The sequence below is a fragment of the Thioclava sp. NS-SX20 genome, assembly GCF_057380695.1.
The window spans coordinates 275,505-331,296 of sequence record NZ_JBXXRY010000002.1 but is presented as its reverse complement, the minus strand read 5'-3'; the positions used below and the strand labels follow the sequence as shown (position 1 = coordinate 331,296).

Here is a 55,792-nt window from a genome sequence, read left to right as displayed (position 1 = left end):
AACGGGAGAAGCAGGGCATGAGTCCTAAAGGCGTCAAACTGAACATCGGCAACCGCCTCAAGGTGCTGAGAAAATCGCTTGGGCTGACACAGGCGCAGATGGCGGCGCAGCTCGATGTCTCCACCAGCTACATCACCCTGATCGAGACGGATCAGCGCCCGGCCTCTGCTAAACTTCTGATGAAGCTCGCACAGGTCTACGACATGAACATCTCAGAGCTGGCCCCGGAGATCGACACGCAACTGACGGCGGATTTCGAAGCGGTGCTGAAAGACCCGGCGCTCGAACTGCCGCGCCTACCGAAAAGCGAGATCGATGCCGTGCTGCAAGCTTCGCCCCGGATCGCCGCAGCTCTGGTGCGTCTGCAAGGCAAGCACACCGACGCCATGATGCGCAGCCAGACCGACGAGAACCCGCTCACGGATCGCAACAAGGTCGAAGTGCTGGGCCAGATCGCACGCCCGGTGGAGCGGGTGCGCGACTGGTTCTACGCCAACAGCAATTACATCGCCCCGATTGACGAGGCCGCCGAAGCCCAGGCTACCGACATGAGCTTGCATCGCGAGGAACCGCACATAGCACTCACCGAACGGCTGACACGCCATGGTATCCGCGTGCGCATCCTCCCGGCCACCGTCATGAGCGGGGCGCTCAGGCGCTACGACCCGCATCGCAAAGAATTGATGCTCTCAGAACTTCTCACCCAACGCAGCCGCCGGTTTCAGATGGGGGTTCTGATCGCGCGGCTTGAGCACGAAGAACTGATGGATACGGTGATGGCTAACGCGGGCTTCGGCGGAGACTGCGAAAGCCTCGCCCGTGTAAGCCTCGCAAATTACTTCGCCGCCGCCCTGCTCATGCCTTACAAACGCTTTCTCGCCGCATGTGAACAGGAGCGGTACGATATCGAGCTGATTGGCCACCGCTTTGGCGCGAGTTACGAACAGGTGGCGCATCGCATGTCCACCCTGCAACGGCCAGACGCGCGCGGTGTGCCGTTTTTCTTCGTGCGGATCGACCGGGCGGGGAATATCTCCAAACGCTTCAGCGCGGGCCGTTTCCCGTTTTCGCGCTTCGGTGGCACATGTCCGCTCTGGAACATCCATGGCGCTTTCGAGACCCCCGAACAGGTCCAGACACAGGTCATTCGGATGCCGGAGGGCGCAAGCTACCTGTCGATTGCCCGCACCGTGACCCGCGTGGGCGGCACCTATAATGCACCTGCACAGAAACATGCGATCGGTCTGGGATGCGACCTCTCCTACGCCGCGCGCCTGGTCTACGCCGACGGGCTCGATCTCGGGACCACCGAACCGACGGACATCGGGTTGAACTGTTACCTCTGTGAGCGCCGCAACTGCGCCTCACGTGCGCAAGCCCCGATCAACCGCAAACTCGCGATCAACGAACGCGAACGCAGCCTCGCCCTGTTCCGGTTCGAGGGCGAAGTGTGATCTCAGCTTCCTTTCCTCCCTCAATGAGGGCACTCATGCAAAAGAGATGTCGTCCACTCAGCCGTGAAAGCATTTCGCTTTAGCTGCCCAAGCTGAGCCGATGCTGTTCGCGAATATGGGCCAAAAGGATCATGTCGCGGCGCTGACGTAGCGATGGCGGCCTGTGACGCCATGCCCGGAGCCCACGGTCCGAAACTTGCATCAGGCGACAAAGACGGGCGCGTGAAAAATCTCCTCGATAATCCGCAATGAACTGAAATCTCATTGCTTTTGACACGCGAAGAAGATCTCGGTGGGTTCAATCGGTCAGCGCAACATCTTTGATATGAGATGGTGTGAAAGGACTGGGCATGGCGCAATCTGCACGTATTGGATTTTTGCGAGAACAGAAGGCGGAACTCTGGCAACGCTGGAAGAATGGCGAAACTCTTAGCGAGATTGGTCGTGCCCTGGGTAAGCACGTGGCCTCTGTCTTTGCCATCCTCGTCGCGCCTGTAGAGCGCAGGCATAAGGTGGGAGCGCTTACCTTTGCCGAGCGAGAGGAAATTTCGCGCTCCCTGAGTTCGGGGCGGTCTGTGCGGCAAATCGGTCGTGATCTTGGGCGGGCCCCCTCCACGATTAGCCGTGAGGTTTCGCGAAACGGGGGACGATTAGTTTATCGCGCAGCTCGGGCCGAAGATCAGGCGTGGACGCGCGCCCGCAGACCCAAGCCATGCGCATTCGATCCGCGCACCAGTCTTGTGATCGACGATAGTGGTTTTCAGCATCTCGATCACCGGGATGTCACCGCCATCGCCATCAATGTCCAGATCGGCAGAGACAATCCCCAGCTCGACGGCGTAGCAATCCCCCTTGGGGTTGTCCCAATGGGCCAATGCGTTGAAACGGTTGTCTATCATGGTGAGCGCCCGGCGCAGGTTGTCCTGACAGCTTTCCCCACGTGCCAGATTGGCAAAATTGGTCGTCAGCCAGGTGTGATCCGCCGACGTATAGTTTTCGTCGAAGCGAAGGGTCGAAATTTTGAATGCAAAATCTTCGGTCTGGTGATCGCTTATCCTGTTTGCCTGAGATTTGGCCTCAGATTTGGCCAAGGGCCCAAGGCGGATCCCGGAAGGTTGCGTCAGGGCTTGCCAGTCTCGGGTCCGGTGTCTCAACTGGTGGTCGTCATTAGGCTGCGGAAGCCTTAGTCTCGGGAACCAAAGCAGTTTCGTGGCTGTATGCGCGAAAATAATCATGAATAGAAATGATAATATTTCTGAAATACATGACTGAACATCATATTGATGCTCCCCCTAAGGGAGCCGTCAGATTTGGACGGTGGCGGCCAGTTCCATGAAGCCGCTGAGATAATTGGGGCGTTCCCCCTTACGATGACCCAAATGAATCGACTTTTTGATCCCCTGCCCCAGACCCACGCCTCTCACCCCCTTGACTTCGCGCAGCAACCAATCCGGCGTTGCGCTGACTGCACGGCCCGACGCCACCAGACGCAGCATCAGATCGGTGGTTTCCACCGTGCGGTGACGACGCGGCAGAGCATGAGCAGGGATCAGAAATTGGGTATAAATATCCAGCCTCTCGCGGGAGACCGGATAGGTGATCAGGGTGTCCCCCGCCAGATCAGCCGGTTCTGCCCGATCTTTGCGCGCCAAAGGATGGGTTTCGGCCACGGCCAAAACCAGCTCATAGTCAAAGACGGGTTGATACTCGATCCCCGGCTGCTCGACCGGATCAGGCGTGACGAGAATGTCGATTTCATGACTCAAAAGCGCAGCAAGGCCACCGAACTGAAAGGCCGTTGTCACGTCTAAATCCACATCGGGCCATTGCGACAGAAACGGATCAAGCACACGCATCAGCCAGTCTTGGCAGGGATGACATTCCATCCCCACCCGGATCGCACCGCGCCGCCCGCGGGCATAATCCTCAAGCACCACGGCGCCATATTCAAGTTGCGGCAACACGCGATTGGCCAGCCCCAGGAGGTACTCCCCCGACGGGGTCAGGCGCAGTTTGTGACCTTCGCGCTTCCAGAGTTTCACCTGATAACGTTCTTCGAACCGGCGAACAGCATGGCTGACGGCTGATTGCGTCAGAAACAATTTATCGGCAGCCTGTGTCAGGCTGCCCGTCCGATCAATTTCACGTAAAATTGCCAGCGGTTGAAGGTCAATCATCAGGTATGAATCCTTGCTATAGATCTCTGATATAATCGTGCTGCAACATCATATCCAACCCCGAAGCATGCGCAGCGATCCACTGCACATTCAATACAAAAGCGTTTGAAATCAGCCCCCTTACTCCGGCGCGACCGATGCGGCTATTGAATTGTCCAGCGCCTCGAAAGTGTTTAGGCTGATGGTCTCATAAAGCTCCTTGCGGGTTTGCATCTCCGGGATCATCGTCGTCGTGGCCCCGTCGCGGGCAAGGGCGGCGTAGAGTTTTTCCTGCGCCTTGTTGGCGACCCTGAGCGAAGACACCGGCCAGATCACCATGTCATAGCCCAGCTCTTCGAACTCCTTAGCGGTAAGCGCGGGCGTGCGCCCGAATTCGGTCATATTGGCCAAAAGTTTGACACCGGGCAAAGCCGCGCGCATCTCTTTGAACATCTCGACCGAGGTCAGCGCCTCCGGGAAAATCGCATCGGCGCCCGCTTCGACGTAAAGTTTCGCACGAGCCACCGCGCCCTCAATCCCCTCAGAGGCCGCAGCATCTGTGCGAGCGATGATGACGAGATCGCGTGAGGCTTTCGCCGCCGCCGCCACTTTCGCCGCCATATCGGCCGCAGAGGCGAGTTTTTTGTCATTCAGGTGGCCGCACTTCTTGGGCAAAAGCTGATCTTCGAGATGCACGGCGCCCGCGCCGGCCTCTTCGAAGGCGCGCACCATATGCATGACATTGAGCACTTCGCCATAGCCGGTGTCGCCATCAACCAGAAGCGGCAAGCCAGAGGCGCGCGCGATCTGGCGAATGAAGAAACAGACCTCATCCACGGTAATAATGCCCAGATCCGGCAGGCCCATCGATGCGGTCATCGCCGCCCCCGACAGGTACAACGCCCCGAACCCGGTCGCCTTAGCCTGAAGCGCGGCCTGACCGTTATGCGCGCCCGGAAGCCGCAAGATGCCCGGTTCATTCAGCGCCTTGCAAAAGCGCCGCCCGGCGCTCTCTGCGGGCAAATCATCTGCAATCAAATAAGTCATGGTCTCACTCCGCTGCTCTGGGAAAGTCGACGCCCCGCCGTCCGAGCGGCAGGAAGGGGCGGTTTTCGGGGCCGATATAATTGGCCGAGGGACGGATGATCTTGTTGTCGATCCGCTGCTCGATCACATGCGCCCCCCAGCCCGAGGTTCGGGCAATGACGAAAATCGGTGTAAACATCGCCGTCGGCACGCCCAGCAGGTGATAGGAGACGGCGGAATACCAGTCGAGATTCGGGAACATACGCTTGGTCTCCAGCATCACGACTTCGATCCGCTCGGCGATGTCATACATTTTCATCGAGCCTGCCGCTTCCGACAGGTGCCGGGCGATGCGTTTGATCACCACATTGCGCGGATCGGAGACCGTGTAGACCGGGTGACCAAAGCCGATCACCACCTCCTTGTTGGCGATACGCGCGCGAATGTCGCTTTCGGCCTCCTCCGGCGTCTCGTAGCGTTTCTGGGTCTCAAAGGCGACTTCATTCGCGCCGCCGTGTTTCGGCCCCCTGAGCGCGCCGATCGCCCCGGTAATGGCGGAATAGACATCCGCCCCGGTGCCCGCGATGGAACGCGCGGTGAAGGTCGAGGCATTGAACTCATGCTCGGCATAGAGGTTCAGGGTCACATGCATGGCACGGACCTCGTCCTCGCTGGCCTGCTTACCATGCAACAGATGCAGGAAATGCCCGGCGATACTGTCGTCTTCGGTCTCGACCTCGATCCGTCGCCCGTTCTGGACGTAGTGATACCAGTAGAGCAGCATTGAACCCTGCACCGCGATCAACCGGTCCACAATGTCGCGCGCGCCAGCGGTGTTGTGATCGCTGGCCTCAGGTAAAACGCAGCCCATCGCCGAGGCCCCGGAGCGTAGCACGTCCATCGGATGTGCCGCTGCCGGGATTGCCTCAAGCGTTTTACGCACGGCTTTCGGCAGGCCCCTGAGCACCTTGAGCTTGGCCTTGTAGGCATCGAGCTCTGCGGCGGATGGCAGGCAGCCATGGATCAACAGATGCGCAACCTCCTCGAACTCGCAACTCTCCGCAAGATCGAGAATATCATAGCCGCGATAATGCAGGTCATTGCCGCTTTGCCCCACCGAGCACAGCGCGGTGTTGCCTGCTGTGACGCCCGAAAGCGCCACGGATTTTTTCGGTTTCTTGATGTCGCCGCTCATGTTTTCCTCCAATCAAAAATGCCATGCGGACGCAGCGCGCCGAGCTTTTCGGCATCGACCACGAAATTGAGTTGGCCCAGATCACCCGCCTTGAGATCGGCAAGCCCCTCGGCCACATCGAGAAAGCGCTGTTGTTCGGGCGCGCTCAGCACGCCTTCCGAGAGGGTCAGGAATTTCCGGACGTAATCCGCCCGCACGAAGGGGCGCGCCCCGTCGGGATGGGCATCGGCCAGTGCCAGCTCATCCACGATGTGGGACCCGTCATCAAGCGTGACCGTAACCCGCCCGCCGAAGGCCTTTTCCTTCGGATCGCGGACGTGATAGCGGCGCGTCCATTCGGCATCCTCGGCGGTCGAGATCTTGTGCCAGAGCGCCACGGTCGAGGGCCGCCGGGCGCGCTCCGGCGCATAGCTTTTCTCGTGGTGCCAACCGCCATCTTCGAGCGCGACCGCAAAGATATACATGATCGAATGGTCCAGCGTCTCGCGCGAGGCCGTGGGGTCCATCTTCTGCGGGTCATTCGCCCCGGTGCCGATCACGTAATGGGTGTGATGCGAGGTCTCGATCCAGATCGATTGGACCTTGGACAGATCGCCGATCTTCGGTCCCATGCGGCGGGCAAGGTCGATCAACGCCTGACTTTGGTACTCCGCCGAATACTCCTTGGTATAGGTGTCGAGGATCGCACGTTTGGCCTCACCTTGCTCCGGCAGCGGCACGTGATAGACGGCATCCGGCCCAGACAGCAGCCATGCGATAAAGCCGTCTTCGCCTTCCCAAGCCGGGCTGGGAGCACCTTCGCCGCGCATCACACGGTCAACGGCCTCGATCGCCATTTTGCCCGCGAAGGCCGGCGCATAGGCTTTCCATGAGGAAATCTCGCCCTTGCGCGATTGGCGCGTCGTGGTTGTCACATGCAGCGCCTGCTGGATCGCCTGATAGATCACCTCGACCGGCAGGTTCAGCGCGGTGCCGATCCCGGCTGCAGCCGATGGCCCGAGATGGGCGATATGGTCGATCTTGTGCTCATGCAGGCAGATGCCCTTCACCAGATCGACCTGAATCTCATAGCCGGTCGCCAGCCCTCGGATCAGATCAAGGCCAGAGAGGCCTGCATGCTGCGCGACCGCCAAAACCGGCGGGATATTGTCGCCCGGATGAGAATATTCGGCGGCCAGAAAAGTGTCGTGGAAATCCAGTTCTCGCACCGCCGCACCATTGGCCCAGGCGGCCCATTCCGGGCTGACGCGGGTGTCGGTCGGCATACCGAAAACAGTCGCGCCGGGGGCATAGGGATGACACAGTGCCTGCGCCCGAGCCGAGGCCACCGGACGGCGCGACACCGAGGCGGCGGCAACGGCGGCGTTGTCAATCACCCGGTTGATGATCATCTCGATCACCTCGGGGGCCACCGCGACCGGGTCGGCTGCCACCTCCGCGATTTTCCAGGCCAATTGGTCTTCGCGGGCCAGATGTTCGGCGGATTTATAGCTCCGCACGTCATGCGTTTTCATATAGTCTCTTCCTTCTTTAAGGGCTTTTCAGTGAGGGCGCGTGGGCGCCCGGCTGCATCCACGGCCACCATCACGAACTGTCCCTTGAGGGCCTCGCGACGATTGCCGGTCTCCATCTCTTCTGCGATGCCCGTGACCGCGACACGCATGGAACTGCGACCGATACGGATGATCTCGGACCGAAGCTCCAAAAGCTCCCCGACCCGGACTGGCGTGGTGAAATCCACCTGTTCCGAACGCGCCATCACCACCGCACCACGCGCCCTGCGGGCCGCGGCGACAAAGGCCGCCCGCGCCATCAGCGACAAGGCCGTGCCGCCAAACAACGTGCCATAGTGGTTCGCCTGTTCGGGAAAGATCATTTCGACCATCAGAGTCGGGTCATCGGGCTGATCGTTTGGATGACCATCGGGCGTCTGGGACATCGGGGGCTCCATCTATCGGTTTGTGGAAACCGAACTTCGCAAAATTAGCAAAGCCAGCTTCACACAAGGATGAAGCCAATATAAACTACTGAAAACGCGTATATTTGCGAAGGGATGTCTTATAAATTGCGAATATTGCGAAGGATGAGAGAATGAAAAAACCTTTCATGGGCGTCCGCCTGCGCCGCCTGCGCGAAGAGCGCAGCATGACCCAAGCCGCGCTGGCCCGCGCTCTGGAGATTTCGCCAAGCTATCTCAATCAACTCGAACGCAACCAGCGACCTTTGACTGTGCCCGTATTATTGAAACTGAACGCCGTCTTCGGACTGGATGTGCAGTTCTTTTCAGAGGCCGAAGAAGCGCGTCTCATCCCTGATCTGCGGGCCGCGCTGGCCGATCAGGGGGCGGGGGCATCTCTGGCGGAGGTGCGCGAGATCGCGGCCAATATGCCCGGTGTCGCCCGTGCAATCATCGCAACACACGCCAGGCTGCGCGAGAGTACGGAGCGCATGGACCTGATGAACGGGCGCCTCTCCGGGGAACTCGGTGCAGGCCCTGCGCCCTTTGAGGCGGTGCGCGATTGGTTCTATGAACAGCATAACTATGTGCCTGCCCTGGACGAGGCAGCCGAAAGCATCGGACAGGGGCTACGCCCCGGACGGATAGCCGAAGGGCTGATCGACCGCCTTGCCGGGCGACACGGTATTCGTGTGGTGCTGGCGGATGACACCCGCGCGCTGCGCCGGTTCGATGCGGGAGCGGGGGTCTTGCATCTGTCATCGCAGCTGACAGCGGGGCAACGCGCTTTTCAGATGGCGACGCAGCTTGGGTTTCTGGAGCAAGGGAGCCTGATCGACCGGCTGGCCTTGGAGGCCGGGATGGAAAGCGACGACGGGCGCGCGCTTCTTCGTATCGGGCTGGCGAACTACTTTGCCGGGGCGGTGATCCTGCCCTACAGCAGTTTTCTCGAAGCCGCTGAGGCCGAAAGCTATGACATCGAACGGCTTGCCCATCGGTTCGGGGTGGGGTTCGAGACCACCTGCCACCGGCTGTCCACCCTACAACGGCCCGCGGCGCGCGGCGTGCCATTTTTCTTCGTCAGGGTGGATCGCGCGGGCAATATTTCCAAGCGTCAGTCCGCGACCGACTTTCACTTTTCGCGGATCGGCGGATCGTGTCCGCTATGGAACGTCTACGCGGCCTTCTCGCGGCTCGGCGAGGTGCTGACGCAGGTGGCACAGATGCCGGATGGACGCAGCTACCTCTGGGTTGCGCGCATGGTGCGCCACGGAACGGGCGGCTTCGGCGCACCAGTCAAGGAATTCGCTGTGGCGCTCGGCTGTGATCTGTCGCATGCGGAGCGGCTTGTCTATTCCCGCGGGCTGGACCTGAAGAACCCGGACATTGCCACGCCGATTGGTGCGGGCTGCAAAATCTGTGACCGCCAGGACTGTGCGCAGAGGGCCTTCCCCATGACGGGGCATCCGTTGCGCCCAGACCCCGGTGTGTCGCGGCTTGCGCCCTACTCCAGCAAGGACGGCGGGTAAGTTCGGCTGATCCGCCAGCCGGTTCATCCCGAGGTGACGCGTTAGAAGGTTGAACTGATGGGTATCGGTCATCTTTTGCCAACCCTCGATCAGCGCCTCACGCTTGGCAGGATCAGCCGTAGGCGCCTCCGGTGCAGGCACTGGCTCGGGCGAGATGTCCGGCACCTGCCGGGCGAGGCGCAACTCCGCCAGAAGCGCCGCCCATGCCAGAACCGACGAGGCGTCGCGCAGGTAGATCTTCTGCAGCGCCTCGCCATATTGGTCATAAAACTGCAAAGACCTGCGCGGACCGCTTTCCCGCGCCTCGGTCACCGCATAGCCATAGGTCCAGTATCTCGAAAAGATCCGCGTATCGATCTCGCGGCCCAGGACCATGGCGGCATGCGGACCGGATTTATACTCCCCGAATGTGCCCACACGCTCATGCACGCAAAAGGCATTGCGGGTCACGCCACGACCTCAGGCCCGCATTGAAGATCTGCAAATGGCCGGGGCAGCTCATCGGCTTCAGCGCCATATCGCGCCCGCTCTCGCGCGGCACGACAAACATATTCTCGCTGAACTTTTCCCAGTGGCTGGACTTCTCCCACAGGCTTCGGGGCAAAAGCTGCGGGGTATTCACCTCCTCATAGCCATTCGCGCGCATCCGTTTGCGGATGAACGCCTCAAGCAGCTGGTAGAGCCGCCATCCCGACGGGTGCCAGTAGATCATACCGGGTGCGCTTTCCTCGAGATGGAAGAGATCAAGCCGGCGGGCGAGAATTCGGTGGTCATTTTGTTCCATGAGATCATCCAGATAAAAGCCGGACAGCATCAGGAAACGAAAAACCCCGCGCATATCCGGCGGGGTTGGGTCAAAGACGCGTCTCTTAAAGCATCACAGGGCCGGCCACCGCAAAGCGATGGTCGTCGTCGTTACTGCATATGCAAAAATACGGTCCATGAAGGCATTCATGCTAGCCAGTGCCGCATCTGTCAAGAAGCAAGCGATCTCGACAGTCCGCAATGGCTCGTCAGCAACAATCACATGTGATGAACGTAATCGACGATCATCAGCCCTATAGTGATCAGTGAAACCATGATCGAAAGGCATGCTACAGGTTGGGCACGGATGATTTGGAGCATTCTATCCTCCTAGCTCGCTGTTTAACCAAGCCTACCACATATCTAGGCGCCATGCTCGACATAAAACATCACGGTGAAGGCGGTGCCAGCTATATCGACGTGTTCGGCCCTCTCCGGACATTCATCGGGCTGATCTACGCAGTGGTGTAGTTCACTGAACCAGCCATTCGTGGCACTGTGCAGCACGACCCGGTTGCTCGACGTCTGCATTGCGGACAAAGCTGCCAACCACCACGCTGGCGAATGCCTACACACACTCTGGATCGAACAGAAGCTGCACTTCCGTCCCCCGAGGTCAGGGCGGCACCTTTTTCACGATCAGGTGCGGTGAGCCATCCGATGTTTTGCGATGGCTGCGCCCTTCAATGTCGAGAGTTCCACGTATCCTGCTACGCCAGTTCGAGAAGCTTTCGAACCGAACGGTGTCAATCGGCTGGTCGAGCTTGATGTCCACCTGCCGATGCCCGACAGGCCCCGATAAGGCAACGATTTCGCCGGTATAGGCTTGGCCTAGGTAAGACCCAGCCACCCGATCACCAAGGGCAAGTTCGGGTGGTGCATTCCGCCGAGTGAGCCGGGCATGCAGCGTGTTCCAGTCTCGTGCCCCGTGTTGCCGGGCGATCAGTTCAAGGGCCTGCGCATGAGTGATGACAGTGCCCCCGGCTTGCAGTGCCTGCCGGAGAGCCTTTGCCTGCGCCTTGACGGTATCAAGAGATGGTTGTGTCATGATCCCTCCTTGGGGCGCGATGTCATGGGGGTTGTGTCGAAGACGCGGCCCCGAAAAACCATCGTCAGAGTCACGATAAGCAGAGCGGTATCTGCGACAGGAAACGCAAGCCAGATGCCTTGGATCCCGAAGTGCGCATTCAGCAGGGTGACAAGCGCTGGCGTCAGCACCCAGGGCTTGATCAGGGTGAGAGCCGCGGTTTGCAGCGGATGCCCCATGGCCTGGAAATGCATGGCAACCACAAGGATCGGCCCGGTTACGGCATAGAGCACCGTCATCGGGCGTGTGATGGCACCAACTGCCGTGATCACTGCCTGATCTTCGGAAAACACCGCGCCGAGCGTTTCGCCTGCCAGCATTCCTGCCAGTGTCACGCCCAGGCACCAGAAGAGCGCGCACCCGATGGCGAGCCTCAGGGCCGCGACCGCCCGGTCCTTTCGGCCTGCGCCGATGTTGTTTCCGGTGATACTCTGGGTGGTCAACGCAATGGCCATCTGCGGCAGGAAAGCCAGACCCAGGATGCGCGTTACGATCCCGTAAGCTGCGACATATGCTCCATGATCTGTGGCGGTGTTACCGATGGCCAGAAGCACGGTGCTGGCCACGAGCGCCATTCCGATGAAGCTCAGGCTGAGCGGCAGGCCCAAAGATAGAATCTGCCGCCATGCTGTCAGCCAGCTTGCCTGCCGGAGCGTGGCAAGCGGCAAAAGAGCGGGATCGCGGCTCCGCACCAGCAAAAGCAGCATCAGGCCAAGTGCCTGTGCCGCCACTGTCCCGATCGCCGATCCTGCGATGCCGAAATCAAGCAGCACGATCGCGATATAGTTTGCAACTACGTTCAACAGGTTTACGATCACCGATAGCACCGCGATGTGCCCTGATCGCCCTTCGTTGCGTAGCGCATCAGCATGCAGCCCAAGACCGAACTGCACAGGCGCTCCCAAGATCAGGATCAGCAGATACGCCCTTGCTTGCGCCGCGACAGGTTCATTTCCGGCTGCGAGAAACGACACAATGCCCGGGCCCAATATCAGCGCGCCGAGCAGCAAGGCCGCACTCAGAGCGAGGGCAAACCCATGCGCTCCCGCGAAAACGGCTTCCGCCTCGGGTCGCGACCCTTTGCCTAGGTGCCGGGCCAGAAGGCTCGACATGCCGCCACCTGTCAGGGTGGTCAATGCCGTCAACAACATGACCACCGGAAATGCCAGACCGACAGCAGCAAGGGCCTGAGCCCCGATGAACCGTCCTACAAAGATGCCGTCGACCACATTTAGCAGGCCGCTGGTCGACATGACCACCGCCATGGGAAGGGTGTTGGCCCAGAAAAGTCGTCTGACCGGCAGGGTCAGAAAAGGATTTTCAAGCGTATTGGTAGCGCGTCCGACAGACATCGCTCACTCCTCCTGAGAGGCATTTCGAATTTGGAGGGGGCCTGCATTACCCACCTGCGAAATGCTTCGAGGGTGAGATGTCGTCTCGCTCCGGGCTTCACCGTGACTCGCGTCCGCAGGCGGCAGGTGCCCGGCACCATGCCGCCTCAGTACAAGGAATTCGCCTTTGAGACAAGGCCGGGCACTGATGGCAGTTCGGATTATGTTCCCAAAACGCAGCACAGACGAGGCAAGCGCCCCCGTGCGGTCGGCTTGGGCTCGAAGCTACCATTAGCTTTCAAACGGGTGTTATGTCGCGCCTAGCCTGCGCGACATAACCGCTACAAACGTCCGCAATGCGGACGAAGCGGGCGTTCTTCGAGGTATTAGGTTCTACCCAGTAGCATCTGTGATGGCGTCTGGCCAAAGTGGTCCTTGAAAGCAGTTATGAACGACGAAACGTCCCGGTAGCCGATGGCAAAGGCTGTTTCTGTTACGGAGCGCCCCTCCGACAGATACCCCAATGCGGCTTGCAGACGAAGCTGCAAACGCCAAGCACCAAAATTCAGACCGGTCTCGGCCTTGAATAGCCGCGCCGCTGTTCTTTCGGTGACGCAGGCTTGTTGAGCAAAATCGGCGAGGGTTCCGCTTCGTCCTGGGTCGGTCAGTAGAGGCCGCGTCACGCGACGCAATCGGTCGCTGACAGGAAGCGGTAACACGACGTCGAAGGCCGGAAGCCGCGCCAAACAATCCAGAAGAACCTGAAGCATGCGCGCCTCCTCAGGCGAGCCGGGGCCTTGCGAACCAAAGGCGGCCACGGCGATCAACAGGGCATCGGACAACCGGTCGATGGTCACGCCGATCTCGTTTTGTCGGACGAACTCGATTCTTTCGGGATCAATGTAGCAGGTAGTGAGCCAGAATGGCGCACGCGAAGATATTCGATGCCGTCTGCCTGGCGGAATCCAGACAGCCCGCTGCGGAGGAATGATGAAACGTGCCGCCTCCGTCTCGACCGCCAGCACACCCTCGCTGACATGCAGAAGCTGCAATCTCTGATGACTGTGCCAAGGCCCTGAAAGGCTCTGGTGGCGGTCGGAAAGCACGAATACCGCAGCCGTAGCGCTGTCTGGATCGATAAGATTTCGAATTGTCTGTTTGGGCATATCATATGTCATTATACGGCGAGTATGACATTCTCCGCCGTGCTAAGTCCAGTGCATCCGGAAAACAGTATCCGAGCAAAGGAGATGAAACATGCAGATCGCAATTCTGGGAAAAGGCAATATGGGCACGCCGCTGGCTACCCTCCTCCGCAACGCCGGACACCTGGTGGACAGCGTGGGCCGCGCGGACGATCCCGTAGCAGCAATATCGCGCGCGGAGGTCGTCATCCTAGCTCTCAAATACGAACAGGCGCTTGCCATTTTGGCACAACCCGTGATCAAACAGACGCTCAGCGGCAAGACGGTCATCGACATCACCAATCCGCTTTCCGAGGACTTCATGAGCCTGACTACGGGGCATAGCACGTCTGGCGCGGAAGAACTTGCTCGGCTGTTGCCAACCTCTGCCGTTGTGAAGGCGTTCAACACGATCTTCGCCTCGGTTCTGGCAGATCATGCGGAAGGAACGCTTTGCAGGCTCCCGGTATTCGTCGCCGGCAACGATAGTGCGGCGGTTGAATGCGTTACGACGCTGGTGCGGGGCATGAACCTCAAGGCGATTGCAGCGGGTGACCTAACCAACGCCCGCTATCTCGAACCGATGACGGAAATGATGATCCAGTTTGGCTACGGGCTTGGGCATGGTGACCGTATCGGCTTCTCACTGGAAACGGCAGCATAGACCAAGCGAACGGAACACTCCGCCGCAGGAGGCCTGTTCTACGGCGGAATTTCCGGCACTCACCTAGGTGGCTACCCCATAGCCTGCACACATTATCACAGCGCGTGTCATGTCAACTTTGGGCTCAAACCGGTCATACGGCGGTGCGGCAGCCCGATACGAGGGCCGCGATAAGCCGTCGACGTGTTCGGCCCACTCCGGACATTTACAAAGCACAACATAAACGTCCGCTTGCAAAGCATGTATCATCATGGCGCGACACCATCCTTGGAGTCGCGGGGCTTTGGCCTTACACTGCTCCAATGCACCCCTTGATAACTCCTCAACCCTCCTTACGATCGACACGGGTCCACGAAGTCTGTGGTCCAGCGGCCTTTGCCTTTGCGGCGCTCTGTGCGGGCAAGAATGGGCTCTGGATCAGGGAGGCATGGCTGGCGGATATTGTTTTGCCGCAGGGGGTGGAGGCCTATGGTGCGCCATCGGACATCCTTCTCGCACGACCCGACAGCCAGACTGACGCGCTGGCTGTGGCCGAAGAAGCGCTGAAGGACGGGGTGGTGCCCTTTGTCGTGCTGGAAATCACCCGCCCGCTGGATCTGCGCGAAGGCCGTAGGCTGCAGCTGGCGGCGAAAGCAGGCGGTACGACGGGGCTATGCATCATTCCCGAGGGTATGGGGTCGAATGCCGCCGAGACCCGTTGGCGCGCGACGCCGGTGTTCGATCCCGCGCAGGAAGACTCGACTCTGATGCACTGGGAAATTATTAAGAACAAATCAGGAACGCTTGGAGTCTGGTATGTGCGCTGGGACCCGCAGACGCATCATCTGCATGTGGTTCCCCCGGTTGGCTTCCAACCGGGTTCTGCGGAGCTGCCCGAATGAGGCCCCTTTCGCGCTGGTCCGCAAGGAGGGAAATACCGAGCGCCTTTATTGTCTGAACGAGGCCGCGCAATCGCTGGGCCTGCATCGCGGCATGAGCTTGGCAGATGCCCGCGCGCTTTGCCCCGATCTGCGCATAAAGCCTGCGCGCCCCGATCTGGATGCGCGGTTTCTGGGCGTGCTGCGCCGTTGGGCGATGCGCTATTGCCCATGGGTCGGGCGCGAGGGCGAGGATGGGCTGGTGCTGGATGTGACCGGCTCGACCCATCTTTGGGGCGGCGAAGAGGCCATGCTGGCGGATATGCGCGCGGCCATGGCGCGGGCGGGTGTCGCGCTGCGGCTGGGTCTTGCGGCCACGCGCGGAGCGGCTTGGGCGCGGGCGCATTATGGCGAGGACGAGGATCTGGCGCATCTGCCGGTGGCCGCTCTGCGGGTCGGGGCCGAAATTGTCACCGCGCTACAGCGGCTTGGCCTGCGCACGATCGGCGATCTGCAGGGGGCCGCCCGCGCGCCACTGGCCCGCCGTTTCGGGCCGGATCTGCTGTTGCGGCTGGATCAGGCGATGGGCGCGGTGCCCGAGCCTGTCACCCCCGAGCCCGAGCCGCCGCATTACGCCACCCGCATGACCCTGCCCGAACCGATCGGGCTGGTGAGCGATGTGATGGGCGTGACCGAGCGCCTGCTGGAGCCGCTCTGCGCCAAGCTTCTGGCACAGCATATGGGCGCACGGCGGCTGATGCTGACGCTGCGCCGCGTCGATCAGGCGAGCCAGCAGGTCGATCTGCGTCTGGCCGCCCCCATGCGCGATGCCGCCCGCATCCTGCCGCTGTTCCAGCGCGGGGTCGATACGGTCGATGCAGGGTTCGGCATCGACATGATGCGGTTGGAAGCCGTGCAGGTCGAACCACTGGCCGTGCAGCAGATCGGCAGTGCAGACCACAGCGCGGACCGGCTGAACGATCTGATCACGCGGATCGGCACGCGGATCGGACTGGAGAATATCCAACGTTTCCAACCGACCGACAGCCATATCCCCGAACGCAGCTTTATGACGGTGCCCGCCGCCCATAGCCTGCCCGCCAGCGACTGGCATGTGCCACGCCCACGCCCGATTACCCTATTCCCGCCCGAGCCTATCATGGCCAAAGGGGCAGAGCCGCCCGCGCGCTTCCGCTGGCGGCGGATGACCTTCACGACAGGGCGCGCCACGGGCCCCGAACGGATCGCGCCGGAATGGTGGCGCGAGGATCCGGCTTGGGCCTCGGGGCTGCGCGATTACTGGAAGATCGACACGCGCGAGGGCCGCAGGCTGTGGCTGTTCTACACGCCGCAAAAGCCCGGCTGGTATGTGCAGGGAGAATTCGCATGAGCTATGCCGAACTCTGTGTGACCTCGAATTTTACGTTCCTCACAGGGGCATCCCACCCCGAGGAACTGGTTCTGCGCGCCACCGAACTGGGACTTTCGGCCATTGCGATCACCGACCGCAATTCGCTGGCGGGGGTGGTCCGGGCCTATTCGGCGCTAAAATCGCTGCGCGAGGAACTGACCGAAAGCCTGCGCGTGCGCTCTTCGCATCAGGTCGATAGCTGCTCGCGCCAGGAGGTCGGCCTGCCGCAGGATCTGCCCGTGCCGGAGGTGCCGCGCCTGCCCAAGCTGATCGTGGGGGCGCGGCTGGTGCTGCGCGATTGTCCGGTGGACTGGGTCGCGCTGCCCACCGACCGCGCCGCCTATGAACGGCTGTCGCGCCTTTTGACCTTGGGCAAGCGGCGGGCGGAAAAAGGCGGCTGCGATCTGGATCTGGCCGATCTGGAAACGAGATGTCAGGGGATGATCCTGATCGCGCTGCCGGATGCCGATCTTGCGCCCGAACCTGTGCAAAAGCTGGCGCGGCGCTATCCGGGCTATGTCTTTCTGGGGGCCGCGCCGCGCTATGATGGCTCCGATCAGGCGTGGTTTCGGGCCTGTGCTGCACAGGCGCTGCGCTGTAACACGCCGATGGTGGCAGTGGGCGATGTGCTGATGCACCGCGCCGCCCGCCGCCCGCTGGCCGATGTGCTGACCTGCCTGCGCGAAGGGATCACCATCGACCGGATCGGCACGCGGGCGCTGCTGAATGGCGAACGCCGCCTGAAGGGCGCGGAAGATATGGCGCGGCTTTACCGCCATCATCCGGCAGCGATCAAACGCACAGCAGAAATCGCGGGGCGCTGCAGTTTCAATCTGTCAGAGCTGCGCTACGACTATCCCGATGAGGGCAGCGATGGCGAACCCCCGCAGGCGCGGCTGGACCGGCTGGCCCGCGAGGGGCTGCAACGCCGCTATCCGCAGGGCGCGACCGAACGGGTGCATCTGCTGATGGCCAAGGAACTGGGCACCGTGGCGGAACTGGGCTATGCGCCCTATTTCCTGACCGTGCATGATATCGTGGCCGAGGCACGGCGTCGCGGCATCCTGTGTCAGGGACGCGGGTCGGCCGCCAATTCCATCCTGTGCTACCTGCTGGGCATCACCGATGTTTCCCCCGATATGATCGGCATGGTGTTCGAACGTTTCATCTCGCGCCACCGCAAGGAGCCGCCCGATATCGATGTCGATTTCGAGCATGAGCGCCGCGAGGAAATCATCCAGTGGATCTATGACCGCTACGGGCGCGACCGCGCGGGCCTTTGCGCCACCGTCATCCATTTCCGCACCCGCGCCGCCATCCGCGAGGTGGGCAAGGTTATGGGCCTTTCCCAAGACCTGACCGCACGGCTTTCGGGTGATATCTGGGGGCAGTCAAATGGTGGGGCGGACCCCGACCGCGTGCGGGCACTGGGCCTTGATCCTTCCGACCGGCGGCTGGGGCTGACGCTGAAGCTGATTGGCGAGATCATCGGCTTTCCGCGTCATCTCAGCCAGCATGTCGGCGGGTTCATCATCACGCAGGGGCGGCTCGATGATCTGTGTCCCATCGAGAATGCCGCGATGGAGGGGCGGACCTGTATCGAATGGGACAAGGATGATATCGACGCGCTTGGCATCCTGAAGGTCGATGTGCTCAGCTTGGGTATGCTGACCTGCCTGCGCAAAAGCTTCGATCTGCTGGCCGAGCATGAGGGGATCCATCACACGCTCGATACCGTGCCGCAGGAAGACAAGCCCACCTATGCCATGCTGACCCGTGCAGATGCGGTGGGGGTGTTTCAGGTGGAAAGCCGCGCGCAGATGAATTTCCTGCCGCGGATGAAGCCTGCGACCTTCTATGATCTGGTGATCGAGGTGGCGATTGTCCGCCCCGGCCCGATTCAGGGCGGCATGGTCAAACCCTATATCCGCCGCCGTCAAGGCCTTGAGGCGCCCGAGCCCTTCGGCCCCGCACTGGAGGCCGTGACCGCCAAGACACTCGGCGTGCCGCTGTTTCAGGAACAGGCGATGCAGATCGCGGTGATCGGCGCGGGCTATAGTCCCGAAGAGGCCGACCGGTTGCGCCGCTCGCTGGCCTCCTTCCGGCGGATGGGCACGATCGGCGAGCATCGCAACCGTTTTCTGCGCGGGATGATGGCGCGCGACTATCCAATGCAGGTGGCCGAGGCCTGTTTCGCCCAGATCGAGGGCTTTGCCGATTACGGTTTCCCCGAAAGCCATGCGGCGGCCTTTGCCATGCTGACCTATGTATCGTCTTGGCTGAAATGCCATCATCCGGCGGTCTTCACCTGTGCGCTTCTGAATTCCCAGCCGATGGGGTTTTACGCACCCGCACAGCTTGTGCGTGATGCCCGCGAGCATGGGGTCGAGGTCCGCCCCATCTGCGTCAACAATTCGGGCTGGGACAATAGCCTTGAGCGGCGCAGTGACGGCACACTGGCCCTGCGGCTGGGGTTTCGCCAGATCAAGGGTTTGCGGGCCGAGGATGCAGGCTGGATCGTGGCTGCGCGCGGCAATGGCTATCCCGACCCCGAAGCCCTGTGGCTGCGCGCGGGGATCGCGCCTGCGGTGCTGGAACGTCTGGCCGAGGCCGATGCCTTTGCCGCGATGGGGCTCAACCGCCGCGATGCGCTCTGGGCGGTGAAGGCAATCCGTGCGCCCGCGCCGCTGCCGCTGTTTTCCGATCCGCTGGATGGCGAGGGGCTGCGCGAGCCGGCGGTGGCGCTGCCGCAGATGCACTTGGGCGAGGAGGTGGTCGAGGATTATATTGCCACCCGCCTGACGCTGCGCGCCCATCCGATGGAACTGTTGCGCCCCGCGCTGCCCGGCCTGACCCAGCATAGCGATCTGGTTCACGCGCCCTTGTCGCGCGTCACCGTCTGCGGGCTGGTCATCACCCGCCAGCGCCCCGGCACCTCATCGGGCGTGGTGTTCCTGACGCTCGAAGACGAAACGGCGGTGTGCAATGTGGTGGTCTGGCCCAAGATCTACGCGGCCTTCCGCCATGCGGTGATGGGCGGGCGGCTGTTGCGCGTGACGGGAATGTTACAGCGCGAAGGCATCGTCACCCATGTGATCGCCAGCCATATCGAGGATATCTCGGCGCGGCTGTCCAACCTTGGCCACCCGATGGGCGCGATCGTTGGCCAGACCCACCCGCCCGCCGATGACGCCCCGCGCCCGCGCCGCACGGCCCACCACCCCCGCGAACAAGCCAAACGCCTCTTCCCCAGCCGCGATTTCCATTGAAGCCGCCGTTCATGTTCATCGCGGCGAATGTCCGTTCTCCGCCGATGTTGTTGAAAAAGTCGGCCGAGATCGCCGATTTTGAATTTCACCGCCGCCAGGCAAGGCTATCCCGTTCGGGCGATCGCCCGTCGACCCGCCTCAAGGTGGTAATATGGCCGCTCAGCTCATGCTGCGGCCTCCTGTCGGACGCTTCGCGGGCGGAGCTTCGCGAGTTTTCGGAGATTCTGTGCGATGGCGGCGAGCAGAAATTCGTCCTTGGCGCCGTTTGGATCACGGAGCCGCAACCGTGTTAGGCCAAGAATTCGCTTGAGGTGCGCGAAGAGCATCTCGACCTTCTTCCGTTTGTCGCGCGACACTTTGTAGGCCTTGGTCTTGCGGCACTCTCTGGCGAATTCGCGCGCCTCTTCATGTGGCTCACGCGTGACATACCGGGCATCGGCTTTCGGGCAGCAGATCTCCTTGGATGGGCAGGTTTGGCAGGTCGCCTTCGCCCGACACCAGATTGTCTTTCAGGCAGCGTTCAACGGTTGTCTCGAAGACCTAACGCAGCAGACCGCTTTCCCTGAACTTGCCATGGCGATAGCGGGAGAAAGTCGAGTGGTCGGGGACATTGGCTTCCAACCCCAACCGACAGAACCAGCGGTAGGCCAAGTTCAGGTGAACCTCGTCACAGAGCCGGCGCTCAGAACGGGTCCCCATGACATATCCGATCACCAGCATCCGGATGATCAGTTCGGGGTCGATCGAGGGCCGGCCAAGGTGACTGTAGAAGGGGCGTAGTGTCTCGCGCAGGGAGGCGCCATTCAGGAACAGGTCAATCTCGCGCAGCATGTGATGGGCGGGGACATGCCGCTCCAGATCGAAGTCGTAAAACAGCTGCGCCGGTGCTTCTTGCCTGCCCATCATGCCGAAATCCTCCAATCCCCTCATAGTCGAGTGAATCGAAAGACTTGCCACAGCGCAACAAAGACTTTTTCAACAGCATCGGCGGGTTCCGGACCTTCGCTGCACTGCGTTGATTATCTTGCGACCTCTGGCAACCTTCGTGAGTGCATGCCCTTGGTCAAAAGATAATTTGGCAAAACGTCAGCTTCGCGAATTCGGACTGCCCACCACCTACGGTGATCATGAACCGTAGGGCAAGCAAACGTCGCCTAAAGCTATTCCCGATGACCAGATAGCAGTTTTCCCCGAACAAGTTGCCAACTTAGGGCGAATAAGTTCCAATTTAGGGAGAACGTCACAATTAGGTGTGCTGTTCACCCTAAATTGGAAACAACGCAAAACACAACCGTTTGTTTCCCTTAGATTTTCATCTCTTCATTCAATACAGACTGGAACCTAATTCGCGTAAAACTGGAATCTGCACACTCCAAACGAACTCAAAAATTTATCCCACTGCTCGGTCGCCTTTCCCCTGCAACCCGCGTTCTTCAAAGATCTCACGCATGCGCTGTTCGGTCAGCTCGGCAGAGCGGCGCAGAACGTATGCCAACGACGTCACGCTGGACTTCTCACGGCCCGGAAACCCCACGGACAACGGGTTCATCGAGGCGTTCAATAGCAAGCTCAGGGCGGAGTGTCTGAATGCCCACTGGTTCATGAGCCTTGCAGATGCACGCGAAAAGCTGGAGGATTGGCGTAGGCACTACAACGAGGACAGACCCCACAGCGCGATCGGATACAACGTCCCGATTGCCAGGCATTATCCCGAAGGCGTCACCAGCCCGTCATCGTAAGACAGTCGGAAAAATCCAACCTCCGGCGATCCAAGGTTGGGGAGCAGTGCACCAACCTGTAGACTCTCGTTATGAATGAGGGAACAACGGGGGGCAGGTCAACTTCCTTGCTAACCAGCATCAAACTAAAAGGGCAACTCACTTACCGATGTCTGTACCTTATGAGTGATAAAACTCTTCCCCATATTGAGCGAGCGTGGCGCGTTTGATCGCGGCTCGGTCGGTCAAGGCGGCATCGAAATCTTTGGGCCTCTCTTGCTGGCGCAGCGCAAAGACCGGCTTGTTCTCGAAACACTCCAGCGAGGCCGCCTCCAGCCCACCTTCCATATAGTCGCAGATCCGCGTAAGCAGCGGCCAGAGGTCGCGGTCTTCATCCATGTGAAAACTGAAATTCTGCGCCCGCAGGATGTAACGAAGCACCATCTGGTCGCCCTTTATCTGCCCGATGCGGGGCAGAATGACCCCAATCCCGCTGGGATGTGGCCCGATCCGCAGGTCTTCCCACGCAATCGCGTAGATCTTGCCGTTCTGCCACGATTTCACAAGTCCGTTTTCGCGGTCAAAAATAAGAGGTGCCTCTCGGCGGATCCTGAGCGTTGCGATCAGGAAAAACAGCCCTCCTCCGAGGGAGATGATGGCAGCGGTGAGGTCGGCGTAGAATGTGTTCGTGTATTCGCCGTAGCGGTAGTAGACGTAGCGCAGATACTCGGCAAATTGGAATTCGTTGTCGTCCAAGAAATATTTAAACGACACATCCGGATGCTCTGAAATGGTAGCGTTTATGAACTCTAAGCCACGCTCGCCTAAAACCCATTCGTAGTCTCTTTTAAAGACGACCTTATCGTTCTGCCAGTCCAGATACCGCTCGCCACCGAAGTTGATCCCGACAAAGACACAGACCAGAAACAGTGGTATGGTGACGATAATTGCCACCATATGTCTGTTTCCTTGCAGGCCTAAAGAGGTGTCATTCGCCCACCAGAAAGGAAATTTAGGGCGGGGCGACCGATCATAGTCGACATGTTTCGGAAGGCCACGCTTTGCGGGGTGTAGATTGAGGATATTGCGGACTTTTTGAGAGAGCACGGTTAAACCCTCCCAAGCGGGACATCGTTTATCATGCCACCAATAAATTCGCCGGTTTCACGCAGACTGCCATCATCGCGCAGCATTCTTAGCGGAGTATAGATATTTGGCATAGGGGAATACACCCAGATAATATTTGCACGTTGTCCGAAATCGACGCTGAATGATAAGCTCAGCGTGCCTTCGACAAGAGTGTATTGGCCTTCTGTCTCCATAGCTGCACGAAGTTTTTCGCGGAACAGGGCTGTCAGAGTTGCATTAGGTGTTGTCACGATTTAACCCGATGGATCGAAACCTGCCGTTGTATAAACGCCCGCTATAATTTCGGAGCTTCCCAACTGAAACTGAGGCAGCACCATTTTGATGTCGTAGCTACGGTCATTCGTAAAGGCTTGGCCTGTCAACTTTCGCAGCAAGCTCCCCCCCGTCCGGTCAAATTCCATCGACGGCGCCGCGAACAGGTTCATAAACTCCTGCATCTCGATCTGGAAGTTCATGTTCATTTTTTCATTGCTATGAATAGTGGAAGCCGCATCCAGTCGTTGTGTGATTGCTGGACGGTCTTTTGACTCAGGCCAAAAAGCATAATCTTGACTTTTTCCCCAAAAACACTGGAATAAGAGTGTTTCCATATCCGGACATTCATCGGGCCGATCTACGCGGTGATGTAGTTCACTGAACCAGCCGTTCGTGGCACTGTGCAGCACGACTCGGTTGCTCGACGTCAGCAATGCGGACGAAGCTGCCGCTCATTTCATGCACAGAGGAGCTTGCCAAGCGCTCAGGCGACGGCAGTTGCTTTGCGTATATCCTTTCCGGGAGGCGCACCGAACAGACGGGCGTAGTCCCGGGTGAAATGCGTCACGCTAGCATAGCCGACTGAGTGAGTTGCCTCCGCGATCCTCGCGCCCTCTGCCAGCATGAGCCGCCGCGCTTCGATGAGACGAAGTTGTTTCTGGAACTGGAGCGGCGACAGGGTCGTGATGGCGCGAAAGTGCTTGTGGAACGCGGGCTCGCTCATCGCAGCGGCCTCGGCGAGTTCCTCTGTCCTGATCGCACGGGCGTAGTCCCGCCGCAGGATGTCGACCGCGCGCGCAATCCGGGCCGTGTGGCTGTCCGGTGCGCCGAGAGCAGCTATGGCCGGACCGTGAACTCCCATCAGGAGCCAGTAGTGCAGCTCCCGCAGCAGGCCCTCTCCGAGCACAGCCAGGGCCTGAGGCCGATCCAGCAGTCGTGCAAGGCGGAGGGAGGCGTCGATAACCTCCGTGCCGATCGGCTCGACCCTGACGGGCCGGGCTTCCGCCGACGGCACGGAGACCGTCGGGCTGAACGCGCTCAGGATCACGGGATCAAGCTCGAGCACGAGCGCATAGTAGGGTGCCGCGATACTGGCGCGGGTGATCCTGCTGACGGTGGGGATATCCGCTGCGACCACCATTGCCTCTCCCGGCGCGTATTCGAAGGACGCGCCCAGTGTTGTCACGCGCTTGCCCCCCTGAAGAAGCATGGCGATCACGGGCTTCTGGACGGCAATCAGCAGTTCGCCGGGATGCAGGGCGCGCACCACGGTCAGGCCCCGCACCGGGGTCGGCGCGACCCCGTCGGGCCCGGCATTGGCGTCGGCGAACCGGCGGCAATGGACAAGCAACTTGGCAAGCGGTGGAATGTTTTGGGCAATGTTCATGAAGTTATTCATGGCTCATCCGAGCTTGCCATGGAAGAAGGAAATGGGAATAGGCAAGATTTGACGAGGAACGGGCAAAATCAGGCGTCGGCGTTCCCCTATCTCAGGGAGACCACAAGACACCCTGAAAGGATAGTCCCATGACCAAGATCTCTCTCGTCACCGGCGCAAATCGCGGCCTCGGTCGCAACACCGCGCTCGCCATCGCCGCGAGCGGCGGCGACGTCATCGTCACCTATCGATCGGACGCCGCGCAGGCGCAGGAGGTCGTTGCCCTGATCCGCGAGATGGGGCGCCAGGCCGTGGCGATGCGCCTCGACGTGGCCGACATCGCAAGTTTTCAGGCCTTCGCCAAGGACCTGCGCGCTGAACTGCACACCATCTGGGGGCGTGACAGCTTCGATCACCTGATCAACAATGCCGGGCATGGCGAGTTCGCCGAGATCGAGGAAACCACCGAAGCGCAGTTCGATGGATTGTTCGCGGTTCATGTGAAAGGCGTCTTCTTCCTCACCCAGACCCTACTGCCGCTCCTGGCCGGTGGCGGGCGGATCGTGAACTTCTCGTCCGGCCTGACGCGGGTCTCCTTCCCCGGGTTCGCAGCCTATTCGGCGGCGAAGGCGGCGGTCGAGATGCTGACGGTCTACATGGCGCGGGAGTTCGGCGCACGGGGTATCGCGGTGAACACGGTCGCGCCTGGCGCGATCGAAACGGATTTCGGTGGAGGGCTGGTGCGTGACAATGCCGAGGTGAACGCGCAGTTCGCCGGAATGACGGCGCTTGGCCGCGTAGGGGTGCCGGACGACATTGGTCCAATGATCGCAAGCCTTCTGTGCGATGAAAATCGCTGGGTCACGGCTCAGCGTATCGAAGTGTCGGGCGGCCAGACGATCTGATCCCCTGAGCGACGCGCGTGGCCGCGGGGGCCGCAGTCACGACCTCGGTTCCCCGTGCCTAGCGCCGCGCCAGCCCCTCGGTAGGGCGGCTGCGGACGAAGCGGTCGTTGACATGTGGCCGAATTGTTGCGACGAACCCTGCATGACGATGAAAGCCACTCGCTTCGTAACCTATTATTGCCACCTCATCTGAGCGCGGTGCACATGAACATGCTGCCGCCGTATGGTGGCAGATAGTTGGCTCCTACGGCGACAAGGAGCCAGTAATACTAAAGAGCCATTTACCCCTAACAACCGATTTCGGACTGGTCCGCTTTGCTCGGCAAAGCGGCGCAGAGCGCATTGTCGAGATGGCCGGAAAGCTCGCCAATCATCATGGGGATACGCCAACCCTGACGGTAGACGACCTTATCCGGGACATTTCAGGAGAAAATCCATGGCTGTATGTCCTTGTCGCGGAATCAGATGGTGAACTGGTCGGCTATGCCGCCCTTTACGATCACGCCGCATGGTTTTTCGGAACGGATCCCGCGTGGCGGGGCTACGCCCTTGGATATGCCTTAGTTAAGAGGCATCTCATGGCGCACCCGAGCGAAACGCCAGCGACGCTGATCCATGCCGAAGCGGCTAGCTTTCGCAGCGACCTTGAAATCTGCTCTTGATAGAACAGCGCAGAAGATCATCGATATTCGATAGCCGCCGTTCGTATCGATTGCAGCATCTTGCAAGAAGGGCTCGAAGCGGTCATGCGGCGGCGCGGGGCCCCATCACGAGGGCCGCGACACCGTATCGACGCGATCGGCCCTATCCGGACATTCAACGGGCCGATCTGCGCGGTGATGTGGTTCACTGAACCAGCCATATGTGGCACTGTGCAGCGCGACCCGGTTGCTCGACGTCCACAATCCAGACTTTCCGGTCATTAGGGGATCAGCACGTACAAATACAGCATGATACGGTTCGTAGTCGCAGCAAGAAACGCTTCGTGCCGCAGCGCAGAACGCAATTACGGTCGTTCAAGAATGCATTAAAGGCGGGAGCCTATCTTATAATACGCCCAGAAATTTCCACCAAAGGAAATCTACGGGAATGAGTATCAGGGCGGTGATAGCGAAAAGCGCCAACGTCACCTTAAGGAGCGGGCGGGTGCTTTCTCCTGCAAGACCCATGGCGACAATCAGTGGGCCGACCTGGTAAGGGAAGAGAACGCTGGAGAAGCCAATGACCTGAGTCATCAACACTGCCTCCTGCGAAAGACCCGTCGCCTTCGCGAGTTGTGGGACCAGTGGCGTCAGGACTGCCGGCACACCCGCCATGGTGGTAAAAATTGACGTAACTACTGACAACAGGCACAGAGATACAAAATTCAGGAAATCGGCTCCTTCCTCGAAGGGAAGCGCATCAAAGACACCGCCAGCAATCAGCGCGCCAAGACCGCTAGCATTCACCACTGTCCCAAGCGTCAGCGCTCCCGCCACGAAGAGTAGCATGGATAAATCCACCGACGTGCGAAAGACGGGAGGTGGCACGAAGCCAAATTGTGGAATCATCAGGACGAGTGAAGTTCCCAGGCCGATCCAAGCGGGATTTAGCCCGTGTAGCTGATCGGTCGACCACAGCAGCAGCGTGACCAGAAAGATAGCGATCAGTGCGGCTTGGCGGCCAGCGGCAGCTGACGTCACAGTATGTGGTGCGTCTCCTTGGGTGATCTGGGCCGGAAAGAACTTCAGCACCAGCGCGACGATTGCAACGGATTTCAGCAGACCCAATACGGGGTAATGCAACAGCAAGTAACGGCCGTAGCCGAAATGAGTACCAAGGCTTGCCTCGGCCACGCCGGCGAGGATCACGTTGGGAATATTGGAGGGCAGGATCGCGAAGCTTGGCATGTTGGTTCCGATGGCGATTGTGATCGCGACCCCAGTGCGGCCCGCGGTGCCCTTTTCAAGGCCAAGGGCATCAGCCAGAGCCATGCCGATCGGCACGAGGACCGCCGCGCGGCCAAGTGACGACGGCATTACGAAGCCGAGCGCCATCCCTAGGACCATAAGGCCTGCAATCAGCGCCGTGTAACTGCGCGACAAATAGGGCCGCGCTAGGTCACCTAGACGTGCCCCGAGGCCTCCGTGACTAATCGCGGCACCGATGACGAAACCCGTGACCACCAGCCAGATAGCCGAGGAGGCAAAGCTGGAGAAAACCAGTTGTGGCGCTGCAGCTCCTGTTAGGATGAGCGTGCTAAACAGGAAGGTCGATGCCACGTAGCCTGGGACAAGCCCCGTCCCCCAGAGGACCAGAGTGACTAGGACGATGGCGGCGACCAGTCCCTGATTGCCGGTCATGCCCATCGGCAGGGCAACAAGGCTCCAACCAGCGATCAGAATAACAATAGCAAGAATACTCTCTTTGGCGCGAAACATTGCGGCCCTCCGTTTTCAGCAGGCCTATCCTGTTCAGCGTGTTCGACATATAACGACAAAATGACAAAAGATATCGAATTTCTGCCAAATCCCAATCTTCCCCTCCGGGCTTGGTCCGGAGCCTTAGCCATGACCGAAGCCGTGCCCCGCATCGCTCCAGAAGCTTGGCCCCGCGCCTTGTTCAGTTACGATGGGATGATGCGCATCGAGGCCGACCTGGACCGATGGTTCATTCCAGATCGCCATGGCATCTGGATCCCATCCGGCACCTCCACCAAGGCCTCGCTGATCGCGGATCTGGAATACCAAGCCTTTCTCATTGCTCCGAGATTCGCGGCGCGTCTGGCGATGCCCGATCGACCAACGGTGCTGCATGCCTCCCCGCTCATTCGGGGGATCGGTCGCCGGTTGATGCTAATCGATGGGGGGGCCGCCTTGCGCCGTCCAGCCGAGTGGCGGCGTCTCTGCTGGGCCGCTCTGGATGAACTAGCCCGGCTCGAGCGTCCGGACTTTGCCTTGCCTGGCAGCGGCGACCCCCGTCTGGCTCAGGTAATGACACGCCTGCTGGTTAGCCCTGCCGAGACGAGCAATCTCGGCAGGCTGGCCGCCAATATCGGCACCAGCGAACGCACTCTCTCGCGTCTGTTCCAAAAGGAAACCGGCCTCAACTGGCGCGAATGGCGTGACCGGCTACGCTTCTTCCTGGCGATCGAGGGTTTGCAGTCCGGTAGGAGCAGTACGGATCTGGCCAACTGGCTCGGCTATTCAAGCCCTTCGGCTTTCGTCGCCGCCTTTAAACGGCGAAGTGGCAATTCACCGAAGAGCTGGCGGCGCGGCCTCTGAACCACTTCTTCCAAGGTTCCACTGGCCCGGCCATTCTCCGTCCGCCCCATGTGCCTGGAACATATTCTCCACCAGGTCGAGCCCGACCGTGATAATCTCCGACATGACTGGCCACCCTTGTGGATCATCGCAGCCCCACCTTGGCACATTGATGCCGATGGGCGCGGTCGGTCACATCATCAGAGCCCCGCTGGCATGACATTGACAGTTGTCGGTGGTCTTTTGCGGTAGAGGTTTCGGCTTATCATTTAACGGGGCACAGAGAGCAACTCGTTGAGAGAGTAGGCAAAGCCTGCGATGGCGACACAGAGCAGGAACCCTGCGGAGATCTGTGCGATCCGATGCGCCTGGCGGCGGAACACGCTGGTGTGGATGACGGCGGCGTAGCTGACGAGGATCGCAAAGTCGAAGAGAATCCAGAGCAAAGTCAGAATGATGAGACTGATCTCGTGTCGGCTGGTGATGCCGACAAATTGCGGGAAGAAGGCGACGAAAAACAGGATGTCCTTCGGGTTGGAGATGCCAACAAGAAACCCGTGCAACAGAGGAGAGGAGCCGCGTCGTGCCATCCCCAATTCCTCTGTGGGATCTGTTTCCTGCGAGGTCGGCCTGTGACGAAACGACTGAATGGCTATCCAGGCGATGAACAGGCAGCCGATAAGACTGACCCAGGTCAGCATCCTCACGTTGATGGTCATCAGGCCGGAAATCACCAGAGCAGCTGCGCCGATCAGGAAAAGCGAGGCCCAGTTGGTTCCGAATACAGTGAGCACGGCCTCACGCAACCCGCGCTTTGCGGCCGTGTTGAGAACGAGTGCGACAACGGGGCCAGGGGTTGCGATCAGCAAAACGATGGAGGTCAAATAGACCGACAGAAGCGTAAGGTTCATGAGGGCTCGACCTCTCTGGTTCGAGTGCGCATACGAAAGGGGCAAATGGTTTTCGGCGGACGATGCTCCTCGGCTAACTGGTACTGTCGCCATTCGAGGTTGCTGTGGCTACCGAAGAAGCCAAGCACATCGGGAACCGGCGCAGCGTTATATCTTTCGACGCGCTTGCGAATCGTCTGACGCACCCGGATACCCTTGCGGCTGTTCCGATTGGCGATCAGATCGAAGTTTTCACGCGGATTGATGACGAAGGTGATGTAGCCTCCAAGGTTGCGGCTTTTCAGGGTCACATGACCCGGGCAACTCATGTTGATAAACAGCTGCACCCCGTCGAAACAAAAGCTCCAGAGACTGTCTTCGGGGGCAATGGGGACGTTGGAAGGCCAGTCTTTTGTGTCGTTATGATGTAATGCCTGCAGTTGTCGCCAGCCGAACTGGTACTGATCGGCGAGCGTTGGAAAAATTCTCTGAAAAATCACAATCAGGGGCGTGTAAAGCCGGGTGCGCGCGGGCACTTGCCGGGTGAATTCCGTGTATCGCCGCAGGCCCTCTGAAAATTGGCCTGCTTCGTCGTCCTCATCGATGAAAAGGAACTTGAACGCCTCCCTTTTGAAGCCACTTTTTCCAAACAGGCATGGGAAATCAGGCTTGCGGAGGTGGGAAGAAAAGCCCCGAAACGCCACGGCTCTCCAGTCCATTTCAAGTTCTTTGTCGCGTCTCTCAATAAGCTCTGCCTCAATTGTAGACTGTTCTACAAGCACCCCTGGAGATATCCCTCTAAACATGAAAAAATGTTCTCCTCTATAACCTCTCAGTAGTTATCGCGATGAAAAATACCCTTGAAAAATGGAAATTCCTGCTTCTTGCTATGAGTAAAAGTTTTGATTGAGAGGTGCGGTGATGGCAAAAACTCTCCCTCCGCTATATGCTTTGCGAGCGTTCGAAGCGGCTGCCCGCACCGGATCGGCGACAGGTGCGGCCGAGGAGCTGAACCTGACGCAGAGTGCGATCAGCAAGCACATCAAAACGCTAGAGGCGCATTTCGGGCGTAAGCTGTTCCATCGTCATGGACCCCGGCTGGAGGTGACGCCGCAAGGTCAGATCTTCGCGGACGGTCTGAAGTACGGATTCAAACACATCGAGGATGCTTGTGCCGTCTTTCAGAGCGAGCGGAACGTTTTGCGTCTCAAGGCCCCCTCGACGCTGACGATGCGTTGGCTGCTTGATGCCGTGAGCCGGTTCCGGGCCATCGAGCCTAGCTTTGACGTGCAGATCAGCAGCGTGTGGATGGATATCGACACGGTTGATTTTTTTACCGAGCCCCACGATTGCGCGATTCTGCTCGGCTCGGGGCAGTTCGGGGAGGGCACCAGAAGCGCCAAGCTCTTCGATGAATGGCTGATCCCGATTTGTGCTCCGGCCTTGTATCGCGATCTTGGAAAGGATCTCGGCCGGTACGCTCTTATCCATCCCTCGCCCGATCGCCGCGACTGGCGACGCTGGCTCAGGCGGAGCGGGAGGGCAGAACAGGTGGACATCTCGCAGGGGCAGGTCTTTGACACGCTTGAGCAGGGCAACGCCGCCGCGACAGCCGGGCACGGGCTGTCGATCGGTGATCTCGTTTTAACCTCGGGTGCGGTATCGGATGGCCAGCTTGTAATGCCGTTCCCTGAAGCGGTGCAGACGTATGACGGGTACTTCATGGTTTGGCCTGAAAGCTGCAAGAAGCTCCGCTATCTGGAGAAATTCCTTGATTTCCTTCAGGAGGATGTGCCTGACCGAGCGACCTCCGGGCTGACATTTCTGGTTTGAGGCGACACTCAGCGCTTCAAACAATGCTTCATGTAAGAGTTCGAGGTCCGCTCCGTTCCGCGACATTGCTGACGTTGGCGCAGACAGCAGCGAAGGTCTCTGCGCGAGGCGCTGCGTCCCTTCTACAGCCACCTTGGCCGGCCCTCGATCGACCCCGAACTGATCATCCGGATGCTGGTGATAGGATATGTCATGGGGATCCGTTCGGAGCGTCGGCTCTGTGACGAGGTTCATCTGAACTTGGCCTATCGCTGGTTCTGCCGGTTGGGGTTGGAAGGCAATGTCCCCGACCACTCGACCTTCTCCCGCTATCGCCATGGCAACGCAATGGCATTGCCCAGCAGCGGCGAGTCCCAAAATCGGCGATTTCGGCCGACTTTTTCAACAACATCCGCCCTGATGTACAAAAAGTGGTGTCCGTTGCTGCGCGGCGCGTGAATGGCCGCTATCGGCCCCAGCGCCGGAAAGCATCGTGCCAGTAGACCAAAGGCCCACGATGCACTAACTTTTAAACCGGACCACTCAAGTGGGGCAGATCAAATCCAACTCGGCCCTTGGAAATCTATCCGCGGAGTTGAGTGGGAAACGCTGAAGTGGGTCGATTGGTAAAGCAACCGCCGCCTTCTCAGGCCCATCGGATACATTACCCCCTGCAGAAGCAGAGGAACTCTTTATTGTGTAAACTGAACTGATCGATATGGGCGCTTAGTTACTGAACAAATCACCCTCCGGCAAAGTCGGGGCGGTTCAGCACCGCAGTTGCAGCGCTATCGGTAAAAATTATGTCCGATAGATGGGTGCTTCCGGCTTTCCCAAACAATACTGCACAACCACCTGAATTCTTATGGCATCCTAAACGATTGCGATTGGCGCCCTCTTACCGTCCAGCGCAAGGATAGGTCTGACCCGTGAGGAGACGGGTTGCCAACTAGGAGGAGGCGGGAATGACCGGAATTGGCAGAGGCACGGCCTTGGGAGGCCGTCCATGACAGGCGCATTCGACATATCCTTTATGACGGATGCGGCAGGGGTGGCAATCGGCAATCTGATGTCGCTACCACGGTTGGGATTTCTGGTGCTGGGGGTGCTGGTGGGATTGTCCATCGGGCTGTTGCCGGGCATCGGCGGGATGACAGGCTTTGCGCTTCTGGTGCCATTTACCTATACAATGGACCCGTTTTCGGCCTTCGCCATGCTGCTGGGGATGCATTCGGTGACCTCGACCTCAGACACCATTCCGGCGGTGCTCTTTGGCGTACCTGGGACGGCGGCCTCGCAGGCGACGGTTCTTGACGGCCTGCCGATGACCAAGCGCGGCGAGGCGGGTCGCGCACTTAGCGCGGGGTTTACGGCCTCGGTCGTGGGCGGGTTGTTCGGAGCGCTCGTGCTCGCGGTATCAGTGCCGATCATCCGGCCCTTCGTTCTATCGATCGGCACGCCCGAGCTGCTGGCGATGACGGTTTTTGGCATTGCCATGGTCTCGGCGCTCTCGGGAAGCGCGCCTTTGCGCGGGCTGGTGGCGGCTTGTTTTGGCATTCTCGTGAGCATGGTCGGCATCGACAATCAGACCGGTGAGATACGCTGGGCGGGTAATGTCCTTTACCTATGGGACGGGGTGCCGATGTTGCCGGTGCTGCTGGGCATGTTCGCCCTGCCTGAACTCTGCGATATGGCGATTAAACGCGCGGCCCTGACCGAAAGCCCGACCGGCTCGATTCGTCAGGGGATGGCCAAGGGTGCTGGCGATGTCTTCCGCAACTGGTTTCTGGTTTTGCGCTGCTCGTCCATCGGCTCGCTTTTGGGGCTTATTCCCGGTATAACCGGCTCGGTCACCGACTGGATCGCCTATGGTCATGCGCTGCGTAGCGAGAGGGGCGCGAAGGAGAGTTTCACCAAAGGCGATGTGCGCGGGGTCATTGCGCCGGAATCAGCCAATAATGCCAAGGAGGGGGGGTCGCTAGTACCCACCGTCGCCTTCGGTGTGCCCGGCTCTGCGGCGCAAGCCATTTTGCTGGGGGCATTGATGATCCATGGCTTCGTGCCGGGACCCGAGCTGCTGACAACTCATCTGTCGGTCACCTATACGCTGGTCTGGTCAATTGCGCTGGCCAATATTTTCGGTGCGGGGCTGTGCTTCCTGCTGTCGGGGCAATTCGCCAAGATCTCGACGCTGCGCTATACGCTGGTTCTGCCCGGGGTAATCGTGCTGGTTTTCATCGGTGCTTTCCAAGGCTCGGGCGCATGGGGTGATTTTATCACGCTTATGGCCTTCGGGCTGTTAGGTTGGGCGATGAAGCGGCTGGGCTGGCCACGCCCGCCGCTGATCCTCGGGCTGGTGCTGGGGGTGCTTGTCGAACGCTATATGGCGATCTCGATCCAGCGCTACGGCTTCGATTGGCTCAGCCGCCCCGTGGTGATCTTGCTGTTCGCTATGGCCTTCATGGTGCTGTTCCGCCCGCTTTATACCGAGATCCGCGCTAGAGGGATGCGGGCGCTTATGCCGCGGGGGCGGTTCTCGGCCCGCCCGTCCGACCTGATGTATGTGGTGTTTCTCGGCTTGGGAGGCTGGATGTTCTGGCAGGCACAGGGCTGGAGCTTTGGCGCCAGAATCGGGCCGGTGATGGTATCGGGCACCTTGCTGGTGGCGGGCACGCTGAGCCTGATCTACCTGCTGCTGTCGGGGCGTGGCGTGCTGGCCGAGGAGGATCTATCGCATCGCGGGGTCCATATGGATCTAGCTTCGGATGATGGCAAATACGCCCGTCAGGCCTTTGCGCGCGGCATAGCGTTTTTCGGCTGGCTGACGGGTTTTCTGGCTCTGGTGGCTCTTGTCGGTATGCTACCGGCCATCCCGCTGCTGGTGATCGGGATGATGCGCATCGAAGGCGGAGAAAGCTGGCCGATAAGCCTGATCTATGCCGCGCTGACCACCTTGGGCGTCTGGTTGATCTTCAACGAGGTGATTCATGTGCCATGGCCCGATAACCTGTTGGAGCGGTTGCTCTGACTTGCAAGAGCGACATGGCCACTATTGAGAAAGATCATACCGCACGCAGGAAGGCTCCCCTATACTCGGGGGAGCCATTTTGTACGGAGATCTTCCCATGGCCTCTTTCGACCTTCCACGTTTGGCACATACAGGCAATCCGCTGAACTGGCTGGCCTGCGCTATCGATCACCTGCGCGCGGCCTCCGATATGGACCACAAGATACAGGATGCGCTGACCCGTGGCGCCTCGGGTGCGGCACTCCATGCGCAGATGGCCCGCGAGATCGCCCGCCACAGCTGAGACACCGCTTTTTTATCGGTGGGGTCCCGTTTCGTATTGGCGTTTTCCTTGCCTTCCGAGTCAGTCTTGTCTGGCGAATGCTCCTTTGCGGGGCCTCGTTTAGATAAGAAGAAATGACTTTGGGAGGAGATCATGACTTTTATCCGCCAACCGCCGCTTGCGCTGGCCTTTGCTCTTGGCGCTGCGGGAGCGGTGTGGGCCTCAGCACCACTGGCCGCGCAGACACCCGAGGAATTTTACACCGGCAAGACCGTCACCCTGACGGTGGGGGCTGCGGCGGGCGGCTTTGCCGATACAATCGCCCGCGCCTTTGTGACCGAGTTCCAGAAGAACTTCCCCGGCCATCCCGATATCGTTGTGGTCAACAAACCGGGTGCGGGGGGGCTGGTGGCGGCCGCCCAGATCGCGCGCACCGAGCCCAAGGATGGCACCACGCTGGCCTTCCTGATCGGTAATGTGCTGACTACGCCGCTTATCGCCGGCAAGGAAAAGCAGTTCGATCCGCATAGCGTGCAGTGGATCGGCTCTTTGGAGAACGGCGATTACCCCTATACGCTTTATGCCGGCACCGGCTCTGGCATCACCACGCCCGAGGATCTAAAATCCAAGACATTGGTCGAGGGGGCCACCTCCTATACCAATTACAACCGGGTCTTTCCTGCGCTGATGAACGATATGATTGGCACGAAATTTGATATCGTGGCGGGGTATAAAGGCGCGGGCGAGGTCTATCTGGCGCTTGAGCGCGGCGAGGTTCAGGGCTGGATGGAGGGCGCGCATCCGATGTGGGGCGATACCAATAAGGCCAGCCAGATGCTCAAGGACGGGGAGATCCACCCCGTTATGCTGATGGCGCGCGAGAAAAATGAGAGCTGGCCCGATCTGCCGGTGCTGGGCGACTACCTTGTGGGAGATCTGCAGAAGGAGGTTGCAGGCTTTCTGATCGATTCCAGTGCGACGGGGCGGCCGATTGCCGTTCCCGCCGAAGTGCCCGCCGATAGGGTGGCCGCGATCCGCACAGCTTTCGAAGCAACGCTTGATGACCCCGAGGCGGTCGCGCGGATGAAGAAAGTACTGCGTACACCGGTCAAGAAGATAAACGCCGAACAGGTGCAATCGCTGATTGACGGCTTCTATGCGGCGCCCCCCGAGGTACTGAAACAGGTGCGCTCCTATATGGTGCAATAGGCCACTCCAGATCGGGAGTGTCTTTCAAAGGGCTGGCGCGCGCCGGCCCTTTTGCCTGCTCTCCTGACGTGCCTATCGGAAGTTGTTATTCGGTCATTCGATCTTGCGCCAGCCACGTTCCCCGATGCCCGTCCCGCGTCTAGCCTGAAGGGGCCGCGCGCCATGCCCGAAAGGGCCGCGCGCCATTTCAGGGAGGCCAGCATGGCAGACAGGATCATCGACATTCACCCCCATATCATCGCCGCCGACAGTACCCGCTATCCGCACCGCCCCTTGGGCGGCATCCGGTCCGATTGGTCGGCCGAGCGTCCGTTCCCTTTCGCGCAATATATCCGCGAGATGGAGGCCGCAGGTGTGGCGGCTGCGGCCATGGTGCAATCGGCCACGACCTATGGCTATGATAATTCCTATGTTGCAGATTGCGTGGGCACGGATGCGCGCTTTACCGGTGTCTTTACGGTCGATATTGCCGCCCCCGATGCGGTGGCCAGGATCAATGCATGGCGCGCGCGCGGCATGGGCGGGTTGCGGCTTTTCGGTGCGGGCTCGACAGTGCAGAGCGACGGGCGCTGGATGATCGCCCCCGAGACCTTTGCTGTCTGGGAATATATGGCCGAGATCGGTATGCCGGTCTGCATCCAGACGACAAAGATCGGGCTCCCCGTGGTCGAAGAGATCCTGTCGCGCTTTCCCGAGGTGACGGTGGTGCTTGATCATCTGGGCCGCCCAGATCTGACCGACGGCGCCCCATACCGCAATGCGGCCCCGCTCTGGGCGCTTGCGCGCTTTGACAATCTGGTGCTGAAAATCACCCCCCGTACTTTCGATCTGGCCGAGAAAGCCCCCGCCTCACCCACGAGTTTCTTCCCCAGATTGGTGGCGGAATTCGGGGCCGAACGGCTGGCTTGGGGGTCGAATTTCCCGGCCAATACTGGCACGCTGAAAGAGCTGGTCGATCAGGGCCACCGTTGTTTTGCCGATCTCAGCGCCGCCGAGCGCCGCGCCATATGGGGGGACACCGCTGCGCGGCTCTATCCCGAACTTGCCGCAACCGAACTGGAGGCCCTTCGCGCATGAGCACTCTTTTGCAAAGCTTCCCCGATATGGGCTATGCCTCCAGCGGTCCGCTGGCTCTGCGCGCCAATATCACCGAGTTTCCGCCGACCCGCGCACTCTTGGCGGGCGAGATCGGCTCGGATCTCCTGCGCTTCGATTTTGCGGGGCTGAAAAACGCGCATGCAGGGTTCAAGCCGATGCTGCGCGAGGGTGCCTATGACATCTCGGAGATGGCCATAGCAACCTTTCTTCAGGCCTATGCTTATGGCAAGCCGATCAGTCTCTTGCCCTTTACCGTGCTGGGGCGGTTCCAGCATCATTGCATCGGCTATAATACCGATCGCCATGCCCATCTGCGCCCGCAGGACCTAGCGGGCAAAACGGTGGGCGTGCGTTCCTACACGCAGACCACAGCGCTCTGGGTGCGTGGCATCTTGCAAAACGACCATGGCGTCGATCCCGACACGGTCCGTTGGATCTGTTTTGACCAGCCCCATCTGGCCGAATATACCGACCCGCCCAGCCGTGAATGGGGCCCCGAGGGGGGCGATCCGGTAAAGATGCTGCTTGCGGGCGAGATCGATGCCGCCGTTCTGGGGATGAACATGCCCAAGGACGCGCGGATCAGGCCACTGATCCCCGATCCGCATCAGGCGGCGCTCGAGTGGTATGCCCGCGAAAAGGTCGTGCCGCCCAACCATTTTCTGGTGGTGCCCGACGCGCTTTGCGAGCAGCGTCCTGATGTGGTCCGCGAGATCTGGCGCATGCTGGTGGAAAGCCGTAAGGCCGCAGGCTTCGAGGCCGAGATCAACGCCACGCCTTATGGGCTGGAGGCCGTGCGCCCGTCGCTGGAACTGGCGGTGAAATTCGCGCTGCAGCAACATATGATCACCGAAGCGCCTTTGATCGACAGCCTCTTTCACCCGCTGCTCCGTGAAATCGCCCGCTGATCACGCGCCAAGGGACCGCAAGACAGGAGTACGACAAAGGGGGCCACGCGGCCCCCTTTTTGCTATCTGACCGGATGGGGTCAAACGGGGGCCGAAGCCCCCGGTTCAGGCCGGTTGCGGGTGGCGCGGATCGCTGAGCGAGGTCCAGCGCGCCTTTGGGCCACCTGCCGGTTCGATGCCGTCGAAATGGGTCATTTCTTCGCGCCATTCCTGTGGTGGGCCCTTGCCCCATGGCACAAGCGAGACACCATCGCGCGAACTCCACGCATTGGGCTGGTCCTCGGGGTCTATAAATTGCATCGGCGACAGGATGAACTCGATCCGGTTGCCATCGGGGTCGCGGAAGTAGAGGAAGACCCCATTGGGCGGCCCATGCCGCCCCGGACCATGTTCGACATCGCGCCCGTAGCCCATATTTGCCGCGATGTCGGCGGCGCGCAGAAGCGCCTGCAGATCCGAGACGACAAAGGCCACATGATGCAGCCTCGGGCCCATCGCCTCGGCCATCACCAGATCATGAGGGTTGTTCTTACGGCTAAGGAAGATGCTCAGCACCTTACCGCTTTCTTCGTCCAGCGTGTATTTCGAGGGCCGGAACCCCAAACCCATAAAACGTTTCACCGCCAGAGTGGCATCGGGCACCGCGCATTGGTAATGATCGAGCCGCAGGACCCGCCCTCCCTTCTGTGCACGGAAATCATTGAGCATCCTCGGGCGCAGTTCCATCGACGAGCACAGCTCGACCGGGGGGAAGCCTTCGCCAAAGCGGGTCAGCAGACTGAGCCCCTGATAGGGGCGGTCGATGATCTGCGCGCTGCCGCCTATCGCCTCGAAATGTGCTTTGGCGCGACGGATGTCGGCCTCTGACGCGACCCGCATGCCAATACATTCTGCCCTGCCCGCACGGGCCGGATCCTGTATCAGCACCACGCTATGGTGGCAGGCCTCCTCGATCCCGCGCAGATAGGCGATTGCACCGTCGCGGTCGCTCAGCACGAAGCCAAGCACCTCGGTGTAGAATTCGATCGACCTTGCGAGGTCTTTCACGAAATAGCGCACATGACTAGCGCGGGTGATGGTGAAGGGCGGGTCTGTCACAATCTCTGGTATGCTCATAATCTCCTCCTTTTCGGACTCCTCTTCCCGACCGCATATCGGCGGCTGTCTTCAGGTATAGCCTATCGGCAGCTGGCAGGGGCATCACCTTTCGGCGCCGGGCGATAACTCCTGTGGTTCAAGGCCGAGACGCCCAGTCGTCGGGCAACAGGTCTTCGGGCAGGTTCTGGTAACAGACGGGGCGCAGGAAACGACGGATCGACAGCGTGCCCACAGAGGTCGCTCCGAAGTTGGTCGAGGCCGGATAGGGGCCGCCATGGACCATCGCCTCGCAGACCTCCACGCCCGTCGGGAAGCCGTTGACCAAAATCCTGCCCGCGCGGCGTTCAAGAACTGGCACCAGCGCGCGCGCAAGGGCGGTATCTTCCGGCTCCATCTGTATAGTGGCGGTCAACTGGCCACCGATCTGCCGGGCCAGTGCCTGCATCTGCTCGGGCGATTCCAGCCGGACCACCAGTCCCAAGGGGCCAAAGACCTCTTCGGACAGCTCGGGCCTTTGCATGAACTGTGCAAATCCGACCTCGTAAAGCGCGGGGCTGGCAAGACGACCCGCCTCGGGCTGGCCTATGACCCTGCGCGCATAGCGTGCCAGACGCGCCTGCCCGTCGCGATAGGCCTCGGCGATCCCCTCGCTCAGCATGACCTGCGCAGGCATCTCGCCCAACGTATGGGCGGCGGCGGAGAGAAAAGGCTCTGCGCCCGCGTCGATCACCGCAATGCCCGGTTTCGTGCAGAACTGGCCTGCTCCCATGCCTAAAGATCCCGCCCAGCCCGCGCCGATCTGGGCCGCGCGCGCGCGACCTGCAGCAGGCAGGACAAACATCGGGTTTACGCTGCCCAATTCGCCAAAGAAGGGAATCGGCTCGGGGCGGCTGGCACAAAGGTCGAAGAGCGCCCGCCCGCCGGTCAGGCTTCCGGTAAAGCCCACCGCCGTGATCAGCGGATGGCACACCAGCGCCTCGCCCACCGCGCGCCGTCCGCCCTGTATCAGCGAAAAGATCCCTGCGGGCATCTTGCAGCGCTTGATTGCGGCATGGATCGCCTCGGCCATGATCTCGCCAGTGCCGGGATGGGCGGAGTGCCCCTTTACCACCACCGGACAGCCCGCCGCCAGCGCCGCTGCCGTATCACCCCCCGCCACCGAGAAAGCCAGCGGGAAGTTCGAGGCCCCGAAGACCGCCACCGGACCGATGGGGCGCTGCATCAGCTTCAGATCGGGGCGCGGCAGGGGTGCGCGCTCTGCCAGCACCAAGTCGTGACGCCGATCCAGATAGTCGCCACGTGTAATGGTCTCGGCAAAAAGCCGCAGCTGCGCGGTGGTGCGCGCCCTCTCGCCCTCAAGACGGGCAGGCGGCAGGCCGGTCTCGCGGCTGGCGATATCGGTGATTTGCGTGCCGCGTGTCTCGATTTCGGCGGCAATCGCGCGCAAAAAAGCGGCGCGGGCGGTGGCGGGCATTGCGCCATAGGTCTCGAAGGCCGCATTGGCGGCCTGACAGGCACGATCCACCAGATCGGGCGTACCAGCGGCAAAGCGATACACAGGCCCTCGGGCGGGGGTCGAGGTGAACGCCTCCGCGCTCTCCAGCCATTGCCCCGCCACCAGATGCCGCCCCTGCGGGACGTAATTCTCGAGTATCTGCTCCATCGATCCTCCCCTGGATTGCGCCGCCTGCACAGGCGACCTGAGGCCAGAGAGTGGCGCGGGGAGGCAGGCCGTACCATCCCTACGGGCAAAGAACCTATGGCCCATGACAAGAACCTATTGGCGATGCGGAGGCGCTGTTTTACGCTTGATATTGGAGGAACGGGCCGGTTTCCGGTCCGATACGGGGTGGTTCACTGGCGGGGAGGCTGGGGAAGATCCTGTTGAAGGGCTATTTGACGGCTCGACAAAGGGGAGGAAATTTATGATCCAATATGGCGAAAGTCCCAATCTGCGGCATCTGCGGATGGTGCAGGTGATTGGTGAATTGGGTGGCGTGAGCGTCGCCTCGCGGATGCTGGCCACCTCGCAGCCAGCGGTGACGCAGGCAGTGGCCAACATCGAAGAAGCGCTTGGCACGCCGATTTTCGACCGCTGTGCCACAGGCACCTATGCCACGCCTCAGGGCGCGCAGTATCTGCGCCGCGTGGCGCGCTTTTTCGAGATCCTCGATGCGGCGCTCAGCGCGGTTACCAGCCATAGCGAAGAGAACGGGAAACCCGCACCACAGGCCGACCGGCTGATGACCGGCACCCAGATGCGCGCGCTGATGGTGACCGCCGAGCAGGGCCGCGTAGCCGAGATCGCCGCCGCGCTGGGGGTGTCTCCAGCCTCACTCTACCGTTCGACGCGGGCGCTGGAGCGGGTGTTGGGGCGCAGCTTCTTCGACCGCACGGCGCAGGGGCCGATCCCCAATCGCACGGGGCAGATGCTAGCGCGCGAATTCCGTCGGGCCATGCGCGAGCTGGATCTGGCGCATGGCGAGGCTCGGATGGCTCAGGGCGCCGACAGTCTGGAGCTGGTGGTGGGGGCGTTGCCTTTGGCAGGCAGCCATGAGCTGGCCTGTGCCGCGCGCGCCTTTCTGGCCGGGCATCCCAATGTGAAGCTGCGGCTGGTGTCGGGCAATTATCACAAGCTGCTGGATGATCTGGCCAATGCCCGCATCGATATGATCTTCGGTATCCTGCGTAAACCCGATTGGGCAAGCGATATCGAGGAAGAGCCGATGTTTCAGGACAGCTACTGTATGGTGGCCCGCCCGGATCATCCGCTGACCCGTCTGGATGTGGTCACCCCGCAAGATCTGGCCGCCTATGCCTGGACCGTGCCTGCCAAGGGAACGCCGCGCAGACGTCGGATCGACCGGATTTTCGAGGGGATGACCCCGCCTGCCTTCGACATAGAGACCAGTTCGCTGACCATGTCGAAGGTGCTCTTGCAAAGCTCGGATACAATCACACTGCTGACATGCTCCGAGGTACAGCTGGATCTCGATCTTGGCACGCTGGTAAATTTGCCCTGTCCCTATCTGGACGACATATTAACCAAGGGGATCACCACCCGCGCCGACTGGCTGCCCACCACCGCGCATGAGGCGTTTCTGGCCTGCCTGCGTGACATCACCGCCCGCGCGCGCCACCACCGGATCCGGCAAGGGCGCGGAATACGGCTGGCCTCCTGAGGGCGCGAAATGCCACAAACACCCGCCGGTGGGCTCCGGCGGGTGCATTGTCACATGTTGGGCTTAGACCGGGACGGGCTCACGCATCAGCATTTGCGCCTGATCCAGCGTTGCATAATTGCGTGGCGCGGCGGTGAAGAGAATGGAATAGCCCTCCTTGATCACCTGCGCCACATTGGCCGCCGTGACATGGGGATGCGCCACATGTACCCCCGCCGCGTTGGCCTTGGCAAGGATCTCGCGCTTGGCACGCTGCATATCGGGATGCTCGTATTGACGCGGACAACCCAGTTGCTGTGACAGATCGCCCTCACCTACCATGATCGCCCCGATCCCTGGCACTTTCAGGATGGCGTCGAGATTGTCCATCGCCTCGACGCTTTCAATCATCATCACCGCCATGATCTCGCCCTCGGGCTTGAGAGGCCAAAGGTCGGCACGGGCATAATACTCGGGCACAGTCAGCCCCCAGTAGCGCGCCGCCGCATTGGGCGCATCGCCGCGAATGCCCTTGGGTTCGTAATCCGGTGCCCCTTTCGGGCGCCCGTAGCGGCAGGCCGCCACCGCATTGAGCGCCTGTGCGGCTGTCCCGATATGCGGAAAGACCACGCCATAGACCCCCTGATCGAGCACCTGTTTCACCATCCAGGAAGTCATCTCGGCCCCATTTGCGGGGATGCGCACGAAGGGTGTGACCGAGGGGCTGAGCGAGCCGCCCTCCACCATACGGCGCCGATTGAGCAGAAATTGCAGCGCATCACGCAATTCCGAGGCCGAATAGGGCGTATGCTCCATCTCGAAGAGCACCCCGTCATAGGCTGAAAGACCAAGTTGGGTGGCCTCTTCGCGTTCGGCGCGGGCGAAGGTCATGGTTGCGCGGCGGCCTTGTTCAAGCGCTGCGATAATGCCGTTCAGGCGGTCGATTTTCATAGCGGTCTCCTCAAAGCGGTAAGAACATATCTTCGGCGGCATAAAGCTTGGGGATCAGCCCCTGCTGATGGCCATAGCGGATCAGTGCCTCGATCGAGGCGCGGTTGGCCTCCAGCCCATAGGGCAGCGGATCGCCCCCCGTGATCTGCGCATGGCGGCGGTCACGGGCCGCGGTCTTGCCCGCGGCGGTGCCCTCTTCGAGGGCCTCGAGATAGGGGGCTTTGGCGGTGGTAAAGGCGTCAAACAGCTCCTGCGCGAGGGTCGGGTGGCGCGCCAGAACCTCCTCCTTCACCGCCAGACAGCCGTGGATCGGATAGATCCCGTCACGGGCGAATTGCTCGGCATCCAGACGCGCGGGCTCGTCAAACAGCTCGCGCAGATTGTCGGGCAGGGCAGGGCCGTCATGGCTCCAGCTTTCGCCCGGCTTTCCGGTGCGCCCGATGCCCGCATCGCCGGTGCAGGCCGCATCAAGCCGCCCCTCCGCCATCAGCGCCACAAGCGACGCGCCTTCGCGAACATGTTCGACATTGGGCGGTAGCCGGAGTGCCACCACATGTTCCTCGTCATCCACGACCCATGTCACGCGGTCGATATCGACCCCATAGGCATTTTGCAGCATGCCACGTTTCCACACCCCCGTCGTCACCGAATAGGCGCGCACGCCAAAGCGCTTGCCTTCAAGGTCCTTGGGGGTCGTGATCCCGGCCTCGGGGCGGACCAATATTCCGTCATGGTGAAAGCGACGCACGAAAAACAGCGGCAGCGCTTTGATTGGCACGCCATGGGCTCTGGCGATCATATAGGTGGTCGGGGCGATTTCGCAGATGTCATATTCAAGGTCGCGCACCATCCGGCGGAAGGCCGCGATATGGGGTTTTACATCGACAAACTCTAGCGGTTGCGACAGGCGGATCGCGCCGGATTTAATGGCCTCGGTATAGGGGTAGCTGCGCAGAGCAACCCGCAGTCTTTCTGTCTCGGAGCCCGCACGGACCTGCGGCATTTGGGCGGTGTCTGACATGTTCTCCTCCTGTCATCGACATTGGCCCATCTGAGCGTTTCGGGCGCACGTCATAAAATAGGAAATAGCGCGCGCCCCATAGGATGCCCTGCCTTTGCGGGCGCGGACCCATGCGGCTTATGGGCGCTCACAGAGTTTCTATGGACCAAGCGCGTTTGGGGGATTGGCGCACGCGCCAGACAGGCGTTAGATCGGGGCATCAAAGAAAGGCATGCTTATGTTCACCCAAGGCCGCTGGGCCGTTTTCGGCAATAAGGGCTATCCGGCGTTTCTGGCCGCGCTGTTTTTCAACGGGCTGTCGGTGCAGGTGCAGACAGTGGCCGTGGGCTGGCAGCTTTACGAGCTGACCAAGAACCCGATGGATCTGGCATGGGTGGGGCTGTCGCAATTCATGCCGGCGCTTTTGCTGGTGCTGGTCACTGGGGCTGCCGCCGACCGCTTTCCGCGCCGCAAGCTGATGGGGATCTGCCTGCTGCTGATGGCGGGGATCTCGATGGGCTTTTGGGGACTGACCGTCAGCGGGCATATCTCGGCGGGCCATGTCTTTGCGCTGATGGCGCTTTTTGGCACGGCGCGCGCTTTCTATAACCCCGTCCGCCAATCGCTTGCGCCCAATGTAGTGCGCGCGGCCCATCTGCCGGCGGCGCTGGCACTGAACTCCTCGGCCTTCAAGATCTCGATGATTGCGGGCCCGGTGCTGGGCGGCACCCTTTATGGCCTCGCCCCCGAAGCCGCCTATATCGCCGCCGGAGGGGCCTCGCTGATTGCGGTGGCGCTGACGCTCTTCATTCCTAAACCCCATCAGAACCGCGAGACAAAGCCGCAGGGCTGGGACGATCTGACCGCCGGGATCCGCTTTATCATGGTGCAGCCGATCCTGCTGGGGGCGATCTCGCTGGATCTCTTCGTGGGGCTTGTGGGCGGGGCCATCGCGCTGTTGCCGGTCTATGCCAGCGACATCCTCGGCACCGATGCCCTTGGCTTCGGTATCCTGCGTGCGGCCCCTGCGGTGGGGGCGCTGGCGATGGGCGGCTGGCTTGCCTCACGCCCGATCACGGGCGGCGCGGGGCCGAAGCTCTTTGGCTCGATCGTGGTCTTCGGGCTGGCGACAATCGTCTTCGCGCTCTCGCCCGTGCTCTGGCTGTCGTCGCTGGCGCTGGCGGTGCTGGGGGCGGCGGATATGATTTCGGTGGTGATCCGCTCCTCGCTGGTACAGCTCAACACCCCCGACGCTCTGCGCGGGCGGGTGAATGCCGTCAATGTGCTGTTCATCGGCGCCTCAAACGAGCTGGGCGCCTTTCGGGCGGGCTCGATGGCGGCGTTTTTCGGGCCGGTGGTGGCGGTGGCAGGTGGTGGTGTGGCGGCGCTTCTGGTCTGCGCCTATTACGCGCGCGCCTTCCCCAGCCTGCGCCATGCCAACCAGCTGGGCCCCGAAGGCGGCGCATAACGGCGGCTTTGCTATGATGCGCGTATGATATCCGATTGGCGCGGGGGCGCGGCGGCTGGCTAGTCTTTTGTGAGACATCACGAAAGGAGCGCCCGATGATCATTGATTGCCACGGCCATTTCACCACCGTCCCCAGATATTTCCGCGACTATCGCAGAACCCAGATCGCGGATTTCGAGGCCGGAAAAACCAGCGGCTTCACCCCAGCGCCCAAAATCTCGGATGACGAGATCCGCGAGGGGCTGGAGACCAACCAGCTGGCCCGCCAGCGCGAATTGGGCATTGATCTGGTGCTGTTCTCCCCAATCGCGGGGCTGATGGGGCATAATCACGGCAATGAAGCCATGTCGCAGCATTGGTCGGCCACCTGTAATGATCTGATCGCGCGGGTGGTGGATCTTTATCCCGATGATTTCGCTCCGGTGGGCCAGCTGCCGCAATCGCCCGGCGCCTCGCCCAAGGGCTGCATTGCCGAGATGGAGCGCTGCGTGGATATGGGGTTTGTGGGCTTCAACCTGAACCCCGACCCCACAGGCGGCTTCTGGACCGAACCACCCTTGACCGACCCGCAGTGGTTTCCGCTTTACGAGAAGATGTGCGAGCTGGAAGTGCCCGCGATGATCCATGTCTCGGGCTCGGCCACGCCTTCGGTCCATGGGACGGGGGCCTATTATCTCAATGGCAATACAGCGGCCTTCTGCCAGCTGCTGATGGGCGATCTTTTCACCCGCTTCCCCGATCTGAAATTCATCATTCCGCATGGGGGCGGCTCTGTGCCCTATCACTGGGGCCGCTATCGCGGCTTGGCCGCTGATCGTGGCCTGCCCTCGCCCGACGAGATGATCCACAATAATGTGTTGTTTGACACCTGCGTTTATTACCAGCCCGGAATGGATCTTCTGACACAGACGGTGCCTGCCGAGAATATCATCTTCGGCTCAGAGATGATCGGCGCGGTGCGCGGGATCGACCCTGCCACGGGCAGCTATTATGATGATACCCCGCGCTTCGTGAAGGCGCTCGATATCTCACAGACGGACCGCCAGAAGATCTTCGAGGGCAATGCCCGCCGGATCTATCCGCGCCTCGATGCGCGGCTCAAAGCGATGGGGAAAGCGGCATGAGCGCGCCCCGCACCGCCGCCCGCATTTTGGTCGACCAGCTGATAATTCAGGGCGTGACCCGCGTTTTCTGTGTTCCCGGAGAAAGCTTTCTGGCCGTGCTCGATGCGCTGGTCGATAGCCCCATCGAGGTGGTGACCTGCCGCCATGAGGGGGCCGCGTCGATGATGGCCGAAAGCTATGGCAAGTTGACGGGGCGGGCGGGAGTTGTTTTCTGCTCGCGAGGGCCGGGGGCCACCAATGCCTCGTCTGGGCTGCATGTGGCCTGGCAGGATAGCACGCCTCTGGTAATGTTCATTGGGCAGAACCCGCGAGGAGTGACGCTGCGCGAAGGGTTTCAGGAACTAGATTACCGCCAGATGTTTGCCTCTCAGGCGAAAGCGGTCCTGCAGATAGAGGATGCTGTGCGCACCTCCGAATTGGTTACCCGTGCCTTCGGGCTGGCGCAATCGGGTCGCGCGGGTCCGGTTGTGGTTCCGCTGCCCGAGGATATGCTGAGCGACGAGGCGCTCTGTATGGACGGGCGGGCTGTCCGCGCGCCTGCCTGCGCCCCCGCCCCCGCCGATATAGCACATCTGCGCGAGGCGCTTACTCAGGCGCGCCATCCAGTGGTGATGCTGGGCGGCGCGGGCTGGACGCAGGACGCCGTTGACCAGCTGCGCGATTTTGTCGAAGCTTCCGATCTGCCGGTGGTAGCCAGTTTCCGGCGGCAAGACCTTCTGGACAATGAAAGCCCCTGTTACATCGGCGAGGTCGGGCTGGGAGCCAATCCCGATCTAACCCAGAGGATTGAACGAGCGGACCTGCTCTTGGTAATTGGCGCGCGTTTGGGCGAGATCGGCACTAATGGTTACACGCTGATGCAAGTACCTTGCCCAGCTCAGCGGCTGATCCACATCTACCCTTCGGCCGATGAGATTGGCCATGTTTATCAGCCCGAACTGGGTATCGTTGCCGCGCCGCCGGCCTTTGTGGCAGCCCTTGTGGCCGACGGGCCGATTGCCGGCCCTTGGAAGGCGCATCGTGCGCAGGCTCGCGCAGCCTTCGAGGCATGGACCACCCCCCGCCCTATTCCGGGCCGGATGCAGATGCCCGAGGTCATGCGCTGGCTTGATGCCCATACGCCCGAGGATACCATCTACACGAATGGTGCGGGCAATTTTACCGTTTGGCTGCACCGGTTTCATCGCTATCGCCGCTTTGGCACGCAGGTGGCGCCGATCTGTGGGTCAATGGGCTATGGAATGCCTGCTGCTCTGGCCGCAGCTTTTGCCCGCCCTGAGGCGACCGTGATCTGTGTGGCGGGGGATGGCGATTTCCAGATGACGGGGGCCGAGCTTGCCACAGCAGTGGCGCATGGCCTGAAGATCCGCGTGCTGATCGTCAATAACGGCATGCTCGGCACCATCCGTATGCATCAGGAACGCCACTACCCGGGCCGCGTGTCAGCCACCGACCTCTCGGAAGGCAATCCTGATTTTGCGGCCTTTGCGCAAGCCTATGGCGCATATTCGGAACGGGTGGAAGACAGCCATGATTTTGCGGCGGCCTTTGCGCGTGCCAATGAGCAAGACGGGCCTGCGGTGCTGGAGCTGATCCTCGACCCAGAGGCGCTAACCCCCGCCGCAAGCCTCAGCCAGACACGCCAGAAGGCACTTAGCAATGCATGACTGTCACTGGGGAAGGCATGTTCGACGTGCCTACCCCAGATCGGAAGATCGTGTTCTAAGTGGTTCGCAAGCAATTGTTAGAGGTGGTCGCGGAAGTTCGGAGCAGAGCTTAAGGAGGCTCGCCTGATGAAACTGACGATCTATATTGGCGAGGCTTTGTCAGGTTGCCTGGCCTTGGGTGCTACGATCCATCACCACGGTTTTCAGGCGGCCAGATCTGCGGCGTAGTCGGCCCAAAGGCTGAACGCGTCGGACCTCGGGCTTTGTCAGGTTGCAGACGGCCCGATCGCCGGATAGCGAAGGGCCATGCTGAAACTATCCGACCTTTCCCATATCAAGGGCTTCCGATTTCCGCGCTCCGTGATCGGCTACGCCGTCTGGGCGTATCATCGATTTGCTCTCAGCCTCCGGGACGTCGAAGATCTACTTGCCTCACGAGGGATCCGGGTTTCCTACGAGACCGTGCGGGACTGGGTCGCGCGCTTTGGCGGGCAATTCACTGCTCGGATCCGTCGCGAGCGCCCCGGCCCGGCGGACAAATGGCATCTTGACGAAGTTGTCATCTCGATCAAGGGCAAGAAGCACTGGCTCTGGCGGGCGGTCGACGCCAATGGCGATGTGCTGGATATCCTGGTTCAGTCGCGTCGGAACACGAGCGCAGCCAGACGCTTCTTTCGAAAGCTATTTCGGTGCTGGGGGCAGCCGCGCGTGCTGGTCACGGACAAGCTCGGCTCGTACGCGGCGGCCAAAGCCGAGATCGCTCCCAGGATCGAACATCGCCAGCACAAAGGGTTGAACAACCGAGCCGAAGCCTCGCACCGGCAGCCGCACCCCTTCCGGCATCGAGATCGTCACATGGAGATAGCGCGGCGTGTCCAACCCCGTCCCGCGCATGGCCTCCACCACATCCTCCGTGGACCAAGCGGGCACATTGCCTTCCAGAAACGCACCGCGCTCGCGCATGACATAGCGCGCCAGCCGCCCCGCATCGCGATGCTCGGTCAGATATGGGCGGGGCATGTCACCACCTTCCGGAAATCGGCATGGATCTCGCGCAGCGCCGCCTCGATACGCCCCCCCTCGAAACAGGCCGCGCTTTCCGGATCCGCCCGCACCTGATCGCGCAGGGCGGTTAGCGCATCGGTGGCGCGGATCAGGGCGACGAAAGCCGCTTCCTGCTGGGCCAACACCGGTCGCGTCAAGGCATGACGGATGAACTCCGTGCGCTTCTCGAAACCAAGCCGCGCCATCGTCTCTGCCGCGATCACGCTGTCTTCCGCCGACAGATTCGCATCCCATTTCTCGCGGCTCCGGAAGGTAAGTTTCTTGGGCGCCACAGGCTCTCTCCTTGTCTTCGTCATCAAGGAACAGTCTACCCCAAGCCTCCGAAATCACGCAGAGCTCAGGCCCCTCCCCGATGCCGGAACATGTGGAAAACCCAAGCCTCTCTTTATTATCGAGCTTTTATTCCAGCCCCTTTCCGAGCTTGACCCGCCGCGTTCTGCTGCAGCTTCTAGGTTCTCTCCCACGCGAGGACCGCCCGAACGTGAATTCTACGGAGAACCTAGAACAGACGGGGCAGCCGTTCGATCGCGGCAGAAAGTGGCCCAAGCGGCTTTTCCGCCCGCCGATAGGTCGCATGGTTGGTGTCATTCAGCTGATGCCCGAGAAGATCCTTCCGGTCGATCTCCGGCACGACCTGCGTGCTCCCATCGGCCTGACGCAGATTGATCAGATGGTCATTCACATAATGCCGGAACCCATGCGCAGACAATCCGCGCGGGTTGCCAGCCAGACTATGCGCGAAGCTCATCCGCAGCATATGGTCGAGCACATCGCCGAATTTCCTGTCATAGGCCGTCCTCACGTCACCGCGCTTGTGGGCCAGATGTCGCATCGCCTTCGGCACCGCTTCGGGAAACAGCGCCACGTCCCCGCGCTTACGGGCTTTCGCGACAAACTCCGGAAAGCCCAGTTCTACGAGATGCGAATGCAAAGGCACGCGCCGCTTGCTCGCGCGGTTCTTGAGCCCGCGCAGATGGTTGGGCCGGAGCGAGACAAAATGAATGCCTTCGTCCACGCCCAGATCATCAACCAACAACCCCGCAATCTCGCTGCGCCGCGCGCCCGTGTAGACCAGAAGAAGATTAATCCAGTAATGGTGATCCTTGACCACAATCTGCCCGGGCGAATGCCGCCGCCCACGCGATTTGCATCCCTGCCAGAGCGGATGCCGGAAGAGTGTCTGCACATCCGCCAATGTCGGAACCTCGCGCTTTTCGTCATCGCTGCGCGTATCTTCCGGAATGAGGCCGCGCAGGTTCGGGTCCAGCTGCGTCACGTTCCTCTCCGCGCGGCCATGATGCACGAGGGCTGCAATCGTGTTCATATGACGCTCGATGGTGCTGGGCGACAGCCCGCAAGCTTGCCCAAGATGCTCCGCCCGCTGCAAAAGCTCGACGCTGGTCAGGTCCTGCTCCTCCGGCTTGCGCCAGTAGATCTTCGGCATCCTGCCCGCGAGTGTCTTCGCGTAGTGATCCAGATGATGCTGGCGGATCTCGCTCATGCGCTGCACGCCGGTCAGGAACATGAAAACCATCACCGATTTCAGCTTCTGGTCCCGCGTGTCCTGATTTGCATTCGACCGCCTGACCATACGCACCGCTGTCCCCGCGATATCATCCCCACGCGCGGCCTCGATGATCGAAGACCCCGCAATGCCCGTCAAATTCCGCATCTTCCGGCTGGGCGCGGGCAGCCTCCATCTGCGCCGAGAGGCTGCGCCCCGTCATCCGTCCTTCGATCAGTTCGACGCCTTCGGTCAACGCGGGCGCAGCAGGGGGACTGTCGGGAACAGACGCAGGCGCGACCAGCGGAGCCACCTCCCCCACCGCCTCCTGCATCAAGCCGCGCAATAGCGAGATCGCCTCATTGCGCGCGGCCTCCGCCCGATGAAGCGGCAGCTCTTCAACTGCCTCGCTCGCCGCGGCCCGCGCCTCCACCGCCGCCCACCGGAGTTGCAACATATCCGCCGCCGGCAGATCCTCGGGCGCCTGCGCACGCAACCGCGCCTGCTGATTGAAGGCGGGCGAGAGAAACTCCCGATAAAGGTCCGACTGGATCTCGACCGCCAGCCCGCGATCCTCCTCGGCCAAGCCCGCAAGCCGCTCGGGCGCCATCTCCTGACGCAAGCCGTCCTCGACCATCCCGCGCAACACGAGGCTCTCGATCCGGTTACGCCGCGCTTTCTCGGCAGTCATGGAGCCATCCATCCGCTCGATCATCCGGCTCTGCCGCAACTCGCTCACACAACGGCGCAGCTCGGCCTTAAAAAAGGCCGCCACCTCCGTTTCGGGCAAAGTCATATGCAGATTTTGGTCGAGCATCCGGTCCATATACGCCGTTAATCTGACGCATAATTTAGAAGCTAATGCCCGATCTGTCGTCCCCAGCGAGACCATCACCGGTGCGGAATATGTGGAAAACCCCGGCACGCGGCGTCGGAAATAGAATCGCGCCTGACGCGCGCATAGATAGGAAATGCCCTGCATGACGATCCCTCCACGGATCTGTCATCACTTCCGACCAAAGCACCGCATTCTCCGCGCTTGTGTAAGCGCAGGTGTAAACGACTGTGTAACCTTTAGACCTTCACGCCGCAGCGCGAAACATCAAGGCTTTGATATATATCATCATATTAGGAAGGAGTTGGCTGGGGCGGTAGGATTCGAACCTACGGTGCGCGGTACCAAAAACCGGTGCCTTACCACTTGGCTACGCCCCAACTCTCTGTCAGTGAGGGGGCTTTTAGCCAAGCCGCTCGGAGGGTGCAAGAGGAAAAATCAGAAAAGATTTGTCGCCGCCCAAACTTTCGTGCAGGGAAGATCGCATGATGAGATTTGACGCAATAATCATTGGCGCTGGCGCCGCAGGCCTGATGGCCGCAATCGAAACCGGACGTAGCGGAAGGTCGGTCTGCCTGATCGATCATACCGCAAGACCGGGGGAAAAAATCCGAATCTCCGGCGGTGGCCGGTGCAATTTCACGAATCGCGAGCTCGACCATCTGACCGCCCGCGACCGATTCCTGTCACAAAACCCGCGCTTTGCCCTCTCGGCACTCTCGCGCTACAGCCCGCAGGACTTCGTCACTCGCCTCGACCGCGCGGGCATCGCTTGGCACGAGAAACACAAAGGCCAGCTCTTCTGTGACGGCAAGGCCTCGCAGATCGTCGACATGCTCACCCGCGACCTGCGCGAGGCCGGTGGCACGCTCAGCCTCGACACCACCGTCGAGACCATCACCCGCGAGGGCACCGACTTCCACGTCACCACCTCGCAAGGCCTCATGACAGCCCCCAAGCTCGTCATCGCCACGGGCGGCAAATCCATCCCCAAAATGGGCGCCACCGGCATCGGCTACAAGATCGCCGCGCAATTCGGCCTCTCGCTCACCGAAACCCGCCCTGCCCTCGTACCTCTGACCTTCGCGGAACAGGAACTGGTGAAAACCAAACCGCTGGCCGGCACCGCCACCCCCGTCACCATCCAGCACAATAAGACCCGCTTCGACGAGGATCTGCTCTTCACCCATCGCGGCCTCTCGGGCCCCGCCATCCTGCAGATCTCGAGCTACTGGCGCGACGGAGACCCGCTCACCCTCGACCTCCTGCCGGGCCAGAACATCGCCCGACTGCTCGCGGATCAACGTCAGGAGAAAGGGCGCATGGCGCTGCATAACGCGCTGGCCCGATGGCTCCCCGAGAAGATCGCGGCGCTGGCGGTGGCCGAGTCGGGCCTGCAAGGCCGTCTGGCCGACCAAAATAACGCCAAACTCGAGCACCTCGCCACCTATGTCCATCAATGGCAGATCAAACCGGTGGGCTCCGAGGGCTACCGCACGGCGGAAGTCACGCTTGGCGGGGTCTCCACCAAAGACCTCGACGCCAAAACCATGGAAGCCAAATCCCAACCCGGCCTCTTCTTTATCGGGGAAGTGGTCGATGTCACCGGCTGGCTGGGCGGTTACAACTTCCAGTGGGCCTGGGCCTCGGGCTTTGCCGCAGGCAAGGCCTAAACCGGCTTCCGCGCGAACGGGGAACGAAGGACGGGGGACGGGCCGCAGGCTGCGGTCTCCCGTCCGCCAGACCGCAGCCTGCCGGCCCCGCCCGACCATCAGGCCTGCTTGTAATCATACATGTAGATCTTGCGGATCGGCTCCAGAACCTCCCAGCGGCCACGCCACCCCAAGGGCATCATCAGCGCATCGCCCGGACCATATTCGGTATGGCGACCATCGGGCTGGACCACCCTCAGGCGGCCCTGCAGAAAATGGCAAAATTCCGACCCGCCCTCCATCTCCAGCTCGAACTGGCCCGCACTGCACGCCCAAAGGCCCAGCTCCACCCGTCCGTCCGCACTGCTCCAGAGCGTTTTGGCGGCCTCGCTCATGCCCTCGGTCAGCGCCCCTTCCAGCGGGCTGAACGCGCCCAGATCCGTGGTCAGCGCATCGGGAAAGCTTTGAAAATCGATCATCATAAGTGTCCTGAAACCGGAAAAGATACCGCAGTGTCGATGAGGCCGCCGGACGACGCAAGCGCGATTCCACTCCGCCCGCGCGGCACGCAACCTGCGAAGGCAGCCCACGACGCGCCCCCGAAATACGCCACAGACCAGACGCACGAAATTTTGCCCATAAAATAACCGCAAAAGAGCAACAAATAGGCTATTTAAAAACACCCGATTCCGGATTACATGCCAGCCCGAAGTGCCCGCCACCCTATCGGAGCCCGTTATGACACCGCTCGCCTCTTCCGCCCTGTTCTGGCTGGATATTGCCGGTATTGCCGTTTTTGCCGCCTCGGGCGCACTTGCTGCGGCAAAAGCCAAGCAAACGCTTGTAACCTTTGCCTTTTTCGCGTCCATCACGGGAATCGGCGGCGGCACATTGCGCGATCTTCTGATCAACGCACCGGTCTTCTGGGTGCATAACTCATGGGTGCTGACCACCTGTCTGGTGGTCAGTTTCGCGGTCTGGAAGACGCCCAAACGGTTCTGGAACGAACGCGCGATCGACTGGTTCGATGCGGTCGGGCTGGCGGCCTATTCGGTCTATGGCGCGGCAAAGGCGCTTGCCTTCGGGGTCTCTCCGCTGACAGCGGCGGTCATGGGGGTGATCACCGCCTGTGCGGGCGGCATTTTCCGCGATGTGCTGGCGGCCCAGCCCTCCATCATCATCCGCCCCGAAATCTATGTCACCGCCGCCGCCGCCGCCTCGGCGGGGTTTGTGGTGCTGACATTGGCCGGTTGCCCCTTCGCCATCGCGGGGCCGCTGGCCGCCGTCTTCGGCTTTATCCTGCGCGCACTGGCCATTGCCCGCGGATTGTCGCTGCCCTCCTATCGCGGCTAAGCGCCCCCCTCGGGGGGGCTCAGGCCCGCACCCGCCGGTTATAGCGCACCGAAGACAGCAGCGCCAAACCGATAAACCCTGCCCCCAGCAGCCCCGTCACCAGCTCGGGGATCGGCATCAGGGTCTGCACGAACATGATCACCGACAGCACGAGAATCGACCAGAACGCCCCGTGTTCAAGATAGCGGAACTCGGTCAGAGTGCCCTGCTCGACCAGCATCAGGGTCATCGCGCGCACATACATCGCCCCGATCCCCAGCCCGATCGCGATCAGGAACAGGTTCTGGGTCAGCGCGAAGGCCCCGATCACCCCGTCAAAACTGAAGCTGGCATCCAGCACCTCGAGATAGAGAAACGCCCCCAAACCGCCCTTGGCCACCATGCCCGCCGCCTCGCGCCGGTCCAGATAGGCCCCCAGCAGCTCGACACAGAGGAAGGTCGCAAGGCCAAACACCGCCGCAAACAGGAACTCATCCTGCGAGGCTTCGGGCAACGCGGTGGAAAAGCCCATCATCACCAGCAGGACCAGCACGATTTCCGTACCCTTCACCGCCCCGAACCGACGCAACCCGCGCTCGATTCCGGTGATCCAGTCAACATCCTTCTCGGCATCGACAAAATAGCTCAGCGCCACCATCATCAGGAACGCGCCGCCAAAAGCGGCAATCTGCAGATGCGCCCCGTGGATGATCGCCGCATAGCGCGCAGGCTCCGTGGCGGCCAGATGCACCGCCTCAAGCGGGCCGATCCCCGCCGCCACCACAACGATCAGCAGCGGAAACACCACCCGCATCCCAAAGACCGCAATCACGATCCCCCAGGTCAGAAACCGCCTGCGCCATTTTTCGGACATCTGTTCCAGCTTGTTGGCATTGACGATCGCATTGTCGAAAGACAGCGAAATCTCCAGCACGGCCAGAATCGCCCCGATCAGCAGGAACCCGAACGCCCCCGACAGCGTAGCGCTATAATGCAGCCCCAAGCCGAAGGCCCCTGCCAGCGCCAGCACCGTTATCGCGAAGGGCCAGTAAAAATATTTCAGCACATCAAGTCTCCACATATCGGCCCAGATCGACCGGACTGACCAGTTCTGCGCCAGAGAAATGCGCATTCAGATTATCGACCACAAGCCCCGC

50 protein-coding genes, 1 tRNA gene and 7 pseudogenes (1 of these 58 running past the window's edge) are annotated in these 55,792 nt (G+C 60.9%); 26 read left to right on the top strand and 32 right to left on the bottom strand.

The window, feature by feature from the left end; all coding sequences use genetic code 11:
- The first annotated feature begins 17 nt into the window (after positions 1 to 17).
- Complete coding sequence (locus AC2ISB_RS15185) at positions 18 to 1,454, top strand: helix-turn-helix domain-containing protein (RefSeq protein ID WP_330629515.1); 1,437 nt, start codon at positions 18 to 20, stop codon at positions 1,452 to 1,454.
- Between the two features lie 82 nt (positions 1,455 to 1,536).
- Here AC2ISB_RS15185 and AC2ISB_RS15180 read toward each other — a convergent pair.
- Positions 1,537 to 1,725 (bottom strand): annotated as a pseudogene (locus AC2ISB_RS15180) (IS3-like element IS1133 family transposase); the annotation flags it as partial.
- Positions 1,726 to 1,804: 79 nt separating this feature from the next.
- Between AC2ISB_RS15180 and AC2ISB_RS15175 the strand changes: the two are divergent.
- Positions 1,805 to 2,173: pseudogene (locus AC2ISB_RS15175) on the top strand (transposase); the annotation flags it as partial.
- On the opposite strand, the pseudogene AC2ISB_RS15170 reads toward AC2ISB_RS15175, so the two are convergent.
- The 6 genes and pseudogenes from AC2ISB_RS15170 to AC2ISB_RS15145 form a co-directional block, all read right to left on the bottom strand.
- A pseudogene (locus tag AC2ISB_RS15170) lies at positions 2,174 to 2,509 on the bottom strand (putative oxygenase MesX); the annotation flags it as partial.
- A 249-nt stretch (positions 2,510 to 2,758) separates the two neighbouring features.
- A complete protein-coding gene (locus AC2ISB_RS15165) occupies positions 2,759 to 3,631 on the bottom strand; it encodes a LysR family transcriptional regulator (protein ID WP_330629514.1) in 873 nt (290 codons plus the stop codon).
- 120 nt (positions 3,632 to 3,751) lie between these two features.
- Positions 3,752 to 4,657: a methylisocitrate lyase gene (gene prpB, locus AC2ISB_RS15160; protein ID WP_486576886.1), complete on the bottom strand. Its 906-nt coding sequence runs from the start codon at positions 4,655 to 4,657 to the stop codon at positions 3,752 to 3,754.
- A 4-nt stretch (positions 4,658 to 4,661) separates the two neighbouring features.
- On the bottom strand, positions 4,662 to 5,831 hold the full coding sequence (prpC, locus tag AC2ISB_RS15155) for a bifunctional 2-methylcitrate synthase/citrate synthase (protein WP_486576885.1): 1,170 nt from the start codon (positions 5,829 to 5,831) through the stop codon (positions 4,662 to 4,664).
- A complete protein-coding gene (locus AC2ISB_RS15150) occupies positions 5,828 to 7,345 on the bottom strand; it encodes an MmgE/PrpD family protein (RefSeq protein ID WP_486576884.1) in 1,518 nt (505 codons plus the stop codon). Before AC2ISB_RS15150 ends, prpC begins: the two co-directional genes overlap by 4 nt.
- On the bottom strand, positions 7,342 to 7,770 hold the full coding sequence (locus AC2ISB_RS15145) for an acyl-CoA thioesterase (RefSeq protein WP_486576883.1): 429 nt from the start codon (positions 7,768 to 7,770) through the stop codon (positions 7,342 to 7,344). Before AC2ISB_RS15145 ends, AC2ISB_RS15150 begins: the two co-directional genes overlap by 4 nt.
- Positions 7,771 to 7,922: 152 nt before the next feature.
- Between AC2ISB_RS15145 and AC2ISB_RS15140 the strand changes: the two genes are divergently transcribed.
- Positions 7,923 to 9,317 (top strand): short-chain fatty acyl-CoA regulator family protein, encoded by a 1,395-nt coding sequence (locus tag AC2ISB_RS15140; protein ID WP_486576882.1) that lies wholly within the window; start codon positions 7,923 to 7,925, stop codon positions 9,315 to 9,317.
- A gap of 240 nt (positions 9,318 to 9,557) precedes the next feature.
- On the opposite strand, the pseudogene AC2ISB_RS15135 reads toward AC2ISB_RS15140, so the two are convergent.
- Both AC2ISB_RS15135 and AC2ISB_RS15130 read right to left on the bottom strand, forming a co-directional pair.
- A pseudogene (locus AC2ISB_RS15135) lies at positions 9,558 to 9,734 on the bottom strand (ChuX/HutX family heme-like substrate-binding protein); the annotation flags it as partial.
- Positions 9,735 to 9,738: 4 nt separating this feature from the next.
- Positions 9,739 to 10,029, bottom strand: coding sequence for a hypothetical protein (locus AC2ISB_RS15130; protein ID WP_486576881.1), 291 nt, complete (start codon positions 10,027 to 10,029; stop codon positions 9,739 to 9,741).
- Positions 10,030 to 10,050: 21 nt separating this feature from the next.
- Here AC2ISB_RS15130 and AC2ISB_RS15125 point away from each other — a divergent pair, with 21 nt between their 5' ends.
- On the top strand, positions 10,051 to 10,350 hold the full coding sequence (locus AC2ISB_RS15125) for a hypothetical protein (RefSeq protein WP_486576880.1): 300 nt from the start codon (positions 10,051 to 10,053) through the stop codon (positions 10,348 to 10,350).
- Positions 10,351 to 10,737: 387 nt separating this feature from the next.
- Here AC2ISB_RS15125 and AC2ISB_RS15120 read toward each other — a convergent pair whose 3' ends face one another.
- From AC2ISB_RS15120 to AC2ISB_RS15110, 3 genes are all read right to left on the bottom strand, one after another.
- Positions 10,738 to 11,169, bottom strand: coding sequence for a glyoxalase superfamily protein (locus AC2ISB_RS15120; protein WP_486576879.1), 432 nt, complete (start codon positions 11,167 to 11,169; stop codon positions 10,738 to 10,740).
- Entirely contained in the window at positions 11,166 to 12,560 is a 1,395-nt protein-coding gene (locus tag AC2ISB_RS15115) for an MATE family efflux transporter (protein WP_486576878.1), read from the bottom strand. Before AC2ISB_RS15115 ends, AC2ISB_RS15120 begins: the two co-directional genes overlap by 4 nt.
- A 365-nt stretch (positions 12,561 to 12,925) precedes the next feature.
- Positions 12,926 to 13,705, bottom strand: coding sequence for a helix-turn-helix transcriptional regulator (locus tag AC2ISB_RS15110; RefSeq protein WP_486576877.1), 780 nt, complete (start codon positions 13,703 to 13,705; stop codon positions 12,926 to 12,928).
- Positions 13,706 to 13,796: 91 nt separating this feature from the next.
- Between AC2ISB_RS15110 and AC2ISB_RS15105 the strand changes: the two genes are divergently transcribed.
- The 4 genes from AC2ISB_RS15105 (at position 13,797) to AC2ISB_RS15090 (ending at position 19,924) form a co-directional block, all read left to right on the top strand.
- Positions 13,797 to 14,387 (top strand): NADPH-dependent F420 reductase, encoded by a 591-nt coding sequence (locus AC2ISB_RS15105; protein ID WP_486576876.1) that lies wholly within the window; start codon positions 13,797 to 13,799, stop codon positions 14,385 to 14,387.
- 302 nt (positions 14,388 to 14,689) lie between these two features.
- The gene (locus tag AC2ISB_RS15100) at positions 14,690 to 15,268 is read left to right on the top strand and encodes an ImuA family protein (protein WP_486576875.1); all 579 of its coding nucleotides are present in this window, start codon (positions 14,690 to 14,692) and stop codon (positions 15,266 to 15,268) included.
- Positions 15,183 to 16,634 carry a Y-family DNA polymerase gene (locus tag AC2ISB_RS15095; protein WP_486576874.1) on the top strand — a complete coding sequence of 484 codons (1,452 nt, stop codon included), beginning with the start codon at positions 15,183 to 15,185 and terminating at the stop codon, positions 16,632 to 16,634. Before AC2ISB_RS15100 ends, AC2ISB_RS15095 begins: the two co-directional genes overlap by 86 nt.
- Entirely contained in the window at positions 16,631 to 19,924 is a 3,294-nt protein-coding gene (locus AC2ISB_RS15090; RefSeq protein WP_486576873.1) for an error-prone DNA polymerase, read from the top strand. The genes AC2ISB_RS15095 and AC2ISB_RS15090 overlap by 4 nt, the downstream gene beginning before the upstream one ends.
- A gap of 164 nt (positions 19,925 to 20,088) precedes the next feature.
- Here AC2ISB_RS15090 and AC2ISB_RS15085 read toward each other — a convergent pair whose 3' ends face one another.
- Positions 20,089 to 20,379, bottom strand: coding sequence for a transposase (locus AC2ISB_RS15085; protein WP_486577046.1), 291 nt, complete (start codon positions 20,377 to 20,379; stop codon positions 20,089 to 20,091).
- 88 nt (positions 20,380 to 20,467) lie between these two features.
- Positions 20,468 to 20,830: pseudogene (locus tag AC2ISB_RS15080) on the bottom strand (transposase); the annotation flags it as partial.
- A 581-nt stretch (positions 20,831 to 21,411) separates the two neighbouring features.
- Here AC2ISB_RS15080 and AC2ISB_RS15075 point away from each other — a divergent pair.
- A pseudogene (locus tag AC2ISB_RS15075) lies at positions 21,412 to 21,663 on the top strand (integrase core domain-containing protein); the annotation flags it as partial.
- 159 nt (positions 21,664 to 21,822) lie between these two features.
- Here AC2ISB_RS15075 and AC2ISB_RS15070 read toward each other — a convergent pair.
- From AC2ISB_RS15070 to AC2ISB_RS15055, 4 genes are all read right to left on the bottom strand, one after another.
- Positions 21,823 to 22,599, bottom strand: coding sequence for a hypothetical protein (locus AC2ISB_RS15070; RefSeq protein ID WP_486576872.1), 777 nt, complete (start codon positions 22,597 to 22,599; stop codon positions 21,823 to 21,825).
- A gap of 152 nt (positions 22,600 to 22,751) precedes the next feature.
- Positions 22,752 to 23,021 (bottom strand): hypothetical protein, encoded by a 270-nt coding sequence (locus tag AC2ISB_RS15065; RefSeq protein WP_486576871.1) that lies wholly within the window; start codon positions 23,019 to 23,021, stop codon positions 22,752 to 22,754.
- Between the two features lie 3 nt (positions 23,022 to 23,024).
- Positions 23,025 to 23,381: a hypothetical protein gene (locus tag AC2ISB_RS15060; RefSeq protein WP_486576870.1), complete on the bottom strand. Its 357-nt coding sequence runs from the start codon at positions 23,379 to 23,381 to the stop codon at positions 23,025 to 23,027.
- Positions 23,382 to 23,530: 149 nt separating this feature from the next.
- On the bottom strand, positions 23,531 to 24,445 hold the full coding sequence (locus AC2ISB_RS15055) for an AraC family transcriptional regulator (protein ID WP_486576869.1): 915 nt from the start codon (positions 24,443 to 24,445) through the stop codon (positions 23,531 to 23,533).
- A 128-nt stretch (positions 24,446 to 24,573) separates the two neighbouring features.
- On the opposite strand from AC2ISB_RS15055, the gene AC2ISB_RS15050 reads away from it, so the two are divergent.
- Both AC2ISB_RS15050 and AC2ISB_RS15045 read left to right on the top strand, forming a co-directional pair.
- The gene (locus tag AC2ISB_RS15050; protein ID WP_486576868.1) at positions 24,574 to 25,329 is read left to right on the top strand and encodes an SDR family NAD(P)-dependent oxidoreductase; all 756 of its coding nucleotides are present in this window, start codon (positions 24,574 to 24,576) and stop codon (positions 25,327 to 25,329) included.
- A 350-nt stretch (positions 25,330 to 25,679) separates the two neighbouring features.
- Entirely contained in the window at positions 25,680 to 25,991 is a 312-nt protein-coding gene (locus tag AC2ISB_RS15045; RefSeq protein WP_486576867.1) for a GNAT family N-acetyltransferase, read from the top strand.
- 384 nt (positions 25,992 to 26,375) lie between these two features.
- Here the strand turns inward: AC2ISB_RS15045 and AC2ISB_RS15040 are convergent, their stop codons facing one another.
- A complete protein-coding gene (locus AC2ISB_RS15040) occupies positions 26,376 to 27,749 on the bottom strand; it encodes an SLC13 family permease (protein ID WP_486576866.1) in 1,374 nt (457 codons plus the stop codon).
- Positions 27,750 to 27,878: 129 nt separating this feature from the next.
- On the opposite strand from AC2ISB_RS15040, the gene AC2ISB_RS15035 reads away from it, so the two are divergent.
- Positions 27,879 to 28,592: a helix-turn-helix domain-containing protein gene (locus tag AC2ISB_RS15035; protein ID WP_406721116.1), complete on the top strand. Its 714-nt coding sequence runs from the start codon at positions 27,879 to 27,881 to the stop codon at positions 28,590 to 28,592.
- Between the two features lie 248 nt (positions 28,593 to 28,840).
- On the opposite strand, the gene AC2ISB_RS15030 is transcribed toward AC2ISB_RS15035, so the two are convergent.
- Both AC2ISB_RS15030 and AC2ISB_RS15025 read right to left on the bottom strand, forming a co-directional pair.
- A complete protein-coding gene (locus AC2ISB_RS15030) occupies positions 28,841 to 29,482 on the bottom strand; it encodes a LysE family translocator (protein ID WP_486576865.1) in 642 nt (213 codons plus the stop codon).
- Positions 29,479 to 30,180, bottom strand: coding sequence for a YqcI/YcgG family protein (locus AC2ISB_RS15025; protein ID WP_486576864.1), 702 nt, complete (start codon positions 30,178 to 30,180; stop codon positions 29,479 to 29,481). Before AC2ISB_RS15025 ends, AC2ISB_RS15030 begins: the two co-directional genes overlap by 4 nt.
- Positions 30,181 to 30,382: 202 nt before the next feature.
- Here AC2ISB_RS15025 and AC2ISB_RS15020 point away from each other — a divergent pair, with 202 nt between their 5' ends.
- The 7 genes and pseudogenes from AC2ISB_RS15020 (at position 30,383) to AC2ISB_RS14990 (ending at position 37,778) form a co-directional block, all read left to right on the top strand.
- The gene (locus AC2ISB_RS15020; RefSeq protein WP_486576863.1) at positions 30,383 to 31,294 is read left to right on the top strand and encodes a LysR family transcriptional regulator; all 912 of its coding nucleotides are present in this window, start codon (positions 30,383 to 30,385) and stop codon (positions 31,292 to 31,294) included.
- Positions 31,295 to 31,393: 99 nt separating this feature from the next.
- Positions 31,394 to 31,615, top strand: a pseudogene (locus tag AC2ISB_RS15015) (transposase); the annotation flags it as partial.
- Between the two features lie 664 nt (positions 31,616 to 32,279).
- The gene (locus AC2ISB_RS15010) at positions 32,280 to 34,301 is read left to right on the top strand and encodes a tripartite tricarboxylate transporter permease (RefSeq protein ID WP_486576862.1); all 2,022 of its coding nucleotides are present in this window, start codon (positions 32,280 to 32,282) and stop codon (positions 34,299 to 34,301) included.
- A gap of 97 nt (positions 34,302 to 34,398) precedes the next feature.
- Complete coding sequence (locus tag AC2ISB_RS15005; RefSeq protein ID WP_486576861.1) at positions 34,399 to 34,584, top strand: hypothetical protein; 186 nt, start codon at positions 34,399 to 34,401, stop codon at positions 34,582 to 34,584.
- A gap of 132 nt (positions 34,585 to 34,716) precedes the next feature.
- Entirely contained in the window at positions 34,717 to 35,772 is a 1,056-nt protein-coding gene (locus AC2ISB_RS15000) for a Bug family tripartite tricarboxylate transporter substrate binding protein (RefSeq protein ID WP_486576860.1), read from the top strand.
- 201 nt (positions 35,773 to 35,973) lie between these two features.
- Positions 35,974 to 36,849 carry an amidohydrolase family protein gene (locus AC2ISB_RS14995; protein WP_486576859.1) on the top strand — a complete coding sequence of 292 codons (876 nt, stop codon included), beginning with the start codon at positions 35,974 to 35,976 and terminating at the stop codon, positions 36,847 to 36,849.
- Positions 36,846 to 37,778 (top strand): substrate-binding domain-containing protein, encoded by a 933-nt coding sequence (locus tag AC2ISB_RS14990; RefSeq protein ID WP_486576858.1) that lies wholly within the window; start codon positions 36,846 to 36,848, stop codon positions 37,776 to 37,778. Before AC2ISB_RS14995 ends, AC2ISB_RS14990 begins: the two co-directional genes overlap by 4 nt.
- A 105-nt stretch (positions 37,779 to 37,883) precedes the next feature.
- On the opposite strand, the gene AC2ISB_RS14985 is transcribed toward AC2ISB_RS14990, so the two are convergent.
- On the bottom strand, positions 37,884 to 38,894 hold the full coding sequence (locus AC2ISB_RS14985; RefSeq protein WP_486576857.1) for a VOC family protein: 1,011 nt from the start codon (positions 38,892 to 38,894) through the stop codon (positions 37,884 to 37,886).
- Between the two features lie 118 nt (positions 38,895 to 39,012).
- Positions 39,013 to 40,539 carry an aldehyde dehydrogenase (NADP(+)) gene (locus tag AC2ISB_RS14980; RefSeq protein ID WP_486576856.1) on the bottom strand — a complete coding sequence of 509 codons (1,527 nt, stop codon included), beginning with the start codon at positions 40,537 to 40,539 and terminating at the stop codon, positions 39,013 to 39,015.
- 262 nt (positions 40,540 to 40,801) lie between these two features.
- On the opposite strand from AC2ISB_RS14980, the gene AC2ISB_RS14975 reads away from it, so the two are divergent.
- Positions 40,802 to 42,058 (top strand): LysR family transcriptional regulator, encoded by a 1,257-nt coding sequence (locus AC2ISB_RS14975; protein ID WP_486576855.1) that lies wholly within the window; start codon positions 40,802 to 40,804, stop codon positions 42,056 to 42,058.
- A gap of 63 nt (positions 42,059 to 42,121) precedes the next feature.
- On the opposite strand, the gene AC2ISB_RS14970 is transcribed toward AC2ISB_RS14975, so the two are convergent.
- Positions 42,122 to 42,988, bottom strand: coding sequence for an HpcH/HpaI aldolase family protein (locus AC2ISB_RS14970; protein ID WP_486576854.1), 867 nt, complete (start codon positions 42,986 to 42,988; stop codon positions 42,122 to 42,124).
- Positions 42,989 to 42,998: 10 nt separating this feature from the next.
- Positions 42,999 to 44,009, bottom strand: a complete 1,011-nt coding sequence (locus AC2ISB_RS14965) for an ABC transporter substrate-binding protein (protein ID WP_486576853.1) — start codon at positions 44,007 to 44,009, stop codon at positions 42,999 to 43,001.
- A 211-nt stretch (positions 44,010 to 44,220) separates the two neighbouring features.
- On the opposite strand from AC2ISB_RS14965, the gene AC2ISB_RS14960 reads away from it, so the two are divergent.
- The 4 genes from AC2ISB_RS14960 (at position 44,221) to AC2ISB_RS14945 (ending at position 49,366) form a co-directional block, all read left to right on the top strand.
- The gene (locus tag AC2ISB_RS14960) at positions 44,221 to 45,456 is read left to right on the top strand and encodes an MFS transporter (RefSeq protein ID WP_486576852.1); all 1,236 of its coding nucleotides are present in this window, start codon (positions 44,221 to 44,223) and stop codon (positions 45,454 to 45,456) included.
- A gap of 95 nt (positions 45,457 to 45,551) precedes the next feature.
- Complete coding sequence (locus AC2ISB_RS14955) at positions 45,552 to 46,580, top strand: amidohydrolase family protein (RefSeq protein WP_486576851.1); 1,029 nt, start codon at positions 45,552 to 45,554, stop codon at positions 46,578 to 46,580.
- Positions 46,577 to 48,247 carry a thiamine pyrophosphate-binding protein gene (locus AC2ISB_RS14950; protein ID WP_486576850.1) on the top strand — a complete coding sequence of 557 codons (1,671 nt, stop codon included), beginning with the start codon at positions 46,577 to 46,579 and terminating at the stop codon, positions 48,245 to 48,247. Before AC2ISB_RS14955 ends, AC2ISB_RS14950 begins: the two co-directional genes overlap by 4 nt.
- Before the next feature lie 306 nt (positions 48,248 to 48,553).
- On the top strand, positions 48,554 to 49,366 hold the full coding sequence (locus AC2ISB_RS14945) for an IS6 family transposase (RefSeq protein WP_486576849.1): 813 nt from the start codon (positions 48,554 to 48,556) through the stop codon (positions 49,364 to 49,366).
- Here the strand turns inward: AC2ISB_RS14945 and AC2ISB_RS14940 are convergent.
- From AC2ISB_RS14940 to AC2ISB_RS14925, 4 genes are all read right to left on the bottom strand, one after another.
- Complete coding sequence (locus tag AC2ISB_RS14940) at positions 49,249 to 49,584, bottom strand: hypothetical protein (RefSeq protein WP_486576848.1); 336 nt, start codon at positions 49,582 to 49,584, stop codon at positions 49,249 to 49,251. The two genes, AC2ISB_RS14945 and AC2ISB_RS14940, sit on opposite strands and share 118 nt — an antisense overlap.
- A 227-nt stretch (positions 49,585 to 49,811) precedes the next feature.
- Entirely contained in the window at positions 49,812 to 50,984 is a 1,173-nt protein-coding gene (locus tag AC2ISB_RS14935; RefSeq protein WP_486576847.1) for a tyrosine-type recombinase/integrase, read from the bottom strand.
- Entirely contained in the window at positions 50,926 to 51,633 is a 708-nt protein-coding gene (locus AC2ISB_RS14930) for a hypothetical protein (protein ID WP_486576846.1), read from the bottom strand. Before AC2ISB_RS14930 ends, AC2ISB_RS14935 begins: the two co-directional genes overlap by 59 nt.
- 323 nt (positions 51,634 to 51,956) lie before the next feature.
- Positions 51,957 to 52,031: transfer RNA gene (locus AC2ISB_RS14925), tRNA-Gln, on the bottom strand.
- Between the two features lie 105 nt (positions 52,032 to 52,136).
- Here AC2ISB_RS14925 and AC2ISB_RS14920 point away from each other — a divergent pair.
- Positions 52,137 to 53,324 (top strand): BaiN/RdsA family NAD(P)/FAD-dependent oxidoreductase, encoded by a 1,188-nt coding sequence (locus tag AC2ISB_RS14920; protein ID WP_486576845.1) that lies wholly within the window; start codon positions 52,137 to 52,139, stop codon positions 53,322 to 53,324.
- A gap of 98 nt (positions 53,325 to 53,422) precedes the next feature.
- Here AC2ISB_RS14920 and AC2ISB_RS14915 read toward each other — a convergent pair whose 3' ends face one another.
- A complete protein-coding gene (locus AC2ISB_RS14915; protein ID WP_486576844.1) occupies positions 53,423 to 53,785 on the bottom strand; it encodes a cupin domain-containing protein in 363 nt (120 codons plus the stop codon).
- Between the two features lie 256 nt (positions 53,786 to 54,041).
- On the opposite strand from AC2ISB_RS14915, the gene AC2ISB_RS14910 reads away from it, so the two are divergent.
- Complete coding sequence (locus tag AC2ISB_RS14910; protein WP_330629493.1) at positions 54,042 to 54,656, top strand: trimeric intracellular cation channel family protein; 615 nt, start codon at positions 54,042 to 54,044, stop codon at positions 54,654 to 54,656.
- A gap of 19 nt (positions 54,657 to 54,675) precedes the next feature.
- Here AC2ISB_RS14910 and AC2ISB_RS14905 read toward each other — a convergent pair whose 3' ends face one another.
- Complete coding sequence (locus tag AC2ISB_RS14905; protein ID WP_330629641.1) at positions 54,676 to 55,716, bottom strand: DUF475 domain-containing protein; 1,041 nt, start codon at positions 55,714 to 55,716, stop codon at positions 54,676 to 54,678.
- Positions 55,703 to 55,792: the 3' portion of a 2-hydroxyacid dehydrogenase gene (locus tag AC2ISB_RS14900; protein ID WP_330629492.1), read on the bottom strand. Its footprint extends 873 nt past the window's final position; the window shows 90 of its 963 coding nt (coding positions 874–963); the start codon falls outside the window, past its right edge; the stop codon is at positions 55,703 to 55,705. Before AC2ISB_RS14900 ends, AC2ISB_RS14905 begins: the two co-directional genes overlap by 14 nt.

Bases quoted from the DNA above. Each gene is read 5' to 3' on its own strand.
- AC2ISB_RS15185 (WP_330629515.1), top strand. From the start codon at position 18: ATGAGTCCTAAAGGCGTCAAACTGAACATCGGCAACCGCCTCAAGGTG.
- AC2ISB_RS15165 (WP_330629514.1), bottom strand. From the start codon at position 3,631: ATGATTGACCTTCAACCGCTGGCAATTTTACGTGAAATTGATCGGACG.
- prpB (WP_486576886.1), bottom strand. From the start codon at position 4,657: ATGACTTATTTGATTGCAGATGATTTGCCCGCAGAGAGCGCCGGGCGG.
- prpC (WP_486576885.1), bottom strand. From the start codon at position 5,831: ATGAGCGGCGACATCAAGAAACCGAAAAAATCCGTGGCGCTTTCGGGC.
- AC2ISB_RS15150 (WP_486576884.1), bottom strand. From the start codon at position 7,345: ATGAAAACGCATGACGTGCGGAGCTATAAATCCGCCGAACATCTGGCC.
- AC2ISB_RS15145 (WP_486576883.1), bottom strand. From the start codon at position 7,770: ATGTCCCAGACGCCCGATGGTCATCCAAACGATCAGCCCGATGACCCG.
- AC2ISB_RS15140 (WP_486576882.1), top strand. From the start codon at position 7,923: ATGAAAAAACCTTTCATGGGCGTCCGCCTGCGCCGCCTGCGCGAAGAG.
- AC2ISB_RS15130 (WP_486576881.1), bottom strand. From the start codon at position 10,029: ATGATCTACTGGCACCCGTCGGGATGGCGGCTCTACCAGCTGCTTGAG.
- AC2ISB_RS15125 (WP_486576880.1), top strand. From the start codon at position 10,051: ATGGAAGAGATCAAGCCGGCGGGCGAGAATTCGGTGGTCATTTTGTTC.
- AC2ISB_RS15120 (WP_486576879.1), bottom strand. From the start codon at position 11,169: ATGACACAACCATCTCTTGATACCGTCAAGGCGCAGGCAAAGGCTCTC.
- AC2ISB_RS15115 (WP_486576878.1), bottom strand. From the start codon at position 12,560: ATGTCTGTCGGACGCGCTACCAATACGCTTGAAAATCCTTTTCTGACC.
- AC2ISB_RS15110 (WP_486576877.1), bottom strand. From the start codon at position 13,705: ATGCCCAAACAGACAATTCGAAATCTTATCGATCCAGACAGCGCTACG.
- AC2ISB_RS15105 (WP_486576876.1), top strand. From the start codon at position 13,797: ATGCAGATCGCAATTCTGGGAAAAGGCAATATGGGCACGCCGCTGGCT.
- AC2ISB_RS15100 (WP_486576875.1), top strand. From the start codon at position 14,690: ATGCACCCCTTGATAACTCCTCAACCCTCCTTACGATCGACACGGGTC.
- AC2ISB_RS15095 (WP_486576874.1), top strand. From the start codon at position 15,183: ATGTGCGCTGGGACCCGCAGACGCATCATCTGCATGTGGTTCCCCCGG.
- AC2ISB_RS15090 (WP_486576873.1), top strand. From the start codon at position 16,631: ATGAGCTATGCCGAACTCTGTGTGACCTCGAATTTTACGTTCCTCACA.
- AC2ISB_RS15070 (WP_486576872.1), bottom strand. From the start codon at position 22,599: ATGGTGGCAATTATCGTCACCATACCACTGTTTCTGGTCTGTGTCTTT.
- AC2ISB_RS15060 (WP_486576870.1), bottom strand. From the start codon at position 23,381: ATGGAAACACTCTTATTCCAGTGTTTTTGGGGAAAAAGTCAAGATTAT.
- AC2ISB_RS15055 (WP_486576869.1), bottom strand. From the start codon at position 24,445: ATGAATAACTTCATGAACATTGCCCAAAACATTCCACCGCTTGCCAAG.
- AC2ISB_RS15050 (WP_486576868.1), top strand. From the start codon at position 24,574: ATGACCAAGATCTCTCTCGTCACCGGCGCAAATCGCGGCCTCGGTCGC.
- AC2ISB_RS15045 (WP_486576867.1), top strand. From the start codon at position 25,680: ATGGCCGGAAAGCTCGCCAATCATCATGGGGATACGCCAACCCTGACG.
- AC2ISB_RS15040 (WP_486576866.1), bottom strand. From the start codon at position 27,749: ATGTTTCGCGCCAAAGAGAGTATTCTTGCTATTGTTATTCTGATCGCT.
- AC2ISB_RS15035 (WP_406721116.1), top strand. From the start codon at position 27,879: ATGACCGAAGCCGTGCCCCGCATCGCTCCAGAAGCTTGGCCCCGCGCC.
- AC2ISB_RS15030 (WP_486576865.1), bottom strand. From the start codon at position 29,482: ATGAACCTTACGCTTCTGTCGGTCTATTTGACCTCCATCGTTTTGCTG.
- AC2ISB_RS15025 (WP_486576864.1), bottom strand. From the start codon at position 30,180: ATGGACTGGAGAGCCGTGGCGTTTCGGGGCTTTTCTTCCCACCTCCGC.
- AC2ISB_RS15020 (WP_486576863.1), top strand. From the start codon at position 30,383: ATGGCAAAAACTCTCCCTCCGCTATATGCTTTGCGAGCGTTCGAAGCG.
- AC2ISB_RS15010 (WP_486576862.1), top strand. From the start codon at position 32,280: ATGACAGGCGCATTCGACATATCCTTTATGACGGATGCGGCAGGGGTG.
- AC2ISB_RS15005 (WP_486576861.1), top strand. From the start codon at position 34,399: ATGGCCTCTTTCGACCTTCCACGTTTGGCACATACAGGCAATCCGCTG.
- AC2ISB_RS15000 (WP_486576860.1), top strand. From the start codon at position 34,717: ATGACTTTTATCCGCCAACCGCCGCTTGCGCTGGCCTTTGCTCTTGGC.
- AC2ISB_RS14995 (WP_486576859.1), top strand. From the start codon at position 35,974: ATGGCAGACAGGATCATCGACATTCACCCCCATATCATCGCCGCCGAC.
- AC2ISB_RS14990 (WP_486576858.1), top strand. From the start codon at position 36,846: ATGAGCACTCTTTTGCAAAGCTTCCCCGATATGGGCTATGCCTCCAGC.
- AC2ISB_RS14985 (WP_486576857.1), bottom strand. From the start codon at position 38,894: ATGAGCATACCAGAGATTGTGACAGACCCGCCCTTCACCATCACCCGC.
- AC2ISB_RS14980 (WP_486576856.1), bottom strand. From the start codon at position 40,539: ATGGAGCAGATACTCGAGAATTACGTCCCGCAGGGGCGGCATCTGGTG.
- AC2ISB_RS14975 (WP_486576855.1), top strand. From the start codon at position 40,802: ATGATCCAATATGGCGAAAGTCCCAATCTGCGGCATCTGCGGATGGTG.
- AC2ISB_RS14970 (WP_486576854.1), bottom strand. From the start codon at position 42,988: ATGAAAATCGACCGCCTGAACGGCATTATCGCAGCGCTTGAACAAGGC.
- AC2ISB_RS14965 (WP_486576853.1), bottom strand. From the start codon at position 44,009: ATGTCAGACACCGCCCAAATGCCGCAGGTCCGTGCGGGCTCCGAGACA.
- AC2ISB_RS14960 (WP_486576852.1), top strand. From the start codon at position 44,221: ATGCTTATGTTCACCCAAGGCCGCTGGGCCGTTTTCGGCAATAAGGGC.
- AC2ISB_RS14955 (WP_486576851.1), top strand. From the start codon at position 45,552: ATGATCATTGATTGCCACGGCCATTTCACCACCGTCCCCAGATATTTC.
- AC2ISB_RS14950 (WP_486576850.1), top strand. From the start codon at position 46,577: ATGAGCGCGCCCCGCACCGCCGCCCGCATTTTGGTCGACCAGCTGATA.
- AC2ISB_RS14945 (WP_486576849.1), top strand. From the start codon at position 48,554: ATGCTGAAACTATCCGACCTTTCCCATATCAAGGGCTTCCGATTTCCG.
- AC2ISB_RS14935 (WP_486576847.1), bottom strand. From the start codon at position 50,984: ATGCGGAATTTGACGGGCATTGCGGGGTCTTCGATCATCGAGGCCGCG.
- AC2ISB_RS14930 (WP_486576846.1), bottom strand. From the start codon at position 51,633: ATGCTCGACCAAAATCTGCATATGACTTTGCCCGAAACGGAGGTGGCG.
- AC2ISB_RS14920 (WP_486576845.1), top strand. From the start codon at position 52,137: ATGATGAGATTTGACGCAATAATCATTGGCGCTGGCGCCGCAGGCCTG.
- AC2ISB_RS14915 (WP_486576844.1), bottom strand. From the start codon at position 53,785: ATGATGATCGATTTTCAAAGCTTTCCCGATGCGCTGACCACGGATCTG.
- AC2ISB_RS14910 (WP_330629493.1), top strand. From the start codon at position 54,042: ATGACACCGCTCGCCTCTTCCGCCCTGTTCTGGCTGGATATTGCCGGT.
- AC2ISB_RS14905 (WP_330629641.1), bottom strand. From the start codon at position 55,716: ATGTGGAGACTTGATGTGCTGAAATATTTTTACTGGCCCTTCGCGATA.